Here is a 57,671-nt window from a genome sequence, read left to right on the forward strand (position 1 = left end):
ACTCCAGACTCCAGACTCCAGACTCCAGACTCCAGACTCCAGACTCCAGACTCCAGACTCCAGACTCCAGACTCCAGCCTCCAGCCTAAAGCCTCCAGCCTAGGCTTCCGCTGGCCAGAGCTGGCTGATGGCGGCTTCGAGGGCGGTGGGGGTGGTGATGAGGGGGTGGACGGTGGCGCCGAAGGTGGTTTCGAGTTCGTTGATGGTGCGCAGGTCGAGGGGGTCGGCCATGGCGACCATCACGGCGCCGCGGGCGTGTTTCAGGGGCAGGCAGCCGCGGTTGCGGGCGAGGCCGGCGGTGATGGTCCAGGCGACTTCGGGGTCGATCTCTTCCATGGGCAGGGGGGCGAGCAGGGGGAGTTGTATCTGGCGACTCAGGGTGCGGGCGATTTCTCCCTCGCCCAGGCCCAGGTGGGCCATGAGGATCTCGCCGAGCCGGCCGCCTTCCACTTTCTGGATCTCCAGCGACTGCACGAGCTGGTCCTCCGTCAGCAGGCCGTCTTCGATGAGCAGCATGCCGAGGCGCATCTTCAGGGCGGCGGTGTCTTGCCGGTCCAGGGCGACGGTGGCCTCGCGCACGCTTTCGGCGCAGGCCTCGTCCAGCGCGCTGAACAATTCCGCCTGGACGGGTTGTTCCACTTCTTCCGAGACGGCGATCGCATCGATCAGGGCCTGGCAGAAGGCGCCGCAGGTTTCGTAGCGCCGGTTCGGGTCTTTGGCCAGCCCCTTCAGAAGCACCTCATTGATGGGATCGGGCAGCCCGTTCACGGGCGGTGCGGGCTTCAACTGGATCTGGGTGATGATGGAGCCGGAGACGAAGGGGGGACGTCCGGCCAGCATTTCGTAGAAGGTGGCCGCGAGGCTGTAGAGGTCGCTGCGGCCGTCGAGGCGCTCACCCATGAGCTGCTCGGGGCTCACATAGAGCAGGGTGCCGCTGGTTAATTCTCCGGACAGGCGCGCCTGCACCTCGCGGGCGGTGCGGGCGATGCCAAAATCCGAAAGCAGGACCCGGTTCTGCTCGTCGACCATGATATTGGCCGGTTTGACGTCACGGTGGAGGATACCCTCGCCGTGGGCATAGTCCAGGGCCTCCCCGAGCTGCTGAATCCACGGCACTATCACTCCAGGGGCAAAGGGCCGCCGCTGGCCATAGAGCAGTTCGGAGAGATTGCTGCCGTCGATGTATTCCATGGTGATGAGGCGGTTGGCCTCGGTTTCCCAGAAGGTGTAGACCCCCAGGATATTCGGGTGGCGCAGGCGCCGGGTCAGCAGGACTTCCCGTTTGAGGTCGGAAACGGCCCGGTGGTCATCGTAGAGCTCTGGCTTCAGGATTTTAAGTGCAACGGGTTCGTTGTTGAGTTGTATATCTTCCGCCAGCCACACCGATCCCAGGCCGCCCCGGCCGAGCCGCTCCACCAGCCGAAAACGGTCCATCATAAGGTGTCCGGCAAAGGCATTCTGGCATACGGGACACAATGTGGTATCGTCGGGCGACTCTGTGTAGCAACTTGGACAGCGGACCATCCTGAACTCCTTCCCTGAGGCGTCCCATTGTAACAGGGTGCTATCGAAAGTGCCAGAACGTGCTGAAATTGAACACCTGCGGGCGAATCGCGCCAATTTGTTCAATTTAAACAGCTTACGCTTTCCAGGGATTCCAGAGATTCTGGCGAGAATGACTCGCATGGGGGCCCGCCCGGAATTTAGCCATCAGGTGAAACCAAAGGTGTCGATTGAATAGTCCGCGCCAGACTGCGTCCATTAGGGTAGACGCAAGGCATGCGGTGAAAGGACAACAGCCATGAACATTCAAAACACAACCAAGCGAATCGCGAGTTTCCTCGCGCTTGCCGCCCTGTATCCCCTGGCGGCGGGTGCGGAGGGCGTCCTCCACGGTCGCGTCAGTTTCGACGCGGGCGGCACCCTGATCAAAGGGGGACAGGAGAGCGACTGGAGCACGGCTTCGGTCAATACTCTTGTCCTTACCGGCGATACCCTCTGGGTGGACAACGGCGGCACCTCCGAGGTGGAGTTTTCCGGCGGGACTTTCCTGCGCATGGCCGACGGCAGCAAGGCGGAAGTCGTGGACGTGCCCCCGAACGCCACCCTGCGCGGCTGGATAGGCTCGTTTTACGTGCAGCGCCTGAGCCGGAGTTCCGGTTCCATGGTTTTCTACACGCCCGCCGCGATCATTGAGATCGACAACGACGCCGCGGTCCGCATCGATATCGTGAACGAAGGCGTCACCACCGTCTCCACGCGCTGGGGCCGGGCCACGATCCGCACGGAAGCGGGCGGCCAGGTCGAAGCCCATGCGGGTCGTCGCGTCTTTGTCGAAGCGGGGCTGCTCCCCTCCGAGCCCACACCCTTTGACCGGACCGAAGAAGACGCCTTCGATCAGTGGAACCGCGAACGTGCCGAGTTTCTGGCCACGGGCGGCAGCAACACGCCGGCCTCCGTGCCCATCAGCAACGACACCATCGGCGTAAGCGATCTTGACCGCTACGGCGAGTGGGTGTACATCGACAACACCCCCTGCTGGCGTCCGACCGTCGTTGTAGACTATACCCCGTACCACAACGGCTATTGGAACTATGTGGGCAACGTGGGCAACGTGTGGGTGGGCAATTACCCCTTCTGCTACGTCACTTCCCACTATGGCTACTGGGACTATCACCGGACCTACGGCTGGGTCTGGAGCTATCGCCCCCAGTGGAGCCCCGCCTGGTGCGCCACCGTGCAGTATGGCGACTACTTCGTATGGGCACCGGTGAACCGCTACTACCGCCCCGTGTACCCCAGCACCTCGGCGTACTTCAGCGTCGGCGGCGTGGCCTTCGGTTACCTGGGCACCTCCTACTGCCACGTGGACAGTCTGTACATGGGACCGTCCTACGTGTACTACACGAACAACGACCCCTTCCGTCGCTACTGCGACAACCCCGACATCACCATCAACATCTGGAACATCAACACCGGCGGACGCCGCCCCCATGTTCGCGTCCCCTACAACGACTCCGTGACCACCGTTCGCGATTATACGCCCCGCCGACAGATTCGCGGCGCGGAAACCCTCTACACCTCCGGACGTTCCGCCGGTGAGCGTGCCCGCAGCCTGGAATCCGTGTCCGGCCGCGAGTCCTTCAGCCGGACCACACGCACCGGTGGCGAATTCTCCCGGACCGATGTCACTCGGATAGACGCCGGCAGCCGCACCCGCAATGTGCGGATCGACCAGCAGGCGCCCGACTATACCCGGGCCTCCCGGAGCAAGCCCATCGTCGCGTCCAATACCCGCGAGCGTGGTTCGCGGGACGGCGAAGCCGTAACCGTTTCCAATACCCGGGATCGGCAGAACGGCACCCGCACCCAGGCCGCTGAGCCCCGCAACAGCGAATCGCCGCGCACCAGCACATCCCCGCGCACCAGCACCCCCGCGCGCGGCGTTGACCGCGGCGGAAACAACGAGGGCGGCACTGTGGAGCGCTCCCGCACGGCCCGCACCGACATCGACCCCGGTTTCGGCTCGACACCGATTCGGACCCAGCGCACCGCGCCCACCCGGACCCGTGTGCCGGAATCCGGCCCGACGGTGACCCCGGACCGTTCCGATGACGCGCCCGCCACGCGCACCCGCGTCCCCCAGACGGAATCAGGCAGCGCGACCCGCGGCACCCGCACCACGGTTGAGCCCGATCGCACGCCGACCCGCACCTCGGTGCCCCGGATAGATACCGCGCCGGGCCGCACCACCACGCCGCGCAGCAGCGAAGGCTTCGTGGAGCGCAGTCCCAGCGTGCGCACGGCCACGCCCACGACCCGTGAGCGGACCCAGCCGCGCGAGAGCTACACGCCCCCGAGCCGCACGGTAGCGCCCGAGCGCAGCGCGCCCAGCGTGTCGAATGAGCGCCAGCCCCGTTACTCCGAGCCGGTGCGGAGCCAGCAGCCCCGCGTCCAGGTGCCGGACAACAACCGCTCGACGCCCATCAACCGTTCACCCGTTACGCCCCGGGAAGACATACAGCCCCGGGCCATCCCTCAGGAAGCGCCCCGCGCCAGCGAACGGAGCTATCAGGCCCCGACGCGCGGCAACGACAGCGCCCCCAGCTTCCAGTCGCCCCGTGTGGACAGCGGCCGGAGCGAAAGCAGCGGCCGCTCATCCGGCGGCCGTGAAAGCGGTGGCCGCGAAAGCGGCGGACGTGGCCGCTGACCGGCGTCGAATGGATTCGAAGCCAATTTCAACACTCAAGGAGTGATGGACATGAAAACGCAACTTAAGCAGATCAAATCGATAGTGCTGTCGGCGCTCGCCTTTCCCGCGGCGCTCTTCCTGGGCGGCTGCCCCTACTACCCCGGCGGTGGCACGGATCAGGCCGAGTACGACGCCGGCTTCGTCGTCGGCTTCGCGCAGGACGATGAATACTGGCAGGGCTTCGATGACAGCTATGACACCGTCGACGGCGGCGAGATTTACTACTCCGGCGATCTGATCCCCGTGCTCGACGAGATATCGTACGACGCCGGGTACTACGACGGAACCTGGTACGCCTACAACGACGGTTACTTCGTGGCCTATGATTACGCCTTCGCCATCGGCTTCAGCGAGGGCTACGACGTGGCCTTCAATTCCGACTGGCGCGCTTTTCTGATCGCGGATGAGCATGTGGAATGGCTCGACGGCGGCTTCAGCGACGGCTACAACGACGGCTTCTCCGAAGGGCGCATACTCGGCGCCAGCGATTACATCGACGGACTCGCCTATGATTGGCTCGACGCCCTGCTCTGGTATCAGGATGTGGACGCCAACGGCAATCCGAACGACATCTACTTTGAGGATCTCGATTTGGGCACCGGTGAATTCGGCCCCGTGGAGCTTTATCAGTACGGCACGAACCCCCATGACCTCGTGAAGGCCATTCGGGCGCCCCGCAAGGGCCGTGAGTTCACGCCTGCGATTCGTGGCGCCGGTTCGAAAGCGCTGGCAAAGCAAGCCGAGCTCCCCGAGCTCAGTTATCGCCCGTTGATCACCGAAGTGCAGCAGGAACTGAACGTGAACCCAGCCACTTCGCCGCGGAGCGACTACACCCTGACCCTCGAGTCCACCTGGCTGGATCGGGTGAATGCGTACAACGCGGCCTACAGCAAGAAGTCGGCGGTGGAGCGGAAGTCGGTCAAGTAAGTCGCCCTCTTCCCCTGCGCTCAGGCGCAGGTTTCCGCTGAGCGCCCCGCGGCGAGGACAACATTGCCGCGGGGCCTTTTCAGTTGACAGTTGACAGTTGACAATTGACAATTGACAATTGACAATTGACAATACGCTGTAGTCCTGGTCCAGATTCTCAGATTTATCCTTCAGCCTTCATCCTTCATCCTTCATCCTTCATCCTTCATCCTTCACCCTTCATCCTTCATCCTTCATCCTTCACCCTTCACCCTTCACCCTTCACCCTTCATCCTTCACCCTTCATCCTTCACCCTTCATCCTTCATCCTTCACCCTTCATCCTTCATCCTTCATCCTTCACCCTTCATCCTTCATCCTTCACCCTTCACCCTTCACCCTTCACCCTTCACCCTTCACCCTTCACCCTTCACACTTCACCCTTCAGCCTTCAGCCTTCACCCTTCACCCTTCACCCTTCAGCCTTCAGCCTTCAGCCTTCAAAGGAGTTCCATGGCACGTACCCCTTCCACCATGCTGCCTCTCGGCACGCCCGCGACGCCCTTCAACCTGCCCGATGCGACGGGGCGTGTGATGCACTTCACGGACTTCAACGAAGAGCGTGGTCTGCTGGTGATGTTTATCTGCAATCACTGCCCCTATGTAAAACTGATTGCGCCCACGCTCGCCCGCCTCGGGCGGATCTTTCAAGATCAGTGCATCAGTGTCGTGGCCATCAATTCGAATGACGTGGAAAACTATCCAGACGACCGTCCCGAGAAGATGATGGACGAAATCATTGCGCAGGGCTATACCTTCCCCTACCTCTACGACGCCACGCAGGAGACTGCCAAGGCCTATCGCGCGGCCTGCACCCCGGATTTCTTTCTCTTTGACGGTTCGCGTCGCCTCTATTACCGTGGCCAGTTCGACGACGCCCGACCGGGAAACGGGATCGAAGTCACCGGCAACGATTTGAAGACTGCTGTCGATCATCTCCTCGCGGGGGATCCCCCGCCCGACGGTCAGAAGCCCAGCATCGGCTGCAACATCAAATGGAAGACGGGGAATGTGCCGGAGTATCAGGAGACGTAGATGCCGGAGTCGCTACGGGGGCGGAGCGGGGTGGCAAGAGAGCGCAGAGATCGCAAGAAGTATTTTAGCTTTTCTTCACATCCGTGTAATCCGTGGTCAAAATAATCAGAAGGGAAGTTGACCACGGATTACACGGGTAGCACGGACACTGACAACGTGAAGACGGACTGGCAAACGGAAGGCAGACAGAGGTGCCCGGGAGCCGGGGGGGATCTGGTTTTTTTTCGATGTCGAGCTCTTTCGGCATCGGTCGGTCAGACAGGTTTCATCGGCGCAAATCCGCCCAGAATTCTGGGTCCGGCTTTCCTTGAGCGCGTGAGCCGGCAAAATTATCGCCAGACCGTCTGATGTGAAAGCCCTGGTGTGCGCTGTCAGCGCGGCGGTCTGAAGTGCTCGAAACCCCCATCGTGTGCGGGCTTGCCATCGACCATCACGCCCTCATGCCCATCGGTGCATTCGCCCACGAAGGTCAGGGGCACCTCGAAGGTGTGGAGAAAGGTCTCGCGCAGGGCGGCGGCCTCTCCCCGCTCAACGGCGATGAGCAGTTCGTATTCCTCGCCACTTCGGAGTCGCTTTTCTGCGGAATTTTCGCCGAGATCGGTCCAGAAGCGATCCACCGCAGCGTGCGCCGGAAGGCGATCGCCGTACAAGTGGAGCCCCACGCCGCTGGACCGCGCGATATGGCGCGTATCGGGCAGAAGCCCATCGGAAACATCCATCATCGCGTGAACCGCGTCCTGGGATTGCAGCCATCGGCCCTCCACGAGTCGGGGGAAGGGGCGGAGATACTCCGCTATGAGTTCGGGAGCTTCAACGTTGTGAAGAAGGGCGTGAAGACCCGCCCCGCGCGCCCCGATGCCGCCTGTCATGGCGAGCAGGTCGCCGGGCTTCGCGCCGTCGCGTCGCACCGCACGCCCGACCACCTCGCCAACGACACTGAAATCGAGAACCACGCCCGAACGGGAAGCGGTGGTGTCGCCGCCCACGATTTGGGCACCGGCGAAATCCGCGGCATCGCGTATGCCCCTGTAAGCCCCTTCCACCCAGCTCACGTCCAGATCATCCGGCAGGGCCAGGGTTACCAGAAGGAAATTGGCGCGGCCGCCCATGGCCGCGATGTCGCTCAGGGCCGAGACCGCCGCCTTCCAGCCAAGATCCTCGGGTGTTCCCCAGTCGCGGTGAAAGTGAACGCCTTCCAGTGACGCGTCGCAGGTGAGCAGGAGGGCTGTATCGCCCACCTCGACCTCGGCACAGTCGTCACCGATTCCCAGGCGAAGCGACCCGCGGGGATGGAGTTCACCCGTCAAGCGCGAAATCAGTCCAAATTCACCAAGCTGGCGCAGCCCTTCCGTCATCCCACCGTCTCCAGCGCGCCAAAGGCGTGGGGGATACAGGCGAGCAGATCCCGCGCGAGCATGGCCCGCGCGGTGAACTGGGAAGCGGCGCAGTCACCCGCGTAACCATGAAGCCACACCCCGAGGCGCGCGGCATCCCAGGCGCTCATGCCCTGGGCCAGCAAGCCGCCGAGAAGGCCCGCGAGCACATCGCCCGTCCCGCCGGTGGCCATGCCGTGATTGCCCGTGGTGTTTATTGCGACCGTGCCATCCGGGTGGGCCACCACCGTCTCGTGCCCCTTGAGCACCACGATCGCCTGCGTGGCCGAAGCAAGCTGCCGGGCGATAGACGCACGATTCTCCTGTACTTCCTGCGACGAGATCCGGGCCAGGCGCGCCATTTCGCCGGGGTGGGGCGTCAGTATCGTCGTGCAGGTCTCCCGGTCGCTCAGCGGGGCCAAATCCTCGGCGATGATGTTCAGTCCGTCGGCGTCCACCACAAGCGGCGGCGCGCACTGCGCCACGAAGCCATGAACAAAAGCCCAGGTCCCCGGATGGGTCGAAATTCCCGGACCCACCACCGCCGCGCTCTTCGTGGCGGCGAAGGTCAGGGCCGACTCGATAGCCGAGGAAGAGATGGTGTGGTCCGGTGTTTCGGGCAGGGCCATGCTCATGGACTCCAGCAGCGTGATCGCCGCCATATCCGCCAGCGACGCGGGGACGCCCGCCGTGACCAGGCCACAGCCGGAGCGCCCAGCCGATTCACAGGCCAGCCGCACCGCACCGGAGAAGCCCCGCGATCCGGCAATAACGAAGACATGGCCGAAACTGCCCTTGTGTCCGTCCTGCGGGCGCGGTGGAAGCAGCCTGGCGGCGATAGTGCGGGTGATGGCGTTGGACATGGTTGGACTCCTCTATTGCGTATCGTAGCGGGCGTGGGGGTGGGGTTCAAGTGGCGCGGGCGGGGGAATGAGCATTTTGGGTCTTATGGGTCTTATGGGTCGTGGGTCGTGTGCTAGAATCTCGGTTATGAGCACCTCTCCTGAAATTGTGCGCAGCACCAGCGCTATCGAGATCCAGACTGAATCCCCCGATGCCTCGCCCGACGTATTTGTTGCGAACTTTGATACCAGCACGGTTCCGACAGAGCCGGGCTGTTACATCATGGAAGACGCGAAGGGGAAGCCCATTTACGTGGGCAAAGCCAAGAGCCTTCGTGCGCGCATTCGTTCGTATATCAACGCCAGTGATTCGCGCTACAGCGTGAAGTTTCTCATGCGCCGAGTGTCCCGTATCCAGTTCCTGGTCACGGCCACGGAGAAAGAGGCCCTGCTTCTGGAAAACAGCCTGATCAAGCAGCATCGCCCGCGTTACAATGTGCAGCTCAAGGATGACAAGACTTTCATAAGTCTCCGGATTGACACGCGCCAGGATTTTCCCCGGATTACCGTGGTGCGTCGCTATAAGAAGGATGGTGCGCGCTATTTCGGTCCGTACCACAGCGCCTCTTCCGTGCGGAACACCCTGCGCCAGTTGCAGCACCTTTTTCCCCTGCGCACCTGCTCGGACAATGTGCTGAACAACCGCACCCGCCCCTGCCTTTATTATCAGATGAAGCAGTGCGTAGCCCCCTGTGTGAAGTATGTGAATCGCGATCAGTATCACGAGATTCTGAATCAAGTCCTGCTCATCCTCGAAGGTAAGAGCGCGCTCCTCGAAGAGCAGCTTCTTGCCCAGATCAACGAATGCGCGGCGAAGCTGGAGTTCGAGAAAGCCGCCACCCTGCGGGATCGCCTCTTCGATCTTCGCCGCACGCTGGAGCGTCAGCGCACCGTCGCCGTGCCGGGTGCGGAAGATCGCGACGTATTCGGCATCTATCACGAGGGCAACTTCGCCTCGATTCAGATTATTTTCTATCGCGGCGGCAAGATGCTCGGCGGTCGCAATGTTTCCTTCAAGCGCCAGGAAATGCCCCTCGACGATCTCCTGGGCTCCTTCGTGCTTCAGTACTACGGCGAAGCCCCGGCTATCCCTTCCGAAGTGCTGGTTCCCATCGACCTGGAGAGCGCGGATGTGCTGGGCGAGATCCTGACCGAGCAGCGTGGGGGAAAGGTCCAGGTACTCTGGCCCCAGCGTGGCGAGAAAGTAGCCCTGGTCGAAATGGCCAACCGCAATGCCGAGCAGAGCTTCCAGGAAAAGCGCCTTTCTGAAGCCGCTGATCAGGATACGCTCAAGGAGATGATGACGGCCCTGAAGCTTCCCAAACTTCCCGAGCGCATCGAGTGCTTCGATATCTCTACGATCCAGGGCACCAACACGGTGGCCTCCATGGTGGTTTTCACCCACGGCCAGCCCGACAAGGCCCGCTACCGACGCTTCTCGATGAAGACGGTGGACGGCCAGGACGACTTTGCCAGCATGCGGGAAGTGCTCATGCGCCGCTATACCCGCGCCATTGAGGAGAATGACCTGCCCGATTTCGTTCTTATTGACGGTGGCAAGGGGCAGCTCGGCATGGCCACGGCCGTCTTCAAGGATCTGGGTATCGAGGACATGCCCCATGCGGGCATTGCGAAATCGCGCACCCAGGAGGAGGGGGATCGCTCTCCCGAGCGCTTCTTCGTGCCCGGTCGCATGAACCCCATAATTCTCCCGCAAAATGGCCCCGTGGTTCAGTTGGCCGCCCGAATCCGCAATGAGGCGCACCGCTTCGCCATCACCTACCACCGCAAGAAGCGGGGCAAGGCCACGTTGCGCAATCGTCTCGTGGAGATTCCCGGTATCGGGCCAAAGCGCGCCAAAGTGCTCTTGAGCAGACTCGGCTCCATGTCGAAGGTGCGCGAAGCCACCATTGAAGAGATAGCCGCGCTCCCCGGTTTCAGCGAAGCCCTGGCGGCGGATATCCACGCGCGCCTGCGCCAGGATGAGGCCCCCGAGGTGAAGTGACCACGCCCATCGGGTATGATATCCCCTGTGGCGGGGCAGAATCCCCGTAGCATTGGAAGGACGAGAAGTATGGTTCCATGGTTGATTGGTGTGGCTGTTTTCGCCAGCGTCATCGCGCTGGTGTTGCTGTATTGGCGCGTGCTGGCGCTTACCTTTCCAGAAAAGCTCGCCACCGAAGAAGTCTACAAGCTCACCACCCAGGATCTCTGGAAAATCCGTGTTTGCCGCTATCGCAAGGGCCGCACCAACGGACAGCCCGTCCTGCTGGTCCACGGGGCCAACGTCAACCAGCACACCTTCACCTCGCCCAAGGGCGGCAACCTGGTGGAGTATCTCGTGGAGCGCGGCTTCGACTGCTGGACGGTCGACTTGCGGGGTTGCCGTTCTTCCGAAGCGCCCTTTGAACGCCATCGCAATCAGATTACCACGGACGATCTGCTGAACTACGATATCCCCGCCGCAATCCGACTCGTGCAGCAGGAAACGGGTTACGCGAAGATCCACTATTGCGGCCAGTCCCTCGGCGGTATGCTGCTTTACGCCTATGTGCTCAAGTTTGGCGGCGATTCCATCGCCAGCGGCGTCACCCTCGGTTCACCCATCGGATTCGATGGCGTTCGCGTTGGCCGGTCGCCGTGGATGGCCCGTCTCATCAAGCTCAACCCCGCGCTGGCCGGTGAAGTTTCCCGCGGGCTGATTCCCTTTGCGCTTCTGTTTCGCTCCAGCCCCCTGGCCTTCCCCATGAACCTGCGGAACATCGCCCGGGGCCTCAATACGGGTCATTTCTACAACATGCTCGAAGATCCGCTGCCCGGCGTGCTGCGCGATCTCATCACCTGGATCCGGACGCCGGGCTGGCGTATGGACCAGGGGCGGCTTGATGTGCAAGAGGGGCTGAAGCACCTCGATATTCCGCTGTTCAGTATCTTCGCGCCCCTGGACCCCTTCGTGCCCCTCGACAAGGCCAAAGCCTTCTTTGATGCGCTGCCCGCGGCGGATAAGCGGATTCTTATCGCCTCCCGCGAGCTCGGCTGCAAGCGCGACTACAACCATTGCGATCTGGCCTTTGGTCTCGAAGGACCCCGTGAAGTATTCGGGCCCATTGCCCGATGGTTTGAAGGCCACTCCTCCCGCGAGCAGATGGTTCAGGCAGCACCCCCGGTGTCCACGGGATACCAGGCGCCACTTCGTCCGGCCGAACGGGCCGAGATTCTTTCGGGAGATTCCTTCGCGCGCCTGGCCCAGCAGATGCCGCTCCAGCGTAGTCTCGAAGCGCCGGCTGCACCGGAGCTCCGCTCCGAGGCGCCGCCCGCCGCCGAAGCGCCCGCCCCCAGGAAAGCCCCGGTTCGCAAAGCGCCCGCGAGCAAGGCTCCCGCGAGCAAGGCTCCCGCGAGCAAGGCTCCCGCGAGCCGGGACGACGCCCGCACGACCGCCAACAAGCCCTCAGCCCGGAAGCCGGTTTCTGCCGAGCGGCCTGCGGCGAAGAAACCGGTGGCGAAGAAGCCCGCGGCGAAGAAACCGCTCGCAAGCGTCAAGCCGGCGGCGAAAAGCGATGGGGCAGCCACCGCGAAGGCCAAGCCCACACCCAAGAAGGCTGCAACGCCTGCGAAAGCCGCACCCGCTCGGCCGGTTGGCAAGGGCCCCGATCTCGCATCGGCATCGGCGGCATTGTCCGCACTCCGGCCCAACACGCCCAAAGCCGGAACTGAAAAAGCCGCGCCTATCCGCGTGAAGAAGTCCGACAAGGCCGTGCCCACGCCGGGAAAAGATGGCCCCGTAGAAACGCCCAAATCCGTACTCAAGGCCCTCTCGAATGCTTCCGACGCCATGGAGGCCTTCAAGAAGAAAGATTCCAAGCCGAAAAAGTAGCGCGCTTCGCGTTTGAATCCGGGGCGAATCCATGATCAAGGCCAGTCAAATTACCCAGTGCCGTTTCGGCGCCAAGGCCGACCGCAGTCCCGGTTGCCATGTGCGCGGGGGACTCCTGAGCTACGATATTCGCCGCTATCCCGCGCTGCTGCTCCGGGATCCGTCCGGGGCGCTGGGCGCGCTCCTGTTTAACGAGTCCAATCGCCTCAAGGCGCAGGCCATGGCGCAGGCCGACCTGGAGAGCGCCATCACCCGATTTGCGCGGGCGGACGTGGCGGTTGAGCGCATCGAGTGTCTGCTGGTGGGGGGGAGCGAGGAGAATCCCTGGCACTTGGAGGCCTGGCGGACGGCGTTGCGGAAACGCGCCATGCACTTTCAGGAAAGCGATGTTCTCGGGGCCTTCTACCGCCAGCTTTTCTTTGACGTCACGACGGGCCGCGCCGAGGTGTACCGTGAAGTGGCCTCCGCGGCCCAGGGCAATCCCGGCAAAGCGGCCCTCTCGCTGGACGACAGCACCCAGGTCTTCCGCGAGCGTGATGCGCGGGGGGTGGTCGCCAACGCGACCCGTTTTTTCCGTGAGGCGAAATCTTTTCAGGCCCTTAAGGAGTGGATTGTTCCCGAGCACCTCGAACTAAAGCCCGAAACCCCTTTTGTACTCTGGAGCGCGTGCTGTTCCAATGGCGCCGAGTCCTATTCTTACGCCATGTACCTGCACCGACTGTTTCAACGGCTGGGCGCCGTGTGTCCCATGCGGGTCGTGGGCACGGACATCAACGAGACGCTCATCGAATGGGCCCGCCAGGGGGCCTACCAGGTGAAGCCGGATGAATGGCGGGAGTTTCGTCCGTATTTCGAACATTATGCGGACGTGGATGGCGACCGGATCGTGTTTCGAGAAGAAATCCGGCGATTCCTGACCTTTTTGCCCCACGACATCAAGAAGGCGCCCCGAAAGCACCGCTTTCAGGTCATCGTCTGCGCGAATGTCTTCCAGTATTATAAAGACGACGCGCGGGAGCATTTCCTGCGAAATTTTGCCTCGGTGCTGGACTCGCCGGGCTATATCTACGCCGGTGTGGTCCATCCCGAAATTGTGGCGCGCGCGGGGCTGGAGTCTTTCGGTCGCTACGGTATGCTATACAAGCCCTGAGCGCCTACTTCCACCATGTGATGATGATCGGAACGGTGCCCGTCGATTCGAGGTCGAAGGACAACTCGAAGGGCCCCGGTCCCTTGGAGCATTTCACCAGCAGCGTGTTCTTTCCCTGTTTGACCCAGCCCAGGGCCGTCTGCGAGCCGTCGCCCCGGACGTTGGCCTGGCCCTCGCTCTCATGGGTCAGGGCGCCGTTCAGCCACACCTTGAGCCCGTGGGCCCAGCCGAAATTGAGCGCGACTTCCTGACGCCGGTCGCAACTGAACTCGGCATAGGCGTAGGCCGTGCCATAGCGGCTCGGTTCGCCGGCGCCCGAATCCGCTTCCAGCGCCGCATGGAAATCCAGTGTGTGGCGCTGGACGTCCCGCGTCCACCACGGCTTCCAGTGAATCGCGCGGTACCAGCCGGGGTAGGTCGCTTCGAAGTCGATTTCCTTTTCCGGGGGATGGACGGCGTTGTGCCCGGAGAGCCCGTTCCAGTTTGGGAAACTGCCCAGGACCATCCACTTGCGCAGGGTGTTGTTCCGCTCCTGGTTCATCCACTCCACAGTCTTTTGATCCGCGGCCGCCGTCTCCGTCGAGGGCACCGAACGACGCGAAAAATGGTTCACCAGGTTTACGAAGAGGCGATCGGCCACGGGGTCGGTGCCGAGGTGCTCCAGGATGCGCAGGTGCGTGAAAACCACGCGCCCACCACCGAGGCGCCTTACGACGAAATTGGCCCCCCACCAATGGCCGCCCGGTTCTCCTGTTTCCGTCGGGAACGCGCAATGGACGCCCGACATCTCCTCGTCACTCTCGGATTCGAAGGCGTGTAGCGGCAGCACATTCTGGTAGGGTTGCTGCATCAGATCGCGCGAGGGCAGTCCGTCAAACACGGGGTGCAACTTCGCATAGTGTCGCGCGACGGTTCCCCGTTGCGTGATACACCGCGACTGGATGCGCAGATTGCCGTCCACCATTTCCGCGAGTTCATTCCAGTCCTCCGGCGGCCCGAAGACAATGGCGACCGCGCCTTCGTAGACCTGTGCCAGCACCTGGAGCAGATCGTTTGCGGGATAGGCCCGAATCGTGTTGGCCAGTTTAGGAACAATATGCACCGGCGCGAGTACGCTGTGCAGCTTCGCCAGGCGTCCGCACGCGGAACGCAGCGCGCCCCGCGCCGCAAGCACGTTGATCTCCACCTGGTCCGCCTTGATGGGCTGTACCACGTGAAGGTTCACCGAACTCTCGCCGATGACCCGCCGGTCCTGGATGAGACGCACCACGAAACGGTGGGGGCCCGTGGAGCCGGAGGCGGCGATATCGCCCGTCCACAGCTCCCGTCCGTGGCGGGGAATTTTCACCAGACGCTTCTTCTTCCACAGCACCTGGTTGGTGGGGCCCACCACCTGCAATGACAGTTCGCCCCGGCCCTCCAGGCGCGCTTCATTGATCAGGAGGATGGTAACGCTCACCTCTTCGCGGGGCACCAGATTGTTCTTGTACATCAGCACCACCGGGCGCACCTCCTGCTGCACCGGCTTCAATGCCTTCAGCACCGGCTTCGCGTGTCGTTTCATGTCGGCGAGCCCGAAGGGTGTTGCATCCGGGCCGTCGCACAACAGGCGCACGCCGTAGCCCATCATTTTTACGTTGCAGCGCACCGCGTCCAGTTGCGCGCGCAGCCCGTCGTTCTGCAGGTTCTGCGCCGCCTCGACATACTTCTCGATCGTGCCAAAGCACCGCTCCACCTGGCGCTGGGCGAATCCCGTCGCAAAAGCTTCGTCCCGGGCCGCGCCGGCCGCCGTGCCGTCGTTCCACTGGGCGACTCCGGCCACCGCGATGGCGCCCTGAACGTTGAGCCGCTCCGGATCGCCACAGAGTCGCAGGTAGTCTTTTGATACCGAAGTGACCGGCGCGTCCATGACCGTTTCCAGCGACTCGAAGGGTTCCGTCACGTCACGGTAGGGGCGGGCCAGGGCCTGCACCAGGTCGCCCGGGGCGTCGCAGAGGATCAGACGGGTCGGATCCAGAGCGCGGACCTCGTTGATGCCGCAGTGCTCCTGGGCCCGGCCCGGTTTCGGCGCGCGCAGTCCGCACCACGCCACCAGCGCGGTTTCATTGCGATCGCGCGTCACCAGGGCTTCCGTCATACCCTCCCAGTCGGACGTACGCGCCACGCGATCCGGCGGGCAAACCTCCTGGAAGACCAGCACGCCGAGTTCGGCCGCCAGTTGGAGCAGGGCCGCCGGGGCCGGTCCGCCTTCCACACGAATGGTGTTGAAGCCGCCATCTCTTACGAGGCCGAGTTCGCGACGCAACAGCGCCGAAAGCTTGTCGGCCCTCAGGCTCTGGGGGTACTGGGGCAGGCAACTCACGGACTTCACGAAGAAGGGCCGGTTGTTCAGATAGAATCGTTCGTCCTTGACAGTGAACTCGCGCATGCCGAAGCGGACTTCGCAGGCGTCCACTTCGCCGCCGTTGTTCAACAGGCTCGCCCGGAGCGTATAGCACTCCGGGGTCTCGGGCGACCAGGCCGTGAATTCGGGAAATTCCACAATCAACTCGCCCGGCTCCCCTTCAACGGCGCAGGCGGTGCCGGCAATCGCCAGGCGCACCGTGCAGCCGGAAGGCGCCTCCACCAGCGCCATCACGCGCTTGCGGCGGATATCCGGCTGGACGAAGATCGACGCGATATGGGCTTTGGGCATGAGGTGAAGGGATACGCCGCCCAGCGAGTCCATGGGGTAGCGTTGGACGGGCTCGCCGACGAGCTCCTCTCCGGGACCCGCCATGACCAGTCGGACCGCGATCAGATTCGCGCCTGGGCGAAGGTGGGCGGAGACGGGAAAGCGTGCGGGCGTGCCGCCGCCGGGGTGGTTGCCGAGGCGGGTGCCGTTGAGCCAGGCTTCCAGCGGATAGTTGGAGGCTTCGAGCTGGAGTTCGGCGGATTGCCCCTGCCAGGCAGGATTGAAATCGAAAGACTTGAAGAACCAACCCACACCGCCCTGGGCGGCAATACCCTGCGACTGCATCGAAGGAAGGGCTACTTCCCGGAGGTCTTTTTCCGGAATCGCCTCGAACCAGCGCGCCTTCATACCCGCATGTTGCGCATCGTAGACCAAGGTCCATTGACCATCAAGAGAAACATGGGTGCGTGGGGAGCTCATTCAATTTTTCCTGGCAGCCCGGGTCAGGGCTGGATCTGTGGGTGGGTTAAACCGTGATCTTACTGATAAGACAGCAGGTTATGCAAGAAAAGTTGGGGGAATGGTCTGGAGACTGGAGTCTGGAGTCTGGAGTCTGGAGTCTGGAGGGGAATGGGTCTTATGGGTCGTATGGGTCTGGAACAGCTATTGCCTTCACCCTTCACCCTTCATCCTTCACCCTTCATCCTTCACCCTTCTCCCTCCAGCCTCCAGCCTCCAGCCTCCAGCCTCCAGCCTCCAGCCTCCAGCCTCCAGCCTCCAGCCTCAAATTGAGCCCCGGCGCGGGGCTCGTGTACCATGGCTTCCAAAGACTACAACCGGCAGCAAATCCCAAAAGGAGAGTCCCCGCGATGACCTCGCTGAAATACCGCCTTCTTGTGCTTTCCACCCTTAGCGCCTTCGTTCTTTCCGCGTCCGCCGGGCGGGTCGTCATTCTGGGTTTCGACGGGGTCGATCCCGGGGTGGCCGCCACCATGATGGACGCGGGCGAACTGCCCAACCTCTCCAAACTCAAGGACTCCGGCACCTTTCAGCCACTCGGCTCCAGCAACCCGCCCCAGTCGCCCACCGCCTGGTCTTCCTTCGCCACCTGCAAGTCCCCGCTGAACCACGGTATCTTCGACTTCCTTAAGCGCGATCCCAAGTCCTATATTCCCGCACCGGGTTTCGGCAAGGTGAGCGATGTCGTCTTGGACGCGTCGGGAAAACCCAGCAAGCCTGCGGGCTATACGAGCTTTCGCAAGGGCGACAGCTTCTGGAAGGCGGCCTCCGATCAGGGTTTTAAGGTGAAGGCCCTTCTGGTGCCCTTTGCCTATCCGGCCGATGATCTCTCCGACGAGTGCCGTATGCTCTGTGGCCTGGACGTGCCGGATATTCGCGGCACCCAGAGCACCTATTTCGCCCTTTCCACCGCCTTTCCCGCCGAAGAGTCGGTGGCCGGCGGCGTGCGCCTGCCTTTGAAGCTCAGCGGCGGCAAAGGTACCGTGGCCGTACCCGGTATTCGAAAACCGGACAAGACGTTTGCCACCGTGCCCTTGGAGGTAAGCGTCGACGCGGCGGCGAAGTCGGTGTCGCTCACGGTCCAGGGTAAGACCGCATCGATCAAAGAAGGGGAGTGGAGCGAATGGGTCGAGTGGGATTTCGCCCTGTCGCCCGCCTTCAACGTGCGCGCTATCAGCCGCTACTTCGCCACGGAAGTGGGCCAGACCGTCCGCCTTTACATGACATGTCTCCAGATGCACCCGGAGGAACCCTACATTCCCATCAGCAGCCCCGAAACCTATTCCGCGGAGCTGGCCGGGAAGCACGGTCTTTTCAAGACCGTTGGCTGGGAGTATGACACCAAGGCCCTCGAACACGGAGATATGACCGAAGAGATGTTCCTGGAAGATGTGAAACGCACCATGGCGTGGCAGGAGCAACTCGTGCTCGACGAGATTGACGCGGGCAACTTTGATCTGCTCATCGGTGCGTGGACCGCTACGGATCGGGTCGCCCACATGTTCTGGGGCTATCGCGATCCGAAGCATCCCCTATACACCGAGGCCCTGTTCAAGAAATATGGCCGGGCGGTGGAGGATACCTACATTAAGATGGACGGCATTGTGGGCAAGGTCATGGAACGGCTTCAGGGCGACGACACCCTCATGATCATGTCCGACCACGGTTTCCACAGTTTTCGAAAAGGCTTCAGCGTCAATACTTGGCTGGTGCGCAACGGGTACCTCACCGTCACCGGTCAGCCCGACGCGGCCACGGCCTTTACCGATACGCGCTTTTTCTACAACGGCGCGACCAAGGGCTATACCTACGACTGGTCCAAGAGCAAGGCCTACGGACTCGGGCTCGGCATGATCTTTCTCAATCGCCAGGGCCGGGAGAAGAATGGTATCGTGAGTGCCGCCGAAGCACCCGCGTTGATCGAGGAAATTCGCGCGAAGTTGCTAGAGGTGAGCGACCCCGAGACGGGCGAGAAGGTATTCCGCAGCGTCGCCGTCAACGTCGATCCCAAAGGGGCCGCCACGGCGGATGCTCCCGATCTGCAACTGGGCTACGCCGAGGGCTACCAGACGGAAAAGGCCTCTTCTGCCGGCGCCGCGCCGAAAGATCTTTTCCAGGTGAATGATGCGAAGTGGAGCGGGGAGCATGCGAGCTCCGATCCCGAGTTTACCGCCGGAATCCTCTTCTCCAACAAGCCCCTGAAGGATGGCGCCACCCTGCTGGACCTCGGGGTGACCTCCCTGGACCTCCTCGGGGCAAAGATCCCGGCGGATTATGAGGGCAAGTCGCTGAAATAGTTGCCAGAACCCGATCGGCCGGATCCGTCGGATCCGACCGATCGGTTTTTCTTGGTCTACTTCACGAAGTCCAGATAGCTTTCTGTTAGCGCGGGGTTCACGCGGCTGCTATCCTGCCGCAGGGCGGCCACTTCTTCTTCGGTGGAGATGGCGCCGAGTTCCAGCGACACTGCGCAGCGCTCGCCGGGCTTCAGGGACTTCAGCAGGCCGAGATCTTCGTCCACTTTCCTGCCGAAGACGCCGCAGTTGCAGGGCTCCAGGCCCACCACGTAGTCCTGCTCCCCGAGCATCTTCCATTCGGTGAAGCGGGGGAGGGCATCCTGGTTGTATTTCACATACACGCCAAAGCCATTGCCCCGGGCGAAGCCGTCATTGATGATAGCAGCGGTTACCGTGCCATCGGCCGCCGGTGTCATGTCGTGAAAATACACCTTCTCCGCATAGCCGTGGACCGGGCCGTGGAATCTGTACCAGTCTTCCTTGCCGTCCTGGGCGATGGCGTCGCGGGGAGCCACCTGGCGGCTCGGGGCGATCAACTCCGACCCCGCGTCCACCGCCGGCCAGCCCACGTTGCAGTGGTACAGCAACATATAGGGCGCATCGTGGAAGCCCTCATTCTCGATGACGTCGTCGATCCAGAAACACTTCGCGCCCAGTTTCGTGCGCACGGTGCGGGTCAGTGTTAGATTCTCGTGAAAGAGGGCCGTCTGGCGCATCGTTCCCGTAACGGAAATTACATAATCATCACCCTGCCATTCCTGCGTGACTTTGATGTTCCGCGCGGGGGTGTTTGAAATCCGGCCATGGAGTCCGTTGCCCGTCAGTTCGCTTCCCGCCTCCGGCGCGCCCACATTATTCAGGCCGCAAGTGGTCACCAGGCCACCGAAATAGCTTCGGAGCCAGCGGATGCCTTCCGCCTCATAGTACTGGGGGGCCACATCGCCCGTGGTGGATCGCCAGCCCATGGCCTGACCCTGATACGAGGCCGACGCGATGTCCAGGCAGCGATCCAGCAGCACCGTAACTTCCAGTCCCGTGCCGGTTTGCAGGATGGCCGCCCGCGTCGGTCGCTCGTTGCCATCATCCAGTTGAACGATGCGTACCCCGGCCACCTGATCCATGTTGCCCACGCGCTGCCGTAATTCCTTGACGGAGTACTCTTTTCCATACATTTTCATCGTATTGTTGTCCTTTTCCAGCAAATGAATTGTCGCCCGATCCTATTCTTGTGCACGGCGCCCGGTCGTTTCAAATCGCGCCCGGCGGATGCGGGGCGTGCCTCGGATGCACAGAAACTTGCAGAAGGCGCGGACAAGAGGCATAATTGTATGTCATATAATCAGTTACACCAATTTTTATCCGGTGAGGTGCATTTTCGGTGACCGTGCCCCCCATGGGCCCCGCTGGCGGTAGGCAATCGCCGCCAGCATCGTTAAGGCTGGACCGTTAAACGACTTGTCAACGGCGCCCCCAGTTCGTATAATGCTCGCTTATTCATTCGTTCATCCAGATCTTCAGAGACAGCTCCGAAGCAATCCAATCGCAGGAAGGAGGGTTCACCGCTGTGACCATGACCAAGCGTGAACTTGTAATTCGGGTAGCCAATAAACTGGGCATGACTCAGAGCGATGTGTCCAAGATAATTGAAGGGACCTTCGACACCATCTCCCAGTCGCTGGCCAGTGGTCAGCGCTGGGAACTGCGCGATTTTGGTGTCTTCGAAGTGAAGACCCGCGCATCCCGCATCGGGCGCAACCCCCGCACGGGCGATCAGGTTCCCGTCCCGGAGCGGCGCGTCGTCACCTTTCGCCCCGGAAAGCGTATGAAAGAGTTGGTGGCCGGCGAAGAAGAGGGCGGTTTTGTCGCGGAAGATACCGTCCCTGTCGCGGTCTCCCGCGAAAGCTTCTAGGCCCGAGCGATGCCCCTTATTCTCGCTGCGGAAACCAGCACGGCTATCAATAGCGTGGCCCTCCTCCGGGACGACGCCCTTCTCGCAGAGGCCGTCATCGATGGACGACGGCTTCACTCCGAGCGACTCCTCCCCACGGTGGACTGGCTGCTGGGCGAGGCGGGGCTGGCCCTGCGGGATATCGAACTCCTCGCCGTTGCCTCCGGGCCGGGTTCCTTCACCGGATTGCGGATCGGCGCGGCCACATGGAAGGGCCTCGCCTTGGCCAACGACCTCCCCCTCGTCGCCGTTCCCACGCTCGACGCCATGACCCGGCTCTGCCCCTGCGCCGCCCCTTCCCATCTCGCCGTCGTGCTGGATGCGCGCATGAAGGAAGTTTTCGCGGCGGTCTATCGCTTCGAAGGCGGGAGACGCGTCAAAGTGATTGAAGATCGGGCCTGCTCCATCGATGTGCTCCTTGATGCCCTGGCGTCCCTGGACGGATTCGACGCGTCGGGCCTTACGGTGATGGGCGACGGCGCGGATCTTTACCGGACCGCGATTTCCGCCCGTTTTGAGCGCGCCGTCATCCCCGCTCCGGCCCAGAGCGCGCCCCGGGCCAGCGCCGTGGCCCTCGAAGCCCTCGCGCTTCAGGCGGCCGGGGCCAGTACCGACGCCGCGCTGGTCAGCCCGGTTTACCTGCGCAAGTCCCAGGCCGAAATCAACCGGGACCTGAAACTCGTCCAGTCCTCGACCTGAGGGGAGGCCCGCCCATGGATGAAGCGGCCCTGGACCCCGTCGATATTTCCCGCCTTCGCTATGTGCGCCTGCAGAAGGACCATCTGCCCGAGGTTCTCGCGCTGGAGCATGCGTCGTACCCCGATCCCTGGACGCAGGGCATGTTTCACCAGGAAATGCGCAACGGGCCCTCGCACTTTTATCTCGCCTTTCACGATGAGCGCCTGGTGGCCTATGGGGGATTCTGGATGATCCTGGACGAAGTCCACATCACCAAGATCACGGTGGCCCCCGCCCTTCGCGGGCAGGGGCTCGGGCGCCTTTTTATGACCTTTCTGGAGTCGCGGGGTGCGGAGGCGGGTGGGAAGACCATCCGCTTGGAAGTCCGCGAGTCCAACGCGCCCGCTCGGGGCCTCTACCGGAACATGGGCTTCGAGGAAATCGGGATACGCAAAAACTACTACGCGGTCAGCGCGGAGCACGCCATCGTGATGGTGAAGCACCTGACGGCGGAGGCGGTTTAGCGGCCCCGCGACGAAGGCCGTATTGCCGTCCGGTGGGTTATTGGGTTGTGGCTCCACCGCGCTGCGCCTATAATGGCCCCTTGACCGGCGCAGCACTGGACCGCGAACTGGTCCGATGATTGTGCGACCGTGGAATGTTACCGTCTTGAGCGAATCAAAGCCCCAGCATCTGCAAAGCATGCCCCTCGGTACCCTCGGCGCCGGGGCCGTGGAAGTGTGTGCCGACGGCCGTTTCCGCAACCTCACCCTGAACAATAACCGGACCGAATCCAACCGTATTCCGGTGGCGCCCCACACCTTTCTGGCGGTCTGCGCACGGGGTCGAGGGGGGGCGTACCTGCGGCGTCTCCAACTCGCCGACCCCACGCTGCCCTCGACCCACGCGCTGCCCCCGGATGGGCTCCGGTTTCGCGCCCACTATCCGCTTGTGGATTGCCGCGTGCACGATCCCGGCGCGCCCGTGGAGGTGGTGTGGAGCGCCTTTGCGCCTGTGGTGCCCTACGACTACGACGCGTCCGCCCTGCCCCTTATTTATTTCGGGATACAGATCACGAACTCGAGCGACGAAGCACAGGAGATCGGCGCCCTGTTGAACTGGCAGAACACCTGCGGGCAAAGCGCCGGCACATTTCCCGAGAACCCGGCGATTATCGTGCGCGACACGCTGATCACCCAGGCCGACTGGGACCGCATGCGGGGGGGGGCGGGTGGGGACAATGAACGCCGCCTTTCCTCCAGGACCGGGCACATTGAGCCCACGCAGGCGGTGGAAGTGCGGCCGGGCGACGTGCCACCCAATGCCCTCGTTTTCGGCGATGCGCGCGCCGTCGACTCCAATCAGGATGGCCAGTACTGCGTGGCCACGCCCTGGAACGCCAGCATGCGCACGGCGGTGCGCGTGTGGGATCCCGAGGACCCCGCCGAGGAGGAGGCCTTCTGGAAGGACTTTGCCCTGCCCGGCGGCTACGGCGGCGATACGTCGCCGGGCCACGGTGTGCCCCGCTGTGGGGCGGTCTCCAACCAGTTCCGCCTCGAACCGGGGCAAACCCGGAGCGTGGAGTTTGTTTTTTCCTGGTACTGCCCCCGCTATGTGGTCAATGGCGTGGAGGAGGGGAACTTTTATGCGAACAACCATCCGGATGCACGGGCGGTCGCGCGCATAGGACTGACAAACAGCAAGTACTACTTCGCCGCCATCAGCGGTTGGCAACAGCGGCTCGCCTCTGCGGACCTTCCCGCCGCCTTCGTCAAGCGGCTCCTTGCCAGTTGCGAAGTGCTCAGTACCAATACCCTGCATGCGCGCAACGGCGGCTTCGGGATTTTCGAAAGCGCCGACGACATGCGCGTCAACTACTTGCGTGATCGCTGGTTCTGGTCGATGGGGCTGCTGCTCTTCTACCCACGGCTTGAACTCGACATCCTGGATCGGGTGATCCAGCGCGTGAGCGGCGAGGCGGACCGCAGCGTTCGCATCAGCGAGGGCCTCGAAGGTTTCAGCGGGGGCGAATTTGTGTCGCCCGGCGCGGCCCAGGTGGAGGTCTGCGCCCATCTGGTCACCATGAGCTGGCGAAACTTCCTCTTCACCGGGAGCCTGCCTTTTCTCAATCGGGTTGTGCCCCGCCTCCAGAGCGTCCTTGCCGCCATGATCGCCCAGGACAGGGACTTCGACGGCTTTCCCGATATTCAACAAGAGGCACCCGGTCTCGATTGCGCCTTCGCCAGCGGCCTGAACGTGATCACGGCGGGCTTATGGATTGTTGCCCTGGCGGCGGGCGAAGGCATGGCGCGTCGGCAAAAGCTCCACGAGGCCGCGGTTTACAAACAGGCGCTGGACCGCGCCCTGCGCAGCTTCGAGCGGTATTTCTGGAACACCGATCACGGGTACTACATGCTATATCCCGACGCCCCCACCGGACTCGTTGCCGAGACGGAGCTGCGCACCGCCTGCCACGTGGGTCAGTTGCATCCTTTCTGGATAGCCGACCTGCTGGGCTTCGACGGCCTCTTTCCCGCGCGGCACGTGGCGCGGGCGCTGAAAACCGTTGAAGCCCACAATCGCCACGACGGGCGGTTGACCATGCTTTCGTGGCCCGGCGGCGATGGGGAGGTTCCGGCTTCGTCCTGGCATGGAGGGCGTGGGGTCCAGACGTACAACGCGCTCCGCTACGCCTGCTGCCGGCTCCAGCGCGAGCCCGGTGGGCCGATCGCGGAGATCCTGGCGGAAACCACGGCGGACGGGCGGGGGAGCGCCCCGCGCCACGTGAGCGATCTCTCACTGTGGTATCTGATTGCGGCCCTTTCCGATGTTCGTCTCGATCTGGCGGACAAGCGCCTGGTTGTCCGGACCAGTTCGCGCGAGCGCGGGCACAAGAAACATGTGACGCTCTTCACACCAAACGGGTTTGGCGCGGTTTCCATCCACTTCAATCAGGCGGACGCGCTTCAATGCCTGATCGAATTTCGGATGGATATTCCTCAGGCGCTTACCTCGATACGGGTGCACCTGCCCGAAGGCGTGGGAGACTTGCAGTGCCGACTGGAGGTGGAAGACGGCCCCCTGCCGACCAACGTGAATGTCTTTCCCGAAAGCACGGGGTGCCGGGTGGATATCTTTCCCGAATCGAAGCTTTCGGCATCCGCATTTTCGCTCCAGTTAATCGGAACTGGCATCGAGGGTACCGGTGCGACTAGCAAAAAGCAATGGATTCCACGGTGGCTCCGGCGATAGCGTATTGCCTCGCCAGCCGGTGCAGGGCGCGAAGGCATTCGGACTCCGCGCTCAGAATCTCGTAGGTATACCCGAGCACGCCGGATTCGCCCCGATCATATTCCGCGGTTCCCCGCCGCGCGGCTTCGCCCAGTACCGTGCGCAGGAGGCGGATCGGAGCGTTTCCCTGGCATGCCCATACGCCCAGCACCAGCGGCGTATCGGTTGTTGTGCGCCACAGTTTGGCCAGGTTGTAGCCCGCCGCGGAGAGGCGCTGCTCTCCCGCGCCCGTTACGAGCATCGCATCGCCAGGGGCGGCGCTGTCCACGGGAACGAATTCCGGCGCGGGTAGTCCCCGCGCCGCGAAAATGACCTGGACGTAAATCGCCAGGTGGCGGGCTTGCGGTGTCACCTGGATGCGGCGGACCGATTCCAGCGCATGCGTGGTGGTGAGGCGCTCCGTGGTGCAGCCCTCTGCGGCGACCAGGCCCGCGCCGGGAATAACGCATAGCGCGGGATCGTCGAGCAACAGGGAAGGCGGCACCAGCGCGCACGCGCAGGCCTGCAAGCGCAGCGCTTCGGCGATCGCTTCCAACGGCATGGTGGCCAGGCGCAGATCGCCGCGTTCATCCAGTCCTGCGAGCAACGGCGCGGCTTCCGGCCAGGAAGGCACGCCAACCAGCGGGGTGTGCAGGGGGCTCTGATTCATGCTGTGCTCCGTGTGGTTGGTTTATTGTCCTCCGCGTACCCACCGCGGTTCAAGGGGGCGGGGTATTGCCGCGCAGCGCCTTCAAAACTCGCATACCTCTTTACCCGTGGTGTATTTTGATTCAGGATGCAGCGTTCGCGCCGAAGGCGCGGGATCTTAAGAGGATGTCCAGTCGCATGTTGATCGCAGGTTTAACCGGTGGCACCGGATCGGGAAAGTCCACCGCCGCGCGCCGTTTTGAGACCCACGATATCGCCGTCGTGGATGCGGATCGCGTGGGGCATGCTCTTCTTGAACCCGGCGGCCGCGCCGAGGCGGCGGTGCTCGCCCATTTCGGCGCGTCCGTTCTTTCCTGTGGTACCATTGATAGAGGAAAACTGGGCAGCCTGGTCTTTTCCGATTCCGCGGCGCTGGCGGCGCTGAATGCGATTATGAAACCCCTGCTGGCGGAGGAGATCGGTTCCCGATGCGGGGCCTTTGCCGAGGCGGGAAGACCGGTGACCGTCGTGGACGCCGCGCTGCTGGGCGACAGCGGCACGTTGGAGCGCTGGCTTGAAGGCTTGATCCTCGTGCTGAGTGATACCGACACCCGGGTGCGACGGCTGATGACTTCGCGCGGTTTGACCGAAACGCAGGCGCGGCAACGCATCGCATCCCAGGTGGATCCAGAAACGAAGCGTTCCATCGCCCGCTGGGTGGTGGAAAACAACGGCTCCCTTGAGTCGCTCCACGAACAGATAGACGATGTTGCCAGGGAACTCATCTCCCTGTCCCGGAGCACGTAGTATGACCAACTGCCAAAGCTGTGGAAAACTGATGGCGTCGGGCACCGGCGAATCCCTGTGCCGCGCCTGTCGCGCCGAGGCCAGGACGCTGGCCGACAGCCACACTCCGGCACCGGAACCGGAGCCCGAAGTGCAAGTCATCATTGAAGCGCCGCCCTGTGTTCGTTGCCGAAAGCATGACGCGATGGAGGACTCCCACTTCTGCCTCGGGTGCCAGTTGGAGCTGGTCAATTCACTGGGTGACGCCGCGGAAGAATTGTTCCGAACACCGCCGCCGCCCCTGCCGCCTATCTCCAGTCCGGCCAGCCTCATGCGGGACCTGGAAGAAAAGCGCCAGCGCACCGCCACCAGTCACATGAGCGTGGTCGGCGGGACCCGACTCCGCTAAGCGCGCCGCTCGCGGGAATCGGGGTGATTGCGCGCGCGTCGGCACCACCCCCCTGTGCTATACTCCGCCCCCATGGTCAGCGGGAGGAGTTTCATGAAGAAAGTCATACAGCTAATTGCAGGCATTGCTCTGGGCATTTTCTTGTTCTGGTGGTTGTTCAGGGACACGGACTGGCCCGCCGTGGGCCACGCGCTCCGAGCGGCGAGTCCGGGCTGGCTGCTCTTCTCAACGCTGCTGGTTTTTGTCACCTTCGTCACGCGAATATTTCGCTGGGGCTACATCGTACGGACCGCCGGGCCGGTCTCCTTTCGCGTCATGTTCAGCGCGACCCAGATCGGGTTTCTCGGTAACTTCACCCTGCCCGGCCGTGTGGGCGAGGTCATACGCGCGGTCGTGCTTTCCCGCCTTACGGGGCTCGCGTTCAGCCGCTGTTTCGCCTTCGTCGCCCTGGATCGCGTCACCGATCTCTTTGGACTGCTCGCGGTCATGTTGATTACCGTCGTGTACGTCCACCCCGACGGCCCCATCGTGATTCCGGATGTGCCCCAGCCCATTCCGCCCGATGTCATCCGTGTGGGCGCCATGGGAACGGGCGCGGCCATGCTCGGCATCATTGCCGCCTTCGTGATCCTGTACCTGAACAAGCATCTCGCGCTGAAAGTGGTGGACATGACCGTGGGGCGGGTCTCCAGCGGTCTCGCGGCGCGGCTCCGGGGCATGCTCGAACAGTTTGCCGACGGCATGCACGTCTTCAAGTCGGCGGCGGACATGAGCCGGGCGATTCTGTGGTCCCTCGTCACATGGGGTGCGGGCACGGTCTGTTACTACTGCATTCTCCGCGCCTTTGGCATCGTGGCGCCCTGGTATGCCTCCTTCGTGATCATGGCGTGCCTCGCCGTCGCCATCAGTCTGCCCAGCACGCCCGGATTTCTCGGCGTCTTCCACGCGGGCATTGCCCTGGCCGTGTTGATTGTGGCGCCCGACACCGACATTGACGTGCTCAAGGCCGCCGTGATCATCGCCCACCTCCTGCAATTGCTGCCCGTGCTTCTCGTCGGTTGTATCTGCCTATACCTGGAGAATCTGGGTCTGATGGAACTGCGTCACGCCGGTGAAATCGCCGAAGAGCCCGCCGCTCCTTGAAAATGAAAGCGGCGGCGGAAGCCTTCCCTCCAGGGCCGGTTCCGCCGCCTTGTCTTCACTCTTGCGTTGATTAGATCGCGGGCGCGGGCAGGTCCGCCTCGGAAATGACCCCATCCTTGTCGCGGTCCATCTCCGTGAAGTTCTTCTCGGGAAAACCCGGTTTGGCGGCTTCCAGTTCGGCTTTGGTCAATTTGCCGTCCTTGTCCGCATCGTGCCGCGCGATGAGACCCTTTACGTAGGTCACGGCATCCGCCGGCGGGCCACCGGCTTTCTTCTTGCCGCCCTCGGCCTTCTTCTTGCCCGCTTCGTCCTTCTTCTTGTCGCCCGCCGCCCCTTCCAATGCGGCGCGATCGCTCCGGTCTACAAAACCATCGCTATTTTGATCGAGACGGGCAAAGCGCTCCGCCGGGGCATTCGGGAACGCCGCGGTAAACTCGGCCTGGGAGAGTTTTCCGTCCTGGTCCGTATCCGCCGCTTTGAGCTTGGCGCCGACCGCCCCTCGACCTTCACCCGCGGCCTCCGTCTTCGGTGGCGCGGGCATTTCACCGGCTTCGAGAAAGCCATCCTGGTTCTTGTCCAGCGCGGTAAAGCGTTCCGCCGGGAAGTTCGGCAATTTGGCGTGAATCTCGGCCAAATCGAGTTTCTGGTCGCTGTTGGCGTCCGCACTTTTCAAGAGGCGCGCCAGGGCCGGCTTCTTGGCCTTGCCATCCGCGCCCGGACCGGCGTCTCCCGCGGGCGCCTCCGCATGGAGGGAGGCGGCCGGGGCCAGAGCGAGCAGCGCGGCCAGCGACGCGAAGCGTAACGTGTTCATGTTGGTATCTCCTGCGTTTTGTTTGGCGCGTTCCACTGGGGGCGCGCGCGTTGCGTCTTTGTATGCCACCTATAACCCCGATGGACCATGGAGGTTCCCGAATTAATTGAAAGAAAGGGGCCCCGCCATTACAATCGCGAGGTTACATGCAGCGCATAAGGCAGACAGGAGTACGGCGCGTGGACGCGAAGGCGATAGCATCTCTTTTCCAGAAACATTTTCCCGAATCAGGAACGCCATTTCTGTGCCGGGTACCGGGACGTATCAACCTGCTGGGCGAGCATCTCGATTACAACGGTCTCCCGGTGCTTCCCATGGCGATCGACCGCGCCATCACAGTCGCCTTTGCCGGGCGGCCCACGCCGGAAGTGCGACTGATCAACGCCGACGAGCGATTTTCCGAAGTGACGTTCAGCAACGGCGACGCGCTGGAACCTTCACCGGCGGGGGCCTGGGAGAATTATTGTAAGGCGGCCCTGGCGGGGCTGAACAAGCGCTTTGACGTGACAAAGTTCCCGGGCATGGATGTCCTCGTCTACAGCGACCTTCCATCCTCCGCCGGGCTCAGCTCTTCCTCCGCCCTCGTCGTGGCCTTCGCCATGGCCTACCTGGCCGTGCTCGACTACACGCTGGGTCGGGACATCTCCCGCCTGGAGCTGGCCGGGGTGCTGGCGAATGCGGAGCACTTCGTGGGTACCGCCGGCGGGGGAATGGACCAGACCGTTATCCTCAATGCGGAGGCGGACCACGCCACGAAAATCAATTTCATCCCTTTCCAGTTCGAGCACATTCCCCTGCCGGACAAGGCCTCTTTCATTGTTTGCGATTCCATGGTCGTATCCAGCAAGACGGGCAACGCACTGCTCAAGTACAACGCGGGCCCGGCCATCTGCAGCCTGATTACCAACCTGCTCAATACCCACTTTCTCCGCGCTTTCGGTGAGGACTTTTCCATCGACTGCATCGGCGATCTCTGGCTGGGTCCCCTGTGCTTCAACCGCGCGGAAGTGGAGAAGCTGCTTGCGGAGGTCCTGCCCAATTCCCACATGACCGTTTCGGAAATCTTCATTTACCTGCGGATGGACCCGGCCATCGTGCGCGAATACTGGCTGGATCACATTCCCGTCGAGCCGGAGGGGCTGCCGCTGCAGGCCCGGGCCCGCCACGTATTCACGGAGTACTATCGCGTTGAGGAGGCGCGCGACGCCCTGATCGGCGGCGACCTGAAGACCTTCGGTCGGCTCATGAACGAGTCCCATGCCAGTTGCGCGAAGGACTACGGCATCAGCACGCCGGAGATGGACGACCTGGCGCAAATTCTCCGTGATGCGGGTTGCCTCGGGGCGCGTTTGACGGGGGCGGGCTTCGGCGGGGCGGTCATCGGGCTGGTGCCGAGCGGTCGCGAAGCCCAGGTGGAAAAGGCGGTTAAGAAGAAATACTACGAGGAACGCCTGGGGTATTCGGGCGAAGCGCCGGTTTTCTTTGCCCGATCCAGTGGCGGAGCCTGTTACCTTTCGTAATATTTTCGATTCTCTCGCGACAACCCTTGTATTTTTCACCACTTTAACCTAGAATAGTGAGCGAAGCGCTATAACTTGTGTATTGTGGACTTCGCATTGTGGTGGGTGGAGTCGTGTGACGCCCTCAAATGAGAGGAGGGCGCCGCCGCCAAGGTGTGAGGTGGGTGTTACCAGGAGCTTGTCATGAATTGTTCCGTTCATCCATCAAGTGAAGTGGTGGGCTATTGCAACGTGTGTGGCGACTTGGGATGCGGCCAATGCATCACCGAGCATGAGGGGGTGCTGTATTGCCAGAAGCACTACAAGCCCATTAAGGATTCCATCGACAGGAAGTCCAAGCACGATGCCCAACTCGCCCGCCCGGAGCGCCAGCGGCTGGTGGTGCGCACCCTGAACGGGGAGACAATGTGCGGGATTTGCTTTGCGCTCAACGTGCGGAGCGAGGGATTCCATCTCGATCTGGTGGATCGCAAGGGTGAACCGCTCAATATGACCAAGCGGGTCCTTTTTCGCGACCTCAAGGCGGTCTACTACGTCAAGAGCTTCGATGGCAACTTCGATCACGGGATTTCCTACCGCGATCCGCGCTCCGAAGGCGCGGCGGTTGTGGTGGAGTTCAAAGACGGCGAAGTACTCCGGGGGCACACCTTCAACACCTACAGCCTTGAGCAGCCCCGTTTCTACATCATTCCCGAGGATCCCGACAGCAACAACATCAGTGTGCTGGTCGAGCGTTCCGCGGTGGCCGGACTCTTCGACCCCAAAGAGTACCGGGAGCAGAAGCACAACGACCTGGAAAAGTATGTCGACGAGCACCACGACGCCGATCATGGGAAGGAAGAGTGTGTGGGCGACTATTACTTCCAGGCCCACGATTATCCCCGGGCGCTGAAACACTACCGTGCGCAGGTGCGCGAATCGGGCGACCTGCCGCGTCTCCACAAGAAAATAGTTTCCGCGCAGTACAACATCGGCATCAGCCACATCAAGGCCCATCACTATGATCGGGCCCTGGAATACATGGAAGCCGTGCTCGTGGCCGATCCGCTGAACGACAAAGCGCGCCACAAAGCGGCGAAGCTCCGCCAGGCCCTGGACCAGAAGAAAAAGCACAAGGTTCAGCCCAACTTTCTGGACTGATCCGACGGACGCACCGCGAGATTCTGAGGCCCGCACCGGTATCGCCGGGCGCGGGCCTTTTAATTGAGCCGTTCGATTGGGTAAACTCCACCCCTGCTGGCCTTTGTCCAATATGTTGTAGTGGAGGTATACCTTGATAACTGCCCATTGTGTTCGGGCCGAGCTCGAAGCCCGGGAAGCGGCCCAGCTCAGCCCCTTCGCCGCCCGTTCCAGTGAATCAAAGGGGCGGGCCATGCCCGAAGAGGAAGACGCATACCGTACGGTTTATCAGCGGGATCGCGACCGCATCCTCCACACCAAGGCCTTTCGGCGGCTCAAGCGGAAGACCCAGGTTTTTCTGGCGCCCACGGGCGACCACTTTCGCACGCGGCTGACCCATACGCTGGAAGTTGCCCAAATCTCCCGAACGGTCGCCCGCGCCCTTTTCCTGAATGAAGATCTGACCGAGGCCATCGCCCTGGGGCATGATCTGGGCCACACACCCTTTGGCCACGCGGGCGAGGCGGTGTTGAACGAGGTGTACGCACCCGGATTCTTTCACTTCGAGCAGAGCCTGCGCGTGGTGGATTTGCTGGAGCGCCGCCATGCGGGCGCGGGGCTGAATCTGACCCACGAAGTGCGTGACGGCATCCTGTATCACTCCAAGGGCAAGGCCGTGCTCCAGGGGCGGGCCACCGACGGTCCCAATACCCTGGAGGGCGGGGTGGTCAGTGTCTGCGACGCGATCGCCTACATCAATCACGATATTGACGACGCCATTCGGGCCGGGGTTATCCACACCGAAGATCTGCCCCAGGACGCGCTGGGGGTGCTCGGGGATCACACCTCCAGCCGGATCGACGCCATGGTGGTGGGTCTGATCGTGGGCAGCCAGGAGGGGAAGCTGGGGATCGTGCCGGAGATCCTGGAGGCGATGAACACCCTGCGCGATTTCATGTACACCCAGGTGTACCCCTGCGAGACGATTGATCGGGAGATTCGCAAGGCCAAGAAGATTCTGCGCGAGCTGTATTTCTATTTGCTGGAAGAGCCCAACGAAGAAATCCTTCACGGCCATGAAGGGGACTCCCTCGAACGGCGCACCGTTGATTTTGCGGCGGGCATGACCGACGAGTTCGCCCTGCAACTCTACCAGCGGCTGTTCTTCCCCAAGCCATGGTGAAGGTTCCCGAGGCGGTCTTCGAACCGGGAGAACACCCCATCGGCATCGTGTCGGGCTCGGGGATTCATCTGCGCCCGCTGCTGGACGAGGTGCTCGCGGAGGTGCCCTTCGCCGAGGTGGCGGGGCTCGCCCGGGCCACCGTCGCCGGCCACGACGGCGCTTTTGTCTTCGGGCGCTGCGGGGGGGCGCCGGTGCTGCTTCAGGCGGGAAGAATTCACCTGTACGAAGGGCACACGCCCGAGGCGGTTGCGGCGACGGTGGATGCCCTGCACCGCTTTGGCGTGCGCACCCTGATCCTCACCAACGCGGCGGGCGGTCTCGAGCCTGGCCTCGTGCCGGGCGACTGGGTCGCGGCCGATTCCGTTGTCGCGTGGCGCTTTCGCGGTCACCGCTTTCCGGAGCGCATGACGCCCGACTTTCTGGTGCCCGGTTGCCGGGCCACGGGAAGATACATCTGGATGCACGGGCCCTGCTATGAAACCCGTGCCGAGATTCGCGTCCTGCAGACCATGGGGGGAATGACGGTGGGCATGAGCGTTGCCCTGGAACTGGAGCGTTGCCAGGCCCTGTCGATCCGCGCAGGGGTGGTCTCGTGCGTGACCAACAACTGCACGACCCAGGAGTCGCTCCACCACGCCCAGGTGGTGGAAGCGGCGGAGCGCGCCTCGGCCCAGCTCTGTGCGATACTTCGGGGTTTCATCGGAACCGCGGCGGTCCTGCGGGCCTGAGCGGTTCAGGCGCCCTCGGGCGATTCGCCGAAGACCTGGGCGGAAAATCGGAACAGCTCGCAACCGGGGGCCTTCCAGGCGCCCGGCTCGGCCCCGGCCTTCGTGCAGAGGGCCTCCAGAAACTGGTCAAGACCCCAACCGCGCTCCGTGGCCACCTGGGGGAGGAGGAGGCCGCCTCCCCGGGAGCCGGCATGGTCGAGGTAGAGCCCGTCGCGACCGACGACGATCTCGCGGATATCGCCCACGGGAATGAAGGGGGTGTCGGGCGCCGCACCGGGGCGAAGCGCGGAAATTTCGATGTGGGTGTGGCCCAGTTCCTCCGGCGTAAGCGGGGGGAAACGGGGATCGCGCACCGCGGCATTGATGGCATTGTCCCGCACGGCTTCCGCCAGCGATTCGATGCCGCGGGTGTGACCGATGCAGCCCCGCAACGCTCCGCCGAGACGCAGCGTCACAAAGGCGCCGTGGCGCTCCCGGAGCGGCGGAGTGAGGGGATAACCGCCAAGGTCGATACGGACTTCGTCCCGCAGGTACGCCTTCAGACTGTCCCGCGCGATGCGCAGCAGGAGGGATTCTTCATCGGAACTGAGAAAGGCTTCCACGGCAACGGTCATTCCGGGGCGCTCCGCCGGATGTTGGTCAAGTTGATCGGAGCCGGACGGGGCCCCTTGCTTTCCGCAGCCCCTTTGGGGGCCTCGGGGGCGCCGGCCGCGGGCTGGGGCGCCTCGGGGGCCGCCGCTTCTACCGGCGCCGGCGTCGCGGGCGCCGATTCCGCCGCCGCGGGTCCATCCAGCGGGCCCAGGTTACGGGCTTCCACCGGCGCGGGCATGGCGCCGGGGCGCGGGGTGTCGGAGAGGTAGAAATTCACCGAGGCGTAGCTCACGCTCCGGTTTTCGTCCTTGTAGAAGCGCCCGGAAGTGTCGTGGGCCAGGACCTTTCCGTAGGCGTTGGCGGGCAGGAGCTTTTCAAGCACCCGGAGCGCGTTGAGCCCGCAGATGGGCACTTTGGTCTTCTCAATGAAGGCCTCGAAGCCTTCGTAGTCGTTTGCGGCCAGTCGATCCAGCCCCACCTTGTCCAGCTTGTCAATCCGGTTGAAAATGTCGTCGTTGAAAGGCCGATAGCTGAAGTCATTCCCGAAGTGGGTGAAATCCGTGCTCACCACCAGCAACGTTTCATGGTCCATGATGCGCTTGATCTGCGCGGCCACGGCCTCCGTTCGCTTCTCGCTGTACTGGCCCGTGCCGTTCGTAAGCTGGCCCACCAGAATCGGCACCAGCTCAAACTTGCCCAGGCGCTGCTGGAGGAAGGGCAGCACGATCTCCACCGAGTGCTCGTACTCGTGCAGCGGCTTGCGCTCCGTCTCCGAGAGAAAGCCGTTGTCCTGGTGGTTGTAACGCAGGGCGCGCGTGGCGAAGAGCGTCGAATAGGTCAGCGTGCGCACCGCCACCTTGTCCAGCGGCACGAAGCCCATGGGCGTGGCGAACACGTCCACCGCGTCCATGGAGCAATCCTCGAAGGACATCTCCGCGTGGGAAGCGCCCAGAATGATCACCCGCTTGTACTGCCCCGGCTTCAGGTGCTTGAAGGCCTCCGCCGCCACCTTGCCGGAGATGCCATAGGGACCATGGGGCACCACGCAGGCAAAGAGGGGCTCCGTGGGCTCCGGGGCCTTCGCCTCGTCCAGCAGCCGCGTGACGGTCGTCCGGAGTCCCTCTTCCGTCTCCGGGAAAAGCTTGCCCGCGCCCACGCAAAGGCGCACCACGCCCTGCTCGGCCAGCGCCGAACTGATTGCGACAACAACGATAACTATGGCAACTAGACTACGCATGGCCACCCTGCTCCTGATGGTAATGAGGTTGTACCGCCCTTTAACTGACGCCTCTACCATAGCACAAGAGGCCAAAGTCCGGCCAGAGGCATTTTGAAGCGTTTCCGTGAAGTCCGACCCGGGGCCCAGCAAACAGGGACAGCCACCCATATTGACATTCCGACGCGGGTCACCTATACTGGCGGCATGCCCAGATTAGCACGCATAGTCGCCGCGGGGGAGCCGCACCACGTCACCCAGCGGGGAAACAACCAGCAGGACGTCTTCTTCGTGGACGACGACCGGCGGGTTTACTTGCAGTTCCTCCTGCTGTATTCGCTGAAGTATCGTTTCCGGGTTCAGGGCTATTGCCTCATGACGAACCATGTTCACATCATCGGCGTGCCGGAAGACGAGACTTCCCTGGCGGAGGCCGTCGGGCGCACCCATTTTCGCTACAGCCAGTACATCAACAAGTTTCACGGGCGCAGCGGCCACCTCTGGCAGGGGCGCTTTCACTCCTGCGCGCTGGACGAGGGACACTACGGCAATGCCCTGCGCTACGTGGAGCAGAATCCGGTGCGCGCGAAGATGGTGCGCAAGCCCTGGCGCTATCGATGGTCCAGCGCGGCGGTTCATGTGGGGGAGGCGAAGGACGACGGCCTGCTCGACCTGGAACTGTGGCGCGCCTACTTCGGCGGCGAGGCGCGCTGGCGACGCATCCTGGAGCGGGGACTCGACCCGTCCTTTGTCGAGAACTTCCGGCTCAATACCCACACCGGTCGCCCCCTGGGCAGCGACAGCTTTGTCAGCATGATCGAACATCAACTCGGTCGACGCGTGCGCGCGCTGCCCGTGGGACGTCCTCGCAAGGAGTAGTCGGGACATCGGCAGGGTTAGAAATAGGTGGCTGTCCCTTATTGAAATCCCGCAGAGGTTGCCCCGGTCCACAGCGCCACATCGACCGAACGACATGTTGCCTGTTGTGGTGGCTATGGTGAGGTCCAGTCTAGTCCCCGCACGACGGGACAGCCACACCCGGAGAAGACACGCCGCCTTGTTGAAGTGGGCTTTGGGTCGCAAGGCCAGCCGGTTCAGCAGAGGTGTATTGGGTGCGTCAGTCCCTATGCACCCGCGCCCGCACGGAGCGCGTGGCGGAGTTGCTGGATACGCTGGTGTCGCTGGGGCAGTGTCGCGCGCTGGAGGATGGGCGCTATGTGGCGTAGGGACTGACGCACCCGCGATATCGGTGAAGATCTTCGTGGTCTACAATGTATCAATTGCCCCGGTTGCGCGTTCGTGATGTTTCAGGGTGTGGCTGTCCCGTCGCTCGCGGAGGTTACCCCGGTCCACAGCCCCACGTCGACCGAACGACCTGTTGCCTGTTGTGGTGGCTATGGTGAGGTTCAGTCTACTCCCCACACGACGGGACAGCCACACCCAGAGAAGACACGCCGCCTTGTTGAAGTGGGCTTTGGGTCGCAAGGCCGGCCGGTTCAGCAGAGGTGTATTGGGTGCGTCAGTCCCTATGCACCCGCGCCCGCACCGAGCGCGTGGTGGAGTTGCTGGATACCCTGGCGTCCCTGGGCCAATGCCGCGCGCTGGAGGATGGGCGCTATGTGGCGTAGTAGGCATTGAACAGGGGGTTGACCATTCCTGGTCGACATTGCTTGAACGCAAATCCCCACAGTGATGATTGCCCAGGGCAGGCACCTCAGGAATGCCAGAGTGAGGACTTTTTGGGGGACTGCGGTGAACCTACATGACATCATGTCCGTTTTAGATGCTGGCCCACCTTGTGTCGACCAGGAATGGTCAACCCCCTGCGACGCTGGTGGCGGACATGGGCACAGAATCGGGGTGGTGGTGCTAGTACAGCGGTCTGTACCTCAGCCTGGAAGGCCAAGGCACGTTGGCCGCCGGCGCCAGGAAATGCTCACAGGTTCAGAAGCAGTGCCCCGAAATCTTTCGTCGGGGAACGTGTCACGGCGTTCGCACGTTTGGCGCGCGGCGGATCTGTTGTGTTCATGAATCCTTTTTTTATTGGGCGGATCCGCTCGAAATGATTTTTTTGTGTTTTTCGCTTGAGGGCGGCGTTTCAGGGGCGTATACTGGGGGGTGAACGGATCGGAAGGCCCTTGGGCCCTGTGTTTCCCCAGGGCATTTCGGTGCAGCCGTCCATGATCGTCGGCTCCAAGGCAGGCGACGATTCTGGGCGACCGCTCGCCATCGGCCCGGCCCGTATTGCATTGGATCAGGCCGTGGATATCCTGGCTTTTGACCAACGCGATGCGGAGGGAACTATCATGCCTGTCGTAGATCCGGGGAAAGAACGCAATGTCGGGATTGTAGGCCACAGCGGCGTCGGGAAGACCATGCTCATCGAGCATATCCTTCACGACGCCGGCATCACTAAGCGGCTGGGCTCCATCGAAGAGGGGAACACGGTCGCGGACTACCTCGACGAGGAAATTGCCCGAAAACACAGTATTACCATGAAGCTGTGCCACGTGGACTGGCGGGGGGATCGAATCCACTTCATCGACCACCCCGGCTACATGGATTTCCAGGGGGAGATAGCGGCCTCAAGCCCCCTGGTGGATGGAATGGTGATCCTCGTGGACGCTGCAACCGGCGTCCAGGTCGGCACCGACATCGCCTGGAAATACGCGGAACGACACAACGTTCCGCGTGCTTTTTTTGTGAACAAGCTGGATCGGGAGCACACGAGCTTTGATCAGGTGGTGGCGGCGCTCCGGGAGACCTACGGGAAGCAGTGCGTGCCCCTGGTGATCCCGGTGGGCGAGGGCGCGGGGCTCCAGCGGGTTGTGAATATCTTCGACGGCGACACGGGGGATATCGCCGACCAGATCGCGCGCATGAAGGAGGAGATGGCGGATGCGGTGGCGGAGACAGACGACGCGCTCATGGAAAAATACCTCGCCACGGGTGAACTGACGCCCGACGAATTCCACCGGGGCCTCCACGATGGCATCACGGCGGGCAAGATCATGCCGATTATCGCGGGGAGCGCCTCCAAGTATCTTGGCGTGGATGAACTGCTCGACGTGATCGCCGAGTCTTTCCCCAGCCCGCTGGACCGGCACGTGATGGTGCAGAACGGCGCCGGGGAGTCGAAAGAGTTGCGCGTCAGTGCGGATGAGCCCTTCCTCGGGCAGGTTTTCCGCAATGTGGTGGACCCCTTTGTGGGACATATCACCCTGTTTCGCGTGCTGACGGGCACTCTGCGCTCCGATTCGGAGTTTTACAATGTCACGACGGGGAGCAAGGAGCGCACGGGCAAGATCCTGCTGCTGAACGGCAAGGAGCAGACGGTGGTGGATGAGGTCGGCCCCGGCGACCTGGCGGCGGTGACGAAGCTGAAGAACACCCATTTTGGCGACACTATCGGCGCGATAGGCTGCAACTACCACCTGCCCGCGCTGGAGTTGCCGCCCTCCATGACGAAACTGGCGATCAAGCCCAAGTCCCGTGCGGACGAAGACAAGATCGGCGATGCGCTCCATCGCCTGGCGGAGGAAGACCCGACCTTCATTCATTATCGGAATGAAGAGACGGGGCAGCATGTGATCCAGGGCACGGGCGACCTCCAGCTTGAGATCATGCTGGATCGGATGAAGCGGAAGTACCACGTGGAAGTGGAGACCTCCACGCCCCGCGTGGCCTACCGCGAGACCATCCGCGCCCAGGCGGAAGCCCAGGGCAAGCACAAGAAGCAGAGCGGCGGCCACGGCCAGTATGGCGACGTGCACCTGCGCCTGCGTCCCAACGAGCGCGGTGCGGGCTATCAGTTTATCGACAGCATCGTGGGTGGCGTGGTGCCGCGGCAGTACATCGCCCATGTGGACAAGGGCGCCCAGGAAGCGCTGGAGCGGGGCGTCATTTCCGGGCACCCCGTGGTGGATGTGGTGGTGGAGCTCTTCTTTGGCTCCTACCACGATGTGGACTCTTCCGAAATGGCCTTCAAGATCGCGGCTTCCCTGGCCATCCAGAAGGCGGTGAAGGATGCCCGGCCCTGCCTGCTGGAGCCCATTGTAGAAATTACGGTGGTCATGCCGGAAGAGTACATGGGCGATGTGAACGGCGACCTCAACTCGCGCCGTGGCCGGATTGTGGGCTTCGAGGCGGCCGGCGCGGGGCGCCAGTGCATCCGGGCTATCGTGCCCGAGGCCGAAGTGCTCCGGTATGCGACGGACCTGCGCAGCATCACCCATGGCCGCGGCAGCTTCGAGCTGGCCCCCCACGGCTTCGATGAAGTGCCCGATCATATCGCCAAGGGCATCACCGAGGCCTATGCGGCGGCGAGGGCTGAAGGTTCCTGAGTAAACTTGCAGACGGCGCGGCGGGTCACAATCGACCTGCCGCGCCGTTTGTGTTTTTGGGTGACAGCGTTGCCGAATTGAAGTGTGGGGTGGGTGCGCGCCACAGGAATATCGCGCATCCGGGGATTTCGCTACAAAGGGGCTTAGGCATTCCTGCCTGATACAACGCCTGCTACAGCGATTAATCGGCACGATGATCCTGTAAAGCAATCGGGGAGCTCGGCGTCCCCACGAAAGTGGGGTTCCAGATAATTTGCGGAGTGTACTTCGCCTGCACGCTGGATTCCCACTTTCGTGGCATGACGTTGTTTGCGTTGTAGTGGCGCTGCACATCCTGTTGAGTCTCGGCGAGCGAGGTACGCTTTGTCTCGGGCAGGAATGCTCGAGCCCCTTGGGCCGCTCGAATTCTGGTACTTCGGCGCGATCTTTCAAAATAATTGTTTTTATTGTTTCCATAGCGGAAAATCGGTATTTGCGTTATGCCGGGCTGCCCGGTCCGGTCCAAAGTGGTCGCGGGGGACGCCTGCTTGTAAACAGATCTCCTCAATGGGGTCTGTTATGCATAAGTAGTTACGTTGCAACGTCTTGACGCCCCGACAAGACGCCCGATACAATCGGTTTGAAGGGCGCTGAAGATGCCGATGGTGGCAGCGGGCCCTGTCGAACGCCGGGCAACCGACCCAGCAATCGGGGGAGCCCCGGGGAATGGAGGTGCTTCTGGATACGGTCTTCCACCTGTTGGTTTCTTCATGTTCCATTAGTCACCGAAGCGCAGCCAGAGGTGCATCGGCGCGGACCTGAACTCTCCGTGGTGTCCGCCCGGCCTCAAACTGATGAAAGGGCTTCACAATGCGAAGAAAATTCTGGTTCTGCATGCTGGCGGCGGCCCTGCTCGCGGGGAGTGCGGCCGCAACGCCCATTGTCACCGACGGCCTCTGGACCGATTGGTTCAGCTATGGCGGAAATGTCGGGTTCAACACCTGGAACGAGAATCTGGTAAGCCTGACCAATCTCAACATTCGAACGGTCAACGACGAAGAAGGCCCGACGCCCGGTGGCGGCGGACAGGCCTACGATATTGAGCAAATCTTCTATTACTACGACGACGCCGATCCGAACAACGTTTCCGGCGGCACGTTCCATGTCGGTTTGGTCACGGGCTACGACCCGGCCGGCGTGAACGGCCTCGAAGCGGGCGATCTCTTCCTCGATTTCGGGAACACCGGAAGCTACAGCATGGCCATCGCCGTGGGGACCGACGATCCCGCACGCTATGAAAATGCCTGGGCCAACACGGGCGCGCCGAACTGGACCTTGACCAGCGTCAATGCGCCCTTCTCCCCCCAGTCCGACCCCTATCGCGTCGATGAGTCCCAGTCCGGCGCCATGCTGGTGGGCACGGCGGATGTTGCTTGGGCGCTCAGTGGCAAGCACTGGTTCATGGAAGTGACCCTGGATGTCGACGGTGCGCTGGAAGATGCGCTCACCAACGACAACGGGGGTGTGGGAATGCACTGGACCATGGAATGCGGCAATGACAACATCAACGTGAGCGACGACACGCCCTTTGTACCCGTGCCCGAGCCGGCGACCGTATTGCTGCTGGGGATGGGGGTGCTGGGCATTGCGCTGCGACCCCGTCACCCTGACCTTTGAGCTCAATTAGCGCGGGCCTCCGCATTTGAGGGCCAGCGAACAGCCGGGCGACCGACCTTCGGGCCGGTTGCCCGGTTGCTTGTTGTGGGGGAGAGGGGAGGGGGGAGGGGGGAGGCAGACCGGGCGGGCCATCGTTCCCCTTCGCATTGGTCGAGGCCCCGCCCAAGACCTGGGGTTTCCTGCGCCACCGCCAAGTCCGAGGGCGGCGCCAGCGGTCCGAGGGGTGTGTTTTTTTCTACGCCCGCGCATTATCGGCGCAAATTTTCGCGGTGGGCGTCCAATTGTCTCGATTTTTTCCGCGTCGAACTATAGAGAATTCTGTGTAAGTCAATAAATACATGCTCGGAATATGTAGGCTTTTCGTACAGAAAGCGTTAGGTCCGGGTCCCCGGGCGCTCTCATAGAAAAAAAATAAAATAATTGTTTTTATTGGAATTGGGCGAGGTATACGGGGTTTGTCGGATTGACAGATTCTTGACGGACCGTTTAAAGTGAGAAATCGGGACCAATCTGTTAACCGATTGCCCAAATCAGGGCTGTGTCATGTAAGTAGTTACATATACATACCTTGACACCTTCGTCGCACTTCCGATACAATCACGTCAGCAATGGACCAGATCGGTAAGTGCTTGGGAGATCGGTCCAGAGAAGCATTGGGCCTCCGTAAGAGCAATCGGGCGGATCCTGCAGAGGGAATGCGACATTCAGCCTGGGCGTCAACAAAGTTGGGTGCTTTGTTTCGCGATAGTGTCCGAAGTGTAGGTATGGGAAGTTTGAGTGCAGAAACGGGTGTAGACGAAGCGCCCAACAAAAAAACAAACTCAAGAAAGGGGTTTACAATGCGAAGAAAAGGATTATGGATAGCAGCGATGTCAGCCATTGTCGGCATCTCTCTGGCCGCATATGCAGACAGTGCCGGGCTTGATCCTGATGGCGAAGGTACTGTGACAACCGGTAGCATTAGCATCTCCGATGGAAGTATAGCGGACTGGGGCGTTACCCTGCCTGGAACGAATAATGATTACACTGGCTCGGTTTGGAATGACGGTTCGGTTCAAGGTGGGTGGGTATTCGAGGACTCAGTCAACGAGAGCCTTAGCAACTATGTTGGCCCGTTGTACGGTGGACAGGACTTTGACGCCGAGGCCTTGTACACGGGATTTGATGTAACTTCGAATACGCTGTATGTTGCCTTGGTGACAGGTTTTAATCTCGGCGGAGAAAACGGTGGTGGAGCGTTCGGTTCTCCTTTTTCCGCCGGCGATATTTTTATCGATTTCGGAACGGCGATTCAGCAGAATGGTCGCAAAGATGATCCAACTACGGTCGGAAATGATCAAAATGCAGATGTTCCGAGCACTCCTGGTAACAGCGTAGCATACAACAATAGTGGCCACACATCTTGGGACTTGGCCTTCTTGGTTGACCAAAGTGCGACCCTTACTAATGGTACCACTGGCGATATCAACGCAAGCGCCGTTACTGGATTCGGCATTGATTATTCTCCAACACCTGATGGTGCTGGTCAAAATTCTGGTCCCCTGTTTGCACTGGGAGGTTCGGGCGTTGGTACAGCTGGTTTCCGCTACACGCAAGGAATTATTGGTACTGAGAATCGGAACCTTTACGAGTTTTCCTATACTCTGACCAATAGCGCCTTGCACAATTCATGGCGTAATTCGATGCTAGAGAGCGGATCAGGTTCTTTCGGATGGACCGTACATTGGACCATGAGTTGCGGTAACGACTATCTTGATGCAGCAGCTTACCTTGATGACACGACGAACTTTACTCCCCTCGTACCCGTACCCGCTGCTGCGCCGCTTGGCATGCTGGGCATGGGTCTGATTGCTCTGGTGCGTCGCGTTCGTCGTCGTACCGAGTGCTGATTTGAATCGTCGTTAGCTAGCGATTACATACCTACCCACAAACGGGTGACTGGCCTCCGGGCTGGTCACCCGGTTTGTTTTTCAGTGGGAGTGGCCGGCGAAAACGAAGGTTGGTTTGAGGCGGGGATGGGGTCTTATGGGTCTTATGGGTCTTATGGGTCTTATGGGTCTTATGGGACGTATGGGACGTATGGGACGTATGGGACGTATGGGCGGGGCGCAGGCGGTATGGGGCGGCTGAAGGTTTTGAGAGCCAACTCGTCGTCAACTGTCAATTTTCCATTACTACCTGAAGCTTCTCGTCAGGGTATCAAACAGCAGATACCAGCCGTCCGCTAGCACGAACATGATGATTTTGAAGGGGAGGGAGACGAAGATGGGGGGGAGCATCATCATGCCCATGGCCATGAGGGTGCTGGCGACGACCATGTCGATGATGAGGAAGGGGATGTAGATGATGAAGCCGATCATGAAGGCGGTGGTGAGTTCGCTCAGGATGAAGGCGGGCACGAGGACGTTGGTGGGGATGTCGTCTCGGGTCTGAGGGCGTGGGAGCTCGGCAATGCGGAGGAAGAGGGCGATATCTTTGGGGCGGGTCTGGCGGAACATGAAGTCCCGCATGGGCTTCAGGGCTTCGGCCAGGGCCTCCGTATCTTCCAGGGTGCCCGCCAGGTAGGGCTGGAGGGCGTTCTCGTTGACGGCCTGGTAGGTGGGCGTCATGATGAAGAAGGTCAGGATGAGGGACAAACCGATCAGGATTTGGTTGGGGGGCGTCTGCTGCGTGGCCATGGCCTGCCGCAGGAATCCGAGCACGACGATGATTCGCGTGAAGGACGTCGTCATGATGAGAATGGCGGGCGCCAGGGAGATGACCGTGATCATGAACACGATCGTCAGGGAGGTGGGGGCGTTTTCCCGGTTGACGAGGTCCCGGGCGGCCTGGCCGAGGTCGATGCCGCCCGGACTCTCCTGGGCCATTGCTGTCGTGGCCCCGAGAATCATCACAAGCGCGAGGCCCAGGCCGACACAGGCGCGGCGGACCCAGGGATTAGTCCCGGCCACGGGTATTGTCCTGAAAATACTGCTTGAGGCGTTGTAGTTCGCCTTTCAACTGATCCAGGTCCTCGTCCACGGCCGCCTCCACGCCCATGGCCGTTCGCGATTCCTTCAATTGCGTCAGGAAATTCGTCGCGGGATCCGCCGCCGCTTTGGTGGAACTCACGGCGGCGACCTCGACGGGTGCCTCGAAATCGCTGGCGTCGAAGGTCCGAATCAATGAAACGTTCTGCTGGGTTACCCCGATGACCAGCACTTCCCCGTTCGTCTGAACGAAATGGAGCGATGCCTGGGGGGAGAGGCCGACGCGGCCGATGACCCGGGCGAGTTGCTGGCCCGCGAGCAGGGGCGTTTTCTGGCCCCAACGCTTGACCGCCGCAAAGAGGAGCAGAAACAGCACCAGGGTCAGGCAAAGGGCCACCACGCCCCGTCCTACGGTCTTCATGGGGGATGCAATGGCATCCGGGGCGGTGTTTTCAGTCGCCTCGGCCGCAGGGGCGCTGTCGGCGGCTTCCTGCTCGGCCATAAAGGCCCCGGTCTCCGCGATCAACTCGTCCACCGGCCCATTGGGTACGGGTGTCGGTGCGGGTGCGGATTCGGGTGCGGGTGCCGGTGTGGTTTCTTCCCGCACGGGCGCTGCCTCAGGCGACTCCGCAGGTTCGGGCACCGTCGCACCGTCCAGGTCCAGCAGGACCTTGGCCGGGGGCGTAGCCGCAAACTCGGGATCCTGGGCAGCGGCGTTCAGCCAGCAAACGGCCAGAAAAAGTACTGCGAGCGACCGCTTAAGCATAGCCACCGTCTTTCTCCATGGCGCCGATAATCTCCGCGACCCGCACATGCAGCGAGTCCACCAAAACCACCACTTCGCCCCGCCCGAAGGGGACGCCATTGATATAGATATCGGCCATCTCCCCGGCGAGCTTGTTCAGGGCCAGGATAGAGCCCCGCTGGAGTTCGAGCACGTCCCGAACCTGGATCGTACACTGGCCGAGGTCCGCCGAGATCTCCAGTTTGACCTCTTCAAGGTCCTCGATGCCGAGGTACTCCTGCGCGGGTGCGGCGGGCATGAGTTCCTCATCGAACTCGTGATCCTCCGCATCGCGATCATGATGGGACAGAGCTGGGCTCATCTCAGAGGTCAACTATCATGTATTTCAGGTGCATGACCCGCAAAACCGTCATTTCGACCATGGGGTCCATTTTTTTCAGCAGGATGTTCGCCTGTTGCTTAATCTGTTCCTGGATACTGTTCTGCACCATGGGGTCGTTCAACTCCGCACGGGTTCGGCCCTGGTGGTACTTGAGGATCTCCGCTTCAAAGTAAGACTTCTTTTCCGTGACCTTGGCGGCGGCTTCGGGTGTCGCGCAGGAGAAAGCGACCTTGACCACCAGGAGAGGGGGGACCACGTCCGGGTCATCGGACATTACCGATACCTGGATCTCGTCAAAGACCACATCGGTCATCCCGATTGGGAACGCATCGTCTACCACTTCCACGGGCTCCTCTTCGGGAGCCGGGCCCGACAGGGTTGGAAGGAGCCACATCTTGAAAACGACGAGGCCGATGATTGCCGGCACCAGAAGCGCGGCCGAAAACAGCACCGCATTCATGATGAAGCTGGATTTCTTCTTGCCTTCAACCGGTTCTTCCGCCATGCCGTCCTACCTCAGGTTGTCATAATCCGCCGGGGATACGGGGAGATCTTCCCGCTGTTCCGCGTCCGGGTCTGTCTTGATGCTTTGTAATAACCTATTGAGCTTCTGCTTGTCCAATAGTCCCCGCACATAGATTTCCACGCGTCGGTTCGCGGCCCGGCCCTCTTCCGTATCGTTGGTGGCGAGGGGCTGACTCGCGCCGTCCGCGTGAATCTCAAACTGCTCGATGGGCAACCCGCCCGTAATGACGAGTTGCTCCGTGACGCTGTGGGCGCGGAAGTAGCTCAAATCGTAGTTGTCCCGGAATTGCGGTGTGCTCACGACCGGCTGGGAATCGGTGTGCCCGTGCACCTCGAAAAAGCTCTCCGGGAGTTCCCCCAATATCATTGCGATCTCCTCGATCACGGGCAGGGCTTCCGCGCGGAGGGTCGATTGGCCGGGCTCGAAGAGCAGGTTGCCGGGAAGGTTGATCTTGATACCGCCCAGGGCGTCAAACTCGATTTTGACGCTTTTTTCCAGTCCCCGTACCTGCAACATGCGCCGGAGCTTGCGCGCGGCCTGGTTGGCCTGGGATTCGGACTTCCGGGAGGCCCGTGGGATGGTGCTGACGAAGCCCGACATGGCGGGGAAAGGACGAAACCCGCCTTCCATCGCCGCCATCGCCTGCTTGAATTTATCCTCGCTCACGGAAGAGAAGGAGAGCAGGAGGATAAAGAAGGTCAACAGGAGACTCATCATATCGGCGAAGGTGGCCAGCCAGGCCGGCGCGCCCGGTGGTGGGCAATTGCACTTCTTATCGCCCATGGATCAGCTACCTCCGCCCGGACCGCCAATGACAATCTTCTGGCGAATCGACGGTGCAACGAAGGCTTTCAACTTCTGCTCCACCACCCGGGGGTTGTCTCCCGACTGAATACTCAGGATGCCCTCGATTACGATTTCCTTCAATAAGAGCTCGTTTGCGGTACGTACCTTCAACTTGCCCACAATAGGCAGACAAACCAGGTTGGCCTGGACGGAGCCATAGAGCGTCGTGAGAATGGCCACCGCCATGGCGGGGCCGATCTGAGACGGATCGGACATGTTGGCAAGCATCTGCACGAGGCCGATGAGCGTACCGATCATGCCGAAGGCCGGTCCGAAAACCGCCGCCGCATCCACCACGGAAACCCCCATGTTGTGGCGGTCCTCCATGAAGGCAATTTCGGTGGTGAGAATATCCTTGATGAGCTCCGGGGCGGTGCCGTCAATGGCGAGCTGCACGCTCCGGCCCAGGAACTCGTCGCCCGCGTTTGCCACGTGGCTTTCCAGGGCCAGAATGCCCTCCCGGCGAGCGATCGTGGCGAACTCCACCATCTTGATGATAATTTCTTCCGGTCGCGCTTCCTTCACGAAAAAGGCGTTCTTCATCACCACGACCATGCTCATCACGCTCGACATGGGAAAGTTGATCAGAAGGGCGGCGAGTGTTCCCCCGAACACGCAGAAGATCGAGGGAATATTCACGAACAGCATGAAGGGACTGCCCAAGATAATCGTGACGTAGATGAGGATGAATCCGGAAACCATCCCTATCAGCGTTGCCAGATCCATTGTCTATACCTTCCAACTGGCGCTTGCCGCCAAAGCTGCGTGTTTTCTCGCTTCCCGCGCCGTATCTTATCACCACATGGGCGAACGCGTCCATTTCTATGAAAGGTCGGCGGCGGACCTCGATACCGTGCGGGGTCCGCCGACCCACCCTGGATTAACGTACGAGATTGACCGCTTCCTGCAGCAGGGTGTCGGCCGCCGTGATGGTGCGGGAGTTCGCCTGGAAGGCGCGCTGCGTGATGATCATCTCGCTGAACTCCGTGCCCAGATCCGTGTTGGAGCTTTCCAGCACGCCACCGCTGACCGTACCGCGGCCACCGGTGCCGGGCGTGCCAATATTCGCCAGGCCCGACGCCGGAGACTGGCGGAAGGCGTTGTTGCCTTCGCGGGTCAATCCACCCACATTGGCGAAGCTCGCCAGCGCGATTTGGGCGATAACCTGGGTGCGGTCATTCGTGTACACGCCGATGATCTGGCCGTTGGCCCCGATGCTGAAGCTCTGCAGCACGCCCAGGGGGAAGCCGTTCTGGCTGCGCAGCGTGATGTCGCTCGGCGCCTGGGCGTTGGGGTCCGCCGCGGGATCGACCGGCGGCGCGAGCTGGGTGATATCGCTGAAGTCCACCGTGACCGCCAGCGGGTCCACCGGCGCGGTCGCTTCGTTGCCCAGGTCGGCGGCGGTAATATTGATAGTGCCCGTCTCGCTGCCCGCGGCCACATTGCCGTTGGCGTCGAAGGTGATCGTGCCCGAGCCCACCGTCGGCGTGGTGGCGCCGTTGTCGAAGGTCGCCGTCCAAGTCCATTCATTGACGTTGGCCGTCTTGGTAAAGGTCAGTTCCACATTGCGCGCGGTGCCGAGGGAGTCAAACACCTCGATATTGCGGACCACCTGCTCGCCCGCCTCGGTGCCGGAGTTCAGGTTGCCGGTAAGCTCCGCCGTGGTCGTGGCGCTCGCAATACCGTCGGATCCCAGGGGAATGGTGATATCGCCCGGCACCGAATTGACGGAATCGATGACGCCGTCCGCATTCGCGGTGTAGCCCTGAACGCGCAAACCGGTGGCCGGGTCAATCAGGGTCCCTACGGAGTTTACCTGGAACGAGCCGTCGCGGGTATAGACATTCGTCAGGCCGTCACTGAGGATGAAGAAGCCGTTCCCCTGAATGGCGAGGTCGGAATTCACGCCGGTGGTGACGAGGGAGCCCTGGCCGTGGTTTACGTCGATACTGCCGATCTGGACGCCCAGCCCCACCTGCATGGGGTTGGTGCCCCCCGTGTTGGCGGCGGGGGCGGAGGGGCCGCTCAGGGTCTGACTGAAGAGATCCTGGAAAAGCACCCGGGAGCTTCGATAGCCCGTGGTATTCACGTTGGCGATGTTGTTCGCGACGACGTCCAGCTTGGTCTGTTGTGCTTTCAGGCCCGTTACGGCGGTGAAGAGTGCTCGTCCCATTATAGTGTCCTCCTGGGTTGGCCTTCGGGGCTCCCGGTATAGTTTCAGTTGCTTTGGCAGCGGGCTGTGGGTCTTATGGGTCTTATGGGTCTTATGGGTCTTATGGGTCTTGTGGGTCTTGTGGGTCGTATGGGTCGTATGGGTCGTATGGGTCGTATGGGTCGTATGGGTCTGGAACAGCTATTGCCTTCACCCTTCACCCTTCACCCTTCACCCTTCACCCTTCACCCTTCACCCTTCACCCTTCACCCTTCACCCTTCACCCTTCACCCTTCACCCTTCACCCTTCATCCTTCATCCTTCATCCTTCATCCTTCATCCTTCATCCTTCATCCTTCATCCTCCACCCTTCACCCTTCACTCTTCACCCTTCATCCTCCACCCTTCACCCTTCACTCTTCACCCTTCATCCTTCATCCTTCATCCTTCACCCTTCATCCTTTACCCTTCAGCCTTCAACCTTCAGCCTTTTCTTCGGGGGCTTCACTCATTACCGAGAGTACGCCGCTCATGGGGATGATCTCGCCGTCCACATTGAGGACCACAATGCTTCCATCCAGGTATACAGAATCCACGAAACCTGTTTTTACTTCGCCGTCTTCGTTCATGCCTTCAACGTATTTTCCGAGGAGGCCCTGGGCGGAGATGAAGTTCAACTGGTCCACATTTCCGGAGAGCAGTTCGAAGCTTCCGTTCAGGGCTTCCATCTGCTCCAGGGATGAGAACTGGGCCAACTGGGCGACCATTTCGGAGTTCTTCACCGGTTCCAGGGGATCCTGATTCTGGAGTTCCAGCACCAGCAACTGGAGGAAGGCGTCGCGGCCCAGCTCCTTTGTCGGCAGGCCGGAATCTTTTTCACCTTCGGTTTCCGTGGCCTTTGTTTCCGTAGACTTGGCGGTGCTGGTCGTCGCGTCCAACGCTTTGCTTGCCGACATGGTGCTTTTCAAGATAGACGTGAGTTTCGCGCGATAGGCCGAGGTGATATCGGTCATGGCGGCATCTTTTTGCTTTCGCGTCGTGGAAAGGTTGCCCAGGCCGTTGCTTCTAAAATTTACCAGTGCGTTCATCGTGTCTTTCTCCCTGGTCAAGCCAGAATGTTCAGTGCGCCGGAGCCCAACGCAAGGGGGGTACTCGCGCGGATACCGGTAACCGCGCTTTCCCGCGTCAGGGTTGTCTCCCGGTAGGGGGTTGAGGCGCGCCGTTCCTGTTCCGGCGCCGCCTCTCGCCGTGGGGCACCCGAATCCACGGTGGCATTATCCAGCGCCAGTCCCTGCTTCTGCAGGGCGTCTTTCAGGGAGCCCATCTGACTTTCCAGCGCATCGCGCACGGCCGGATTTCCCGATATCAGCCGTACCCGCATCGAGTCGCCGGTGCCCTGGATTTCGATCTGGAGTTCACCCAGATGCTCGGGCACCAGCGTTAAGCGCATGGTGCGGGTGCCTTCCTGCTGCATCAAGTGAATCTGCTGCGCCAGTTCGCCGGGCAGATTGGCCATCGGCAGGCGGGGCGTACCGGTCGCCTGGGGGCGTACTCCGCCCGCTTCCAGGGCCGCCGCGTGGGGCGCTGGGGGACTCTCGGGAATCTCAGGCGCCGGTAGATCTCCGGGTGGCTCGATCGCCGCTTTGATGAGCTCTTCGGCGTCCGTCGGCAGATCGGAAGTTTCTTCCGTTTTCTCAGCGCTCTGCCGCAGTGCGCCCTCGGCGATAATCGCGTTCAGTGTCTTCGGAAATGTTTCCACGGGCGATGTCGGGGCGACTTCCGCACTGGAATCCGCCACCGCGCTCAGACTATCCACCGCGTTCACCGGGGATTCCACCACCGACTCCGCTGGCGTGGCTGCGTCGGTTTCGGCCTGCGGGGGCGTGGGGGACAGGTCCGCCAACCCGGTGGCCTCACCGTCCACCGTCGTAGAATCGGCGAGTACGTCGGCGACCGCTTCCGTGGACACCGCGCCGACTTCCGTTGCCCCGGTGGTCGGCGCTCCGACGGTTCCCGTGGCGGGCGCGGTCGCGGTTGCCGGGTTTGTAGTTGCGGACGGAGTCGCAACCTCTCCCGCTTCGGCCACCGTATCTTCGGCGGGGGTATCGGTAGAATCCGTGATTTTCCCTTCCTCCGTCGGCTCCTTCGCCGCCGGGGTCGCCTCGCTCCCCGGTTTCTCCGTCGCCCGCGATTCCGGTTCCGAAACTTCCGCCACATCGGCTACGTTGGAAGGCTCTTCCGGCGGTTCCACATCCGTGCTTTTTTCCGTTGGCGCGGCGACTTCGGAGAGAATGGCCATGAAACTCGCGCCCGCCGCCGCCGAGGCGTAGGGCGTCGAATCCGGCGTCGATTCCGGAAGCTCCCGGCGCCGTACTTCGTTTGAGACATACATGGGCTGCAAGCCTCCCTTGGGGGTTGAAAAGGTGGAGATGCCCCGTAGAAGAAACGGGGAAGGAAGAATGCGGGGGAGTCCGATGGCGTTGCCGCGCGCGGCAATCGGATCGGACAACATAACGTTAGACGGGAGTCAGTGGCTGTAGAAAACTATGCACCACGAAGGCCACGAAGCGGCGGCGTTAACCGCACACAAAAGAGTTGAACCGCAGATTTACGCAAATCAGCGCAAATTCTATTCATGCCACGAACAGGCGGTTACACTTGCAGTGTGCAAGGCGTTGGTCAGACTGTTTTGAGCGTGTTTAATACCGTGAAGTTCCGTGCCTTTCCCTGGTCAATGCTCTTTTATTGACCACGGAAATCACAGAAAAACTTTTTCTGACTTCAGGCGGGTAATGCGTGACGAATGGCCTCTTGTTCAGGGCCGCGTATCGCGAATTTCTTTCAAAATTCGGGCGGCCGACTCGGCCGACATCACGTCGAGAATCTCCCCGCGCTTCTTGTCTTTCACGCTGACGAGAATCTGGGCGGCCTCATCCGTGGGCATGGTTTCGAGGCTTTTCGCCGCGCCTTCCGCCTCCATGTTCTCCAGCGTAATGGCGATGGTCTTCATCTGCGCCTTTTTGTCTTCCGCCGCCACCCCGTAAGACTCGTTGATGGCGGTCTGCATGGCTTCCAGGTCGCTCCGGGTCTTGGCGAGATCGGCCTCGCGCTGGACCAGTTGTTTCTCTCGCTCGTCCAGCGCGACCTTGCGCTCATCCAGCGCCTTCTCCCGCTCCTTGAGCTGGTAGGCCAGGGTGCCCAGGGTGGGGGCCTTCGCCTCCTCCTCGGCCTGCTTCGCCGCCTGGGCTTCGGCCAGGGCTTCCTTATCCCAGAGGCCCCGGAGTTTTTCCTGCGAAAGATTCCCCGTAACGGCGAGGGAGCCGACGATTGTCGCCACAAGCGAAAACAGGCCGACCAGGCCGAATAGAATAAGTTTCATCATGATAATCTACCCCTTCCTCGCCGCAGCTCCGGCTTCCTGGATCCGCCGCGCGGCATATTTGTTTGCTGTCTCGTCCAGCGCCTTCTGTTCTTCCTGGAGCAGGAAGTTGCGATAGGCTTCCCGGCGCCGTTCATGAAGTTTCTGCGCGATCTGGCGCGCCTGGCTTACTTTCTCCAGCAATCTGACTTCCGCAGACTCCTCCTGAAGCAAGGTCCGGATTTCCGCATCCTTGCGATCACGCAGGCCGGCGAGATGGCGCTCATACTGATAATAGCTCCGGATATCGCTCGCATCGAAATGTTGCTGGAGCGAAGTGCCCGCCTGTTCCAGCGCCGACTGGCGGGTCAATTCCAGCGAGGTGCGCTCCCGGCGCGCGACCTGAAGCCGATTGCGCACCAGAGCCACGATCTGCGCCTGGCGGTCTTCGGCCTGCTCGCGGATCCGGAGTACCGCGGCGTAGCGGTTGGGATTGCGCATTCCGTCACCTGTTTCCCGTCAATTGGGACAAACGATTCACCGTCTCCGCGAAGGGGGCGGCCTCCTTCAGGCCCTGTCGCAGAAAGCGGTTAAAGTCTGGCATGAGCTGGATGGCCGTGTCCACTTCGCGGCTGCTTCCCGGAACGTAGGCGCCGATGTTGATCAGGTCTTCATTGTCGCGGTAGGCGGCGAGCAATTCCCGGAAGCGATGGGCCCACTTCGCATGGTTGGGATTCGAGACTTCGTTCATCACGCGGCTTACGCTGCCCAGAATATCGATAGGGGGGTAGTGGCCCTTACCCGCGAGATCCCGCGACAGGGCAATATGCCCGTCCAGGATACTGCGCACGGTGTCGCCCACGGGGTCGTTCAGGTCGTCCGCCTCCACCAGCACGGCGTAGAAGCCGGTGATGCTGCCCTCGGCCGCGGTACCGGCCCGCTCCAGCAGGCGAGGAAGCATGGCATAGACCGATGGGGGATAGCCCCGGGTGGTGGGCGGTTCGCCGATGGCCAGGCCCACCTCGCGCTGCGCCATGGCCACACGGGTGACGGAGTCCATAATCAGCATTACATTGGCGCCCTGGTCGCGAAAATACTCCGCGATGGCGGTGGCGATGAAGGCGCCGTTCAGGCGCAGCAGCGCGGACTCATCGGAAGTGGCCACCACGACCACCGACCGCTCCAGGCCTTCCAGCTCCAGGTCGCCCTCGATGAATTCGCGCACTTCGCGGCCGCGTTCGCCGATAAGGGCGATCACATTAAGGTCGGCGTCGGTGTTGCGGGCAATCATGCCAATCAATTTGCTCTTGCCCACGCCGCTGCCCGCCATGATGCCCATGCGCTGGCCCCGCCCACAGGTGAGGCAGGCGTCGATGGCCCGCACCCCCGTGGCGATGGGGGTGAGGATGCGCTGGCGCGACATGGGCGGGGGCGGCTCGCGATGGAGCGAAACTTTCTTCTCGTAGTCCAAGGGCGGTCCGCCGTCGATGGGGTGGCCATCGCTGCCGATCACGCGGCCAATCAGACCCGGACCCACACCGGCGGTGTGTGGGGCGTGTGTGGGGCGCACCCGGCAGCCGGGGCCAATCCCGCGCATACCGCCGAGGGGCATCAAAAGGATCTTGTCCTGGCGAAAGCCCACCACCTCGACGGGAACCGGGGCCGTTCCGCGGGCAGGTTCCACGTAGCAGACGTCGCCAATCTGCATGGCGGGTCCCGTGGCTTCGATGGTGAGTCCGACCACATCCGTGATACGACCGGAAGTGACCAGCGGGCGGCAGGCTTCGATGCGCTGCTGATAGTTGCGGAGGTCGATCACACCGATTACTCCGTCAGGGCGTCGAGCACCTGGTCTAGCAGGGTCTCCAGCCGGGCATCGACTTCCATTTCGCTGGACTGTGCGATGCAACCGCCGGGGGCTACCGTCTCGCTGGCCTGGATGTGAAGGGTGTCCACGCCGGAGACGCTGTCCAGCAGCGAGACTTCATGAACCTTCAGCGCTTCCACATCATCCGGATGAACCAGCAGGGTGACGGAGAACTGTCCGGCGAGTCGGGCGAGGGCCCTGCGGGCCATAAGCTGGAGCAAGTCGGGGTTGGTCTTCAATTCCGCATCGACGACCCGGTTCACCATCAGTTTAACCAGTGTGAGAACCTGGGGCTCCAACGATTCCAGAAACTGCTCGTGGGAAGTTTGGATCGCCGTTGCCGCCGCCTCCAGCGCTTCGGCGCAATGGGCCAGGCTTGCCTCAAATCGCTCGCGGCCCGCCTGTATGCCCCGGGCCAGCCCCTCCTGGTAGGCCTCCTGGACTTTTTGTGCGGCCTCTTCCCGAGCGGCGGCCATGATTTCCTCGCGCAGCAACTCGGGATCGATGGGGGACTCTTCTTCGACGAGCTCCTCCTCCTCGGTTGCGGGTAGAAAGTCGGGGGCCAGCAGTTCCTCTTCGGGGAACTCCTCAAGAAACTCCCGGTCGAAGCGCGCCACATCCGCTGTTTCGGCGTGGACAAATTTCAGTATACGGGCCATGGCTCAGCCAAACCGATGTCGGCGCATTGCCGACACCCTAGACAAGGATTTCATCGGCATCGCCGCCACCGCGACCGGAGATGACCACGTCGCCGGATTCTTCCAGGCGCCGGATAACGGCGACAATCTTCTGCTGGGCCTCTTCGACGTTCTTCATGCGCACGGGGCCCATGAACTCGATTTCTTCCTTGATCATCTCGCGGGCCCGCTCGGACATGTTCTTGTAGACCTTGTTGGCCACTTCGTCGTTGGAGGCCTTGAGGGCCAGCGCCAGATCTTTGCTTTCAACTTCGCGGAGCGTCTTCTGAATACCGGAATCGTCCACGAAGACGATGTCGTCGAAGGTGAACATGAGCCGTGCGATTTCGTCGGCCAGTTCGGGATCGCGCTCTTCCAGATCCGCCATGATCGTCTTCTCCGTGGAGCGCTCGATCATGTTGAGGATTTCGGCCACATCTTTCACGCCGCCGGCGAAGGTGAAGCCCTGGCTGAATACGGAGGCCATCTTCCGTTCCAGTACCCGCTCCACCTCGCGCACGATTTCCGGCGCGGTGCGGTCCATGGTCGCAATGCGGATGACCACATCGGACTGGACGTCCTGGGGGAGTGAGGACAGGATGATGGAGGATATGGCGGGGTTCATGTGGGCCAGAATGAGCGAAATGGTCTGGGGATGCTCATCCTGGATGAAGCTGCACACCTGGGAAGGGTCCGCCCGCTTCAAAAACTGGAAGGGCACCTCCTGCAGGCTGCTCTGGAGGCGGTTTAGAATGTCGAAGGCCCGCTCGCTACCGAAGGATTTCTCCAGCAGGTTCTTGGCGAAGTCAATACCGCCCTGGGCCACGAAGCGCTTCGCCACGGCCATTTCATAGAACTCGTCCAGCACAGCCGCCTTGATATTGGCGTCCACGGTGCCGAGGCTGGACAAGTCCAGCGTCATCTGGTCGACTTCTTCGTCGCTGAAGGCGCCGAGCACACGGCTGGCGTTGTCCGGACCCAGACAGGCCAGGAGAATGGCGGCCTTGCGGCGGCCCTTGATTTCGTCGGCGGGTACTTTTTCAGGTGCGGGTGACGTAACTCAGTCCTCGTCTTCGCTCATCCAGCTACGCAGCAGTGCGGCGATGGCTTCCGGATCTTCCATGGAAAGCTGGGATATCTCCGCCGCCACTTCCTGGCGCCGCATGTCTTCCAGCGTTGCCGCCGGGATTTCTTTGACCTTTTCTTCGGGTTTCTCGTCTTGCGGCCAGATGACGGACTTCTTGAACATCGACCGGAGTATGAAGAACGCGATAATAATCAATACGATCAGTCCGGCCGACATGTACCATTTCTGGTTCATCGCCATCTGTTCCGTGGCCGCACGGGTCTCCATCGCCTGATTCAGGGCCGCGACACCCGCCGTCTGGAAATTGTGATCCACGATGTTGATGGCGACCGCGCCGTCTTCCAGGGCGACCGCACTCTGGGCGACTTGCTGAAGGCGCGTGCGGAATTCTTCGGACATGCCGTTGTATTGCTCGCTGACCACGTTGCCATCGGCGTCGGTTTCCCGCGTCACATCGTCGCCTTGAACCACCATCGCCACCGAGTATTTTACCACATTGCCCGGATCCGTCACGGTCTTGGTCGTGGTCCGGCTGGGTTCGCTGTTGGTCAGCGTTTCCTTCATTGTATCGGTGGTGTTGACCCCGCCGGGCGCGGCGGCGGCCTCGGGCACATTGGTGAGTGCGCCCGGCGCGCCCTGGGGCAATTGCTCGTTGGAATTGATGGTCTGCGTGGTTGTCAGTTCGCTCAGCGGCGTGCCTTCGGCAACGACGTCTTCCACCTTCTCCATTTTGTCGAAATTTACATTGGCGCCGACGATCACCTCGCCGTGAACGCCCATGTCGCCGAGGATCTTCATGAGCTTCTGCTCGATCCGGCTCTCGATCCCATCTTGAAATTCCAGCTTGTCATTGGCGATGGACGCAAACTCGGATTCGGACGGCATGTGCAGGGCTTCGCCCGACGTGGTGCTGATCGTAATATTGCCCGCGTGGAGGTTGGCGCCGCCGGCCCGGGCCACCATGCTGACCAGCAACTTGCGCTCGGGCTTGGAGACGGGCCTGTTCACGGCGAGCTGGACGGTGGCCTCGGAGGGGATCTGCTCGTCAACGAAGAGGGCCTGATCGGCCTCCCGGATGATGACGTCGGAGGATTCGACGAAGTCGAGCATGTTGAGCTGCTTTTCGAGTTGCCCTTCCACGGCCCGCATGAAGTTCACGTTGTTCAGCCACTGGTTCGACATGAGGTCGGAGCTGGCGAAGAAGTCTTCGAAGCCGGCGGGCACGCTCTCGCCTACGGGAAGATTGTTTTGCTCGAGGAGGAGGAGCATTTCGCCACGATCCTTCGGAAGGACGCTTATGGCGTGGGCGGCCTCATCCACCTTGTAGTCGACGCTACGCTCTTCCAGGAGGGTAACCGTTTCGGCGATCTGTTGGGCGGTGAGGTTGTCGGCGAGGGTGATGTAGCGGGTTTCGGTGCCCTTGAAGGTGACCCAGAGGATGGGGGCGGCCACCAGCAGGCCCACGCATATGATCATGACGCGGGTATTGTTGTCGAAGAGGGCCCAGTTCTCTTTGATCTGGGCCCGCATCTGGCGGAGAAAATCGACGAAGGCTGCTAGATTCACAAGTCTACCCTAACCCTGTTTGTCCGGGCCACATCGGTGCATGGCAATACCTTCCGCGTCCGGGCACACTGGCCCCTTGCGGCAAACACCTCTTGCGCCCGGCTGCCCCGATCCACGGGGTTTCAAACAACCAGGGAACCCAGCTTCGCGGTCCTGGCCCGCACGGCGTTCCACGAAGTTGGAGACAAAACCACCCTGTCCAATGCCACACCCCGCTTCCCAAGGCGGAATTCGGCGGAAAAATGGTTTCGTGGATTCAATTGTAATCTCCGCGCATCGGGGCGGGGGAATTTCTCCCGCGCCCCGCAATTGATGCCGGGTCCTGGGCGTGTCGCCGCGCCCGGCATAATAACGGAAACAGCCCAGGGAATGCCCTGACCTGTTTTCGGTATTCGTGATTCAAAAG

At 61.8% G+C, this 57,671-nt stretch carries 46 protein-coding genes; 22 read left to right on the forward strand and 24 right to left on the reverse strand.

Features of this window, described 5'->3' with window-relative positions; genetic code table 11:
* Nucleotides 1-99: 99 nt before the first annotated feature.
* Nucleotides 100-1,437 (reverse strand): protein kinase, encoded by a 1,338-nt coding sequence (locus JNK74_12835; protein ID MBL7647064.1) that lies wholly within the window; start codon nucleotides 1,435-1,437, stop codon nucleotides 100-102.
* A gap of 364 nt (nucleotides 1,438-1,801) precedes the next feature.
* Between JNK74_12835 and JNK74_12840 the strand changes: the two genes are divergently transcribed.
* The 3 genes from JNK74_12840 to JNK74_12850 all read left to right on the forward strand — a co-directional run bounded on the left by JNK74_12840 (nucleotide 1,802) and on the right by JNK74_12850 (nucleotide 6,252).
* Entirely contained in the window at nucleotides 1,802-4,210 is a 2,409-nt protein-coding gene (locus JNK74_12840) for a hypothetical protein (GenBank protein MBL7647065.1), read from the forward strand.
* 51 nt (nucleotides 4,211-4,261) lie between these two features.
* Nucleotides 4,262-5,179 (forward strand): hypothetical protein, encoded by a 918-nt coding sequence (locus JNK74_12845; protein MBL7647066.1) that lies wholly within the window; start codon nucleotides 4,262-4,264, stop codon nucleotides 5,177-5,179.
* Nucleotides 5,180-5,670: 491 nt separating this feature from the next.
* Nucleotides 5,671-6,252 carry a thioredoxin family protein gene (locus tag JNK74_12850; GenBank protein MBL7647067.1) on the forward strand — a complete coding sequence of 194 codons (582 nt, stop codon included), beginning with the start codon at nucleotides 5,671-5,673 and terminating at the stop codon, nucleotides 6,250-6,252.
* Nucleotides 6,253-6,623: 371 nt separating this feature from the next.
* On the opposite strand, the gene thiL is transcribed toward JNK74_12850, so the two are convergent.
* Nucleotides 6,624-7,607, reverse strand: a complete 984-nt coding sequence (thiL, locus tag JNK74_12855) for a thiamine-phosphate kinase (protein MBL7647068.1) — start codon at nucleotides 7,605-7,607, stop codon at nucleotides 6,624-6,626.
* Nucleotides 7,604-8,488 carry an NAD(P)H-hydrate dehydratase gene (locus JNK74_12860; GenBank protein ID MBL7647069.1) on the reverse strand — a complete coding sequence of 295 codons (885 nt, stop codon included), beginning with the start codon at nucleotides 8,486-8,488 and terminating at the stop codon, nucleotides 7,604-7,606. The genes thiL and JNK74_12860 overlap by 4 nt, the downstream gene beginning before the upstream one ends.
* Before the next feature lie 127 nt (nucleotides 8,489-8,615).
* On the opposite strand from JNK74_12860, the gene uvrC reads away from it, so the two are divergent.
* The 3 genes from uvrC (at nucleotide 8,616) to JNK74_12875 (ending at nucleotide 13,551) form a co-directional block, all read left to right on the forward strand.
* Nucleotides 8,616-10,532, forward strand: coding sequence for an excinuclease ABC subunit UvrC (gene uvrC, locus JNK74_12865; protein ID MBL7647070.1), 1,917 nt, complete (start codon nucleotides 8,616-8,618; stop codon nucleotides 10,530-10,532).
* A gap of 69 nt (nucleotides 10,533-10,601) precedes the next feature.
* The gene (locus JNK74_12870; protein MBL7647071.1) at nucleotides 10,602-12,401 is read left to right on the forward strand and encodes an alpha/beta fold hydrolase; all 1,800 of its coding nucleotides are present in this window, start codon (nucleotides 10,602-10,604) and stop codon (nucleotides 12,399-12,401) included.
* Nucleotides 12,402-12,432: 31 nt separating this feature from the next.
* Nucleotides 12,433-13,551, forward strand: coding sequence for a methyltransferase domain-containing protein (locus tag JNK74_12875; protein ID MBL7647072.1), 1,119 nt, complete (start codon nucleotides 12,433-12,435; stop codon nucleotides 13,549-13,551).
* Between the two features lie 4 nt (nucleotides 13,552-13,555).
* On the opposite strand, the gene JNK74_12880 is transcribed toward JNK74_12875, so the two are convergent.
* Nucleotides 13,556-16,705: a hypothetical protein gene (locus JNK74_12880; GenBank protein MBL7647073.1), complete on the reverse strand. Its 3,150-nt coding sequence runs from the start codon at nucleotides 16,703-16,705 to the stop codon at nucleotides 13,556-13,558.
* A 389-nt stretch (nucleotides 16,706-17,094) separates the two neighbouring features.
* Here JNK74_12880 and JNK74_12885 point away from each other — a divergent pair, with 389 nt between their 5' ends.
* Nucleotides 17,095-19,041 (forward strand): alkaline phosphatase family protein, encoded by a 1,947-nt coding sequence (locus tag JNK74_12885; GenBank protein ID MBL7647074.1) that lies wholly within the window; start codon nucleotides 17,095-17,097, stop codon nucleotides 19,039-19,041.
* A 56-nt stretch (nucleotides 19,042-19,097) separates the two neighbouring features.
* On the opposite strand, the gene JNK74_12890 is transcribed toward JNK74_12885, so the two are convergent.
* Nucleotides 19,098-20,219: an aldose 1-epimerase family protein gene (locus tag JNK74_12890; GenBank protein MBL7647075.1), complete on the reverse strand. Its 1,122-nt coding sequence runs from the start codon at nucleotides 20,217-20,219 to the stop codon at nucleotides 19,098-19,100.
* A gap of 392 nt (nucleotides 20,220-20,611) precedes the next feature.
* On the opposite strand from JNK74_12890, the gene JNK74_12895 reads away from it, so the two are divergent.
* The 4 genes from JNK74_12895 (at nucleotide 20,612) to JNK74_12910 (ending at nucleotide 24,919) form a co-directional block, all read left to right on the forward strand.
* Complete coding sequence (locus tag JNK74_12895) at nucleotides 20,612-20,950, forward strand: integration host factor subunit beta (GenBank protein ID MBL7647076.1); 339 nt, start codon at nucleotides 20,612-20,614, stop codon at nucleotides 20,948-20,950.
* 9 nt (nucleotides 20,951-20,959) lie between these two features.
* Complete coding sequence (gene tsaB, locus JNK74_12900) at nucleotides 20,960-21,688, forward strand: tRNA (adenosine(37)-N6)-threonylcarbamoyltransferase complex dimerization subunit type 1 TsaB (protein MBL7647077.1); 729 nt, start codon at nucleotides 20,960-20,962, stop codon at nucleotides 21,686-21,688.
* A 14-nt stretch (nucleotides 21,689-21,702) separates the two neighbouring features.
* The gene (gene rimI, locus JNK74_12905) at nucleotides 21,703-22,191 is read left to right on the forward strand and encodes a ribosomal protein S18-alanine N-acetyltransferase (protein ID MBL7647078.1); all 489 of its coding nucleotides are present in this window, start codon (nucleotides 21,703-21,705) and stop codon (nucleotides 22,189-22,191) included.
* A 145-nt stretch (nucleotides 22,192-22,336) separates the two neighbouring features.
* The gene (locus tag JNK74_12910; GenBank protein ID MBL7647079.1) at nucleotides 22,337-24,919 is read left to right on the forward strand and encodes a hypothetical protein; all 2,583 of its coding nucleotides are present in this window, start codon (nucleotides 22,337-22,339) and stop codon (nucleotides 24,917-24,919) included.
* Here the strand turns inward: JNK74_12910 and JNK74_12915 are convergent.
* Nucleotides 24,879-25,607, reverse strand: coding sequence for a hypothetical protein (locus JNK74_12915; protein ID MBL7647080.1), 729 nt, complete (start codon nucleotides 25,605-25,607; stop codon nucleotides 24,879-24,881). The genes JNK74_12910 and JNK74_12915 overlap by 41 nt on opposite strands.
* Nucleotides 25,608-25,783: 176 nt before the next feature.
* Between JNK74_12915 and JNK74_12920 the strand changes: the two genes are divergently transcribed.
* The 3 genes from JNK74_12920 to JNK74_12930 all read left to right on the forward strand — a co-directional run bounded on the left by JNK74_12920 (nucleotide 25,784) and on the right by JNK74_12930 (nucleotide 27,923).
* The gene (locus JNK74_12920; protein MBL7647081.1) at nucleotides 25,784-26,392 is read left to right on the forward strand and encodes a dephospho-CoA kinase; all 609 of its coding nucleotides are present in this window, start codon (nucleotides 25,784-25,786) and stop codon (nucleotides 26,390-26,392) included.
* 1 nt (nucleotide 26,393) lies between these two features.
* Nucleotides 26,394-26,780: a hypothetical protein gene (locus JNK74_12925; GenBank protein MBL7647082.1), complete on the forward strand. Its 387-nt coding sequence runs from the start codon at nucleotides 26,394-26,396 to the stop codon at nucleotides 26,778-26,780.
* Nucleotides 26,781-26,873: 93 nt separating this feature from the next.
* Nucleotides 26,874-27,923 (forward strand): flippase-like domain-containing protein, encoded by a 1,050-nt coding sequence (locus tag JNK74_12930; protein ID MBL7647083.1) that lies wholly within the window; start codon nucleotides 26,874-26,876, stop codon nucleotides 27,921-27,923.
* A gap of 70 nt (nucleotides 27,924-27,993) precedes the next feature.
* On the opposite strand, the gene JNK74_12935 is transcribed toward JNK74_12930, so the two are convergent.
* Nucleotides 27,994-28,734, reverse strand: coding sequence for an EF-hand domain-containing protein (locus tag JNK74_12935; protein MBL7647084.1), 741 nt, complete (start codon nucleotides 28,732-28,734; stop codon nucleotides 27,994-27,996).
* Between the two features lie 179 nt (nucleotides 28,735-28,913).
* Between JNK74_12935 and galK the strand changes: the two genes are divergently transcribed.
* The 4 genes from galK (at nucleotide 28,914) to JNK74_12955 (ending at nucleotide 33,284) form a co-directional block, all read left to right on the forward strand.
* A complete protein-coding gene (gene galK / locus JNK74_12940) occupies nucleotides 28,914-30,254 on the forward strand; it encodes a galactokinase (GenBank protein ID MBL7647085.1) in 1,341 nt (446 codons plus the stop codon).
* A 183-nt stretch (nucleotides 30,255-30,437) separates the two neighbouring features.
* Entirely contained in the window at nucleotides 30,438-31,394 is a 957-nt protein-coding gene (locus JNK74_12945; protein MBL7647086.1) for a tetratricopeptide repeat protein, read from the forward strand.
* Nucleotides 31,395-31,530: 136 nt separating this feature from the next.
* On the forward strand, nucleotides 31,531-32,556 hold the full coding sequence (locus JNK74_12950) for a deoxyguanosinetriphosphate triphosphohydrolase (protein ID MBL7647087.1): 1,026 nt from the start codon (nucleotides 31,531-31,533) through the stop codon (nucleotides 32,554-32,556).
* The gene (locus JNK74_12955) at nucleotides 32,550-33,284 is read left to right on the forward strand and encodes a purine-nucleoside phosphorylase (GenBank protein ID MBL7647088.1); all 735 of its coding nucleotides are present in this window, start codon (nucleotides 32,550-32,552) and stop codon (nucleotides 33,282-33,284) included. The genes JNK74_12950 and JNK74_12955 overlap by 7 nt, the downstream gene beginning before the upstream one ends.
* A 5-nt stretch (nucleotides 33,285-33,289) precedes the next feature.
* Here JNK74_12955 and amrA read toward each other — a convergent pair whose 3' ends face one another.
* Entirely contained in the window at nucleotides 33,290-33,886 is a 597-nt protein-coding gene (gene amrA / locus JNK74_12960; protein ID MBL7647089.1) for an AmmeMemoRadiSam system protein A, read from the reverse strand.
* 8 nt (nucleotides 33,887-33,894) lie between these two features.
* Nucleotides 33,895-35,112: an AmmeMemoRadiSam system protein B gene (gene amrB, locus JNK74_12965; protein MBL7647090.1), complete on the reverse strand. Its 1,218-nt coding sequence runs from the start codon at nucleotides 35,110-35,112 to the stop codon at nucleotides 33,895-33,897.
* Between the two features lie 186 nt (nucleotides 35,113-35,298).
* Between amrB and JNK74_12970 the strand changes: the two genes are divergently transcribed.
* From JNK74_12970 to JNK74_12985, 4 genes are all read left to right on the forward strand, one after another.
* Nucleotides 35,299-35,970 (forward strand): transposase, encoded by a 672-nt coding sequence (locus JNK74_12970; protein MBL7647091.1) that lies wholly within the window; start codon nucleotides 35,299-35,301, stop codon nucleotides 35,968-35,970.
* 1,259 nt (nucleotides 35,971-37,229) lie between these two features.
* Nucleotides 37,230-39,434 (forward strand): elongation factor G, encoded by a 2,205-nt coding sequence (locus JNK74_12975; GenBank protein MBL7647092.1) that lies wholly within the window; start codon nucleotides 37,230-37,232, stop codon nucleotides 39,432-39,434.
* 849 nt (nucleotides 39,435-40,283) lie between these two features.
* The gene (locus tag JNK74_12980) at nucleotides 40,284-41,090 is read left to right on the forward strand and encodes a PEP-CTERM sorting domain-containing protein (GenBank protein MBL7647093.1); all 807 of its coding nucleotides are present in this window, start codon (nucleotides 40,284-40,286) and stop codon (nucleotides 41,088-41,090) included.
* Nucleotides 41,091-41,959: 869 nt separating this feature from the next.
* The gene (locus tag JNK74_12985) at nucleotides 41,960-42,979 is read left to right on the forward strand and encodes a VPLPA-CTERM sorting domain-containing protein (protein MBL7647094.1); all 1,020 of its coding nucleotides are present in this window, start codon (nucleotides 41,960-41,962) and stop codon (nucleotides 42,977-42,979) included.
* Nucleotides 42,980-43,264: 285 nt separating this feature from the next.
* Here the strand turns inward: JNK74_12985 and fliP are convergent, their stop codons facing one another.
* The 15 genes from fliP to JNK74_13060 all read right to left on the reverse strand — a co-directional run bounded on the left by fliP (nucleotide 43,265) and on the right by JNK74_13060 (nucleotide 57,265).
* Entirely contained in the window at nucleotides 43,265-43,981 is a 717-nt protein-coding gene (gene fliP, locus JNK74_12990) for a flagellar type III secretion system pore protein FliP (protein MBL7647095.1), read from the reverse strand.
* Between the two features lie 46 nt (nucleotides 43,982-44,027).
* Complete coding sequence (locus JNK74_12995) at nucleotides 44,028-44,831, reverse strand: flagellar biosynthetic protein FliO (protein MBL7647096.1); 804 nt, start codon at nucleotides 44,829-44,831, stop codon at nucleotides 44,028-44,030.
* Complete coding sequence (locus JNK74_13000) at nucleotides 44,818-45,165, reverse strand: FliM/FliN family flagellar motor switch protein (GenBank protein MBL7647097.1); 348 nt, start codon at nucleotides 45,163-45,165, stop codon at nucleotides 44,818-44,820. The genes JNK74_12995 and JNK74_13000 overlap by 14 nt, the downstream gene beginning before the upstream one ends.
* Nucleotide 45,166: 1 nt before the next feature.
* On the reverse strand, nucleotides 45,167-45,691 hold the full coding sequence (locus tag JNK74_13005) for a hypothetical protein (GenBank protein ID MBL7647098.1): 525 nt from the start codon (nucleotides 45,689-45,691) through the stop codon (nucleotides 45,167-45,169).
* Nucleotides 45,692-45,697: 6 nt separating this feature from the next.
* Nucleotides 45,698-46,495 (reverse strand): flagellar motor protein MotB, encoded by a 798-nt coding sequence (locus JNK74_13010; protein ID MBL7647099.1) that lies wholly within the window; start codon nucleotides 46,493-46,495, stop codon nucleotides 45,698-45,700.
* 3 nt (nucleotides 46,496-46,498) lie between these two features.
* The gene (locus JNK74_13015; GenBank protein MBL7647100.1) at nucleotides 46,499-47,284 is read right to left on the reverse strand and encodes a MotA/TolQ/ExbB proton channel family protein; all 786 of its coding nucleotides are present in this window, start codon (nucleotides 47,282-47,284) and stop codon (nucleotides 46,499-46,501) included.
* A 154-nt stretch (nucleotides 47,285-47,438) separates the two neighbouring features.
* Nucleotides 47,439-48,731: a flagellar hook protein FlgE gene (locus JNK74_13020; GenBank protein MBL7647101.1), complete on the reverse strand. Its 1,293-nt coding sequence runs from the start codon at nucleotides 48,729-48,731 to the stop codon at nucleotides 47,439-47,441.
* A gap of 455 nt (nucleotides 48,732-49,186) precedes the next feature.
* A complete protein-coding gene (locus JNK74_13025; protein ID MBL7647102.1) occupies nucleotides 49,187-49,666 on the reverse strand; it encodes a flagellar hook capping protein in 480 nt (159 codons plus the stop codon).
* A gap of 149 nt (nucleotides 49,667-49,815) precedes the next feature.
* Nucleotides 49,816-51,102, reverse strand: a complete 1,287-nt coding sequence (locus JNK74_13030; GenBank protein ID MBL7647103.1) for a flagellar hook-length control protein FliK — start codon at nucleotides 51,100-51,102, stop codon at nucleotides 49,816-49,818.
* 423 nt (nucleotides 51,103-51,525) lie between these two features.
* Nucleotides 51,526-52,092, reverse strand: coding sequence for a hypothetical protein (locus JNK74_13035; GenBank protein ID MBL7647104.1), 567 nt, complete (start codon nucleotides 52,090-52,092; stop codon nucleotides 51,526-51,528).
* A 6-nt stretch (nucleotides 52,093-52,098) separates the two neighbouring features.
* On the reverse strand, nucleotides 52,099-52,569 hold the full coding sequence (locus tag JNK74_13040) for a hypothetical protein (protein ID MBL7647105.1): 471 nt from the start codon (nucleotides 52,567-52,569) through the stop codon (nucleotides 52,099-52,101).
* Between the two features lie 4 nt (nucleotides 52,570-52,573).
* Nucleotides 52,574-53,893 (reverse strand): FliI/YscN family ATPase, encoded by a 1,320-nt coding sequence (locus JNK74_13045; GenBank protein MBL7647106.1) that lies wholly within the window; start codon nucleotides 53,891-53,893, stop codon nucleotides 52,574-52,576.
* Complete coding sequence (locus JNK74_13050; protein MBL7647107.1) at nucleotides 53,893-54,594, reverse strand: hypothetical protein; 702 nt, start codon at nucleotides 54,592-54,594, stop codon at nucleotides 53,893-53,895. The genes JNK74_13045 and JNK74_13050 overlap by 1 nt, the downstream gene beginning before the upstream one ends.
* 37 nt (nucleotides 54,595-54,631) lie before the next feature.
* Nucleotides 54,632-55,633, reverse strand: coding sequence for a flagellar motor switch protein FliG (gene fliG / locus JNK74_13055; GenBank protein MBL7647108.1), 1,002 nt, complete (start codon nucleotides 55,631-55,633; stop codon nucleotides 54,632-54,634).
* Between the two features lie 39 nt (nucleotides 55,634-55,672).
* A complete protein-coding gene (locus JNK74_13060) occupies nucleotides 55,673-57,265 on the reverse strand; it encodes a hypothetical protein (GenBank protein MBL7647109.1) in 1,593 nt (530 codons plus the stop codon).
* Between the last annotated feature and the right edge of the window lie 406 nt (nucleotides 57,266-57,671).

Source organism: Candidatus Hydrogenedentota bacterium (assembly GCA_016791475.1).
GTDB lineage: Bacteria > Hydrogenedentota > Hydrogenedentia > Hydrogenedentales > JAEUWI01 > JAEUWI01.

Excerpts from the sequence above, each read along its gene's own strand:
- JNK74_12835 (MBL7647064.1), bottom strand. The coding sequence starts at position 1,437 with ATGATGGACCGTTTTCGGCTGGTGGAGCGGCTCGGCCGGGGCGGCCTG.
- JNK74_12840 (MBL7647065.1), top strand. The coding sequence starts at position 1,802 with ATGAACATTCAAAACACAACCAAGCGAATCGCGAGTTTCCTCGCGCTT.
- JNK74_12845 (MBL7647066.1), top strand. The coding sequence starts at position 4,262 with ATGAAAACGCAACTTAAGCAGATCAAATCGATAGTGCTGTCGGCGCTC.
- JNK74_12850 (MBL7647067.1), top strand. The coding sequence starts at position 5,671 with ATGGCACGTACCCCTTCCACCATGCTGCCTCTCGGCACGCCCGCGACG.
- thiL (MBL7647068.1), bottom strand. The coding sequence starts at position 7,607 with ATGACGGAAGGGCTGCGCCAGCTTGGTGAATTTGGACTGATTTCGCGC.
- JNK74_12860 (MBL7647069.1), bottom strand. The coding sequence starts at position 8,488 with ATGTCCAACGCCATCACCCGCACTATCGCCGCCAGGCTGCTTCCACCG.
- uvrC (MBL7647070.1), top strand. The coding sequence starts at position 8,616 with ATGAGCACCTCTCCTGAAATTGTGCGCAGCACCAGCGCTATCGAGATC.
- JNK74_12870 (MBL7647071.1), top strand. The coding sequence starts at position 10,602 with ATGGTTCCATGGTTGATTGGTGTGGCTGTTTTCGCCAGCGTCATCGCG.
- JNK74_12875 (MBL7647072.1), top strand. The coding sequence starts at position 12,433 with ATGATCAAGGCCAGTCAAATTACCCAGTGCCGTTTCGGCGCCAAGGCC.
- JNK74_12880 (MBL7647073.1), bottom strand. The coding sequence starts at position 16,705 with ATGAGCTCCCCACGCACCCATGTTTCTCTTGATGGTCAATGGACCTTG.
- JNK74_12885 (MBL7647074.1), top strand. The coding sequence starts at position 17,095 with ATGACCTCGCTGAAATACCGCCTTCTTGTGCTTTCCACCCTTAGCGCC.
- JNK74_12890 (MBL7647075.1), bottom strand. The coding sequence starts at position 20,219 with ATGAAAATGTATGGAAAAGAGTACTCCGTCAAGGAATTACGGCAGCGC.
- JNK74_12895 (MBL7647076.1), top strand. The coding sequence starts at position 20,612 with ATGACCAAGCGTGAACTTGTAATTCGGGTAGCCAATAAACTGGGCATG.
- tsaB (MBL7647077.1), top strand. The coding sequence starts at position 20,960 with ATGCCCCTTATTCTCGCTGCGGAAACCAGCACGGCTATCAATAGCGTG.
- rimI (MBL7647078.1), top strand. The coding sequence starts at position 21,703 with ATGGATGAAGCGGCCCTGGACCCCGTCGATATTTCCCGCCTTCGCTAT.
- JNK74_12915 (MBL7647080.1), bottom strand. The coding sequence starts at position 25,607 with ATGAATCAGAGCCCCCTGCACACCCCGCTGGTTGGCGTGCCTTCCTGG.
- JNK74_12920 (MBL7647081.1), top strand. The coding sequence starts at position 25,784 with ATGTTGATCGCAGGTTTAACCGGTGGCACCGGATCGGGAAAGTCCACC.
- JNK74_12925 (MBL7647082.1), top strand. The coding sequence starts at position 26,394 with ATGACCAACTGCCAAAGCTGTGGAAAACTGATGGCGTCGGGCACCGGC.
- JNK74_12930 (MBL7647083.1), top strand. The coding sequence starts at position 26,874 with ATGAAGAAAGTCATACAGCTAATTGCAGGCATTGCTCTGGGCATTTTC.
- JNK74_12935 (MBL7647084.1), bottom strand. The coding sequence starts at position 28,734 with ATGAACACGTTACGCTTCGCGTCGCTGGCCGCGCTGCTCGCTCTGGCC.
- JNK74_12945 (MBL7647086.1), top strand. The coding sequence starts at position 30,438 with ATGAATTGTTCCGTTCATCCATCAAGTGAAGTGGTGGGCTATTGCAAC.
- JNK74_12955 (MBL7647088.1), top strand. The coding sequence starts at position 32,550 with ATGGTGAAGGTTCCCGAGGCGGTCTTCGAACCGGGAGAACACCCCATC.
- amrB (MBL7647090.1), bottom strand. The coding sequence starts at position 35,112 with ATGCGTAGTCTAGTTGCCATAGTTATCGTTGTTGTCGCAATCAGTTCG.
- JNK74_12970 (MBL7647091.1), top strand. The coding sequence starts at position 35,299 with ATGCCCAGATTAGCACGCATAGTCGCCGCGGGGGAGCCGCACCACGTC.
- JNK74_12980 (MBL7647093.1), top strand. The coding sequence starts at position 40,284 with ATGCGAAGAAAATTCTGGTTCTGCATGCTGGCGGCGGCCCTGCTCGCG.
- JNK74_12985 (MBL7647094.1), top strand. The coding sequence starts at position 41,960 with ATGTCAGCCATTGTCGGCATCTCTCTGGCCGCATATGCAGACAGTGCC.
- fliP (MBL7647095.1), bottom strand. The coding sequence starts at position 43,981 with ATGATTCTCGGGGCCACGACAGCAATGGCCCAGGAGAGTCCGGGCGGC.
- JNK74_13000 (MBL7647097.1), bottom strand. The coding sequence starts at position 45,165 with ATGAGCCCAGCTCTGTCCCATCATGATCGCGATGCGGAGGATCACGAG.
- JNK74_13005 (MBL7647098.1), bottom strand. The coding sequence starts at position 45,691 with ATGGCGGAAGAACCGGTTGAAGGCAAGAAGAAATCCAGCTTCATCATG.
- JNK74_13010 (MBL7647099.1), bottom strand. The coding sequence starts at position 46,495 with ATGGGCGATAAGAAGTGCAATTGCCCACCACCGGGCGCGCCGGCCTGG.
- JNK74_13015 (MBL7647100.1), bottom strand. The coding sequence starts at position 47,284 with ATGGATCTGGCAACGCTGATAGGGATGGTTTCCGGATTCATCCTCATC.
- JNK74_13020 (MBL7647101.1), bottom strand. The coding sequence starts at position 48,731 with ATGGGACGAGCACTCTTCACCGCCGTAACGGGCCTGAAAGCACAACAG.
- JNK74_13025 (MBL7647102.1), bottom strand. The coding sequence starts at position 49,666 with ATGTCGGCAAGCAAAGCGTTGGACGCGACGACCAGCACCGCCAAGTCT.
- JNK74_13030 (MBL7647103.1), bottom strand. The coding sequence starts at position 51,102 with ATGTATGTCTCAAACGAAGTACGGCGCCGGGAGCTTCCGGAATCGACG.
- JNK74_13035 (MBL7647104.1), bottom strand. The coding sequence starts at position 52,092 with ATGATGAAACTTATTCTATTCGGCCTGGTCGGCCTGTTTTCGCTTGTG.
- JNK74_13040 (MBL7647105.1), bottom strand. The coding sequence starts at position 52,569 with ATGCGCAATCCCAACCGCTACGCCGCGGTACTCCGGATCCGCGAGCAG.
- JNK74_13050 (MBL7647107.1), bottom strand. The coding sequence starts at position 54,594 with ATGGCCCGTATACTGAAATTTGTCCACGCCGAAACAGCGGATGTGGCG.